53 protein-coding genes and 2 pseudogenes (2 of these 55 cut by a window edge) are annotated in these 55,428 nt (G+C 71.6%); 32 read left to right on the top strand and 23 right to left on the bottom strand.

The genetic code is table 11. From position 1 onward, the window contains the following. The 3 genes from LRS14_RS20410 to ybaL form a co-directional block, all read left to right on the top strand. On the top strand, window positions 1-23 hold the end of the coding sequence (locus LRS14_RS20410) for a hypothetical protein (protein WP_052736638.1). It extends 316 nt beyond the left edge of the window; the window shows 23 of its 339 coding nt (coding positions 317-339); its start codon lies off the left edge, out of view; it ends in the stop codon at window positions 21-23. 213 nt (window positions 24-236) lie between these two features. After that, on the top strand, window positions 237-1,376 hold the full coding sequence (locus LRS14_RS20405; protein ID WP_046115865.1) for a branched-chain amino acid ABC transporter substrate-binding protein: 1,140 nt from the start codon (window positions 237-239) through the stop codon (window positions 1,374-1,376). A gap of 132 nt (window positions 1,377-1,508) precedes the next feature. Next, window positions 1,509-3,197 (top strand): YbaL family putative K(+) efflux transporter, encoded by a 1,689-nt coding sequence (gene ybaL, locus LRS14_RS20400; protein WP_257800853.1) that lies wholly within the window; start codon window positions 1,509-1,511, stop codon window positions 3,195-3,197. Between the two features lie 48 nt (window positions 3,198-3,245). On the opposite strand, the gene LRS14_RS20395 is transcribed toward ybaL, so the two are convergent. Beyond that, a complete protein-coding gene (locus LRS14_RS20395; RefSeq protein ID WP_046115863.1) occupies window positions 3,246-3,695 on the bottom strand; it encodes a PA2169 family four-helix-bundle protein in 450 nt (149 codons plus the stop codon). Between the two features lie 129 nt (window positions 3,696-3,824). Beyond that, window positions 3,825-4,142, bottom strand: coding sequence for a hypothetical protein (locus LRS14_RS20390; RefSeq protein WP_046115862.1), 318 nt, complete (start codon window positions 4,140-4,142; stop codon window positions 3,825-3,827). An 82-nt stretch (window positions 4,143-4,224) separates the two neighbouring features. Between LRS14_RS20390 and LRS14_RS20385 the strand changes: the two genes are divergently transcribed. From LRS14_RS20385 to LRS14_RS20375, 3 genes are all read left to right on the top strand, one after another. Then, the gene (locus tag LRS14_RS20385; protein ID WP_257800852.1) at window positions 4,225-5,487 is read left to right on the top strand and encodes a DEAD/DEAH box helicase; all 1,263 of its coding nucleotides are present in this window, start codon (window positions 4,225-4,227) and stop codon (window positions 5,485-5,487) included. A gap of 75 nt (window positions 5,488-5,562) precedes the next feature. Beyond that, window positions 5,563-8,217, top strand: a complete 2,655-nt coding sequence (mdeB, locus tag LRS14_RS20380; protein WP_257802185.1) for an alpha-ketoglutarate dehydrogenase — start codon at window positions 5,563-5,565, stop codon at window positions 8,215-8,217. A gap of 182 nt (window positions 8,218-8,399) precedes the next feature. After that, a complete protein-coding gene (locus LRS14_RS20375) occupies window positions 8,400-8,882 on the top strand; it encodes an FxDxF family PEP-CTERM protein (RefSeq protein WP_257800851.1) in 483 nt (160 codons plus the stop codon). A 46-nt stretch (window positions 8,883-8,928) separates the two neighbouring features. On the opposite strand, the gene LRS14_RS30380 is transcribed toward LRS14_RS20375, so the two are convergent. The 3 genes from LRS14_RS30380 to flhD all read right to left on the bottom strand — a co-directional run bounded on the left by LRS14_RS30380 (window position 8,929) and on the right by flhD (window position 12,172). Next, the gene (locus tag LRS14_RS30380) at window positions 8,929-11,103 is read right to left on the bottom strand and encodes an ATP-binding protein (protein WP_257800850.1); all 2,175 of its coding nucleotides are present in this window, start codon (window positions 11,101-11,103) and stop codon (window positions 8,929-8,931) included. A 170-nt stretch (window positions 11,104-11,273) separates the two neighbouring features. After that, window positions 11,274-11,825: a flagellar transcriptional regulator FlhC gene (gene flhC / locus LRS14_RS20365; RefSeq protein WP_257800849.1), complete on the bottom strand. Its 552-nt coding sequence runs from the start codon at window positions 11,823-11,825 to the stop codon at window positions 11,274-11,276. A 23-nt stretch (window positions 11,826-11,848) separates the two neighbouring features. Then, a complete protein-coding gene (gene flhD, locus LRS14_RS20360; RefSeq protein ID WP_250194931.1) occupies window positions 11,849-12,172 on the bottom strand; it encodes a flagellar transcriptional regulator FlhD in 324 nt (107 codons plus the stop codon). A 147-nt stretch (window positions 12,173-12,319) separates the two neighbouring features. Between flhD and LRS14_RS20355 the strand changes: the two genes are divergently transcribed. The 5 genes from LRS14_RS20355 to LRS14_RS20335 all read left to right on the top strand — a co-directional run bounded on the left by LRS14_RS20355 (window position 12,320) and on the right by LRS14_RS20335 (window position 17,753). Continuing rightward, window positions 12,320-13,213, top strand: coding sequence for a DUF2272 domain-containing protein (locus LRS14_RS20355; protein WP_257800848.1), 894 nt, complete (start codon window positions 12,320-12,322; stop codon window positions 13,211-13,213). A 91-nt stretch (window positions 13,214-13,304) separates the two neighbouring features. Next, a complete protein-coding gene (locus tag LRS14_RS20350; RefSeq protein WP_257800847.1) occupies window positions 13,305-14,489 on the top strand; it encodes an acetyl-CoA C-acyltransferase family protein in 1,185 nt (394 codons plus the stop codon). Between the two features lie 162 nt (window positions 14,490-14,651). Beyond that, entirely contained in the window at window positions 14,652-15,398 is a 747-nt protein-coding gene (locus LRS14_RS20345) for a PEP-CTERM/exosortase system-associated acyltransferase (protein WP_257800846.1), read from the top strand. Continuing rightward, on the top strand, window positions 15,395-16,795 hold the full coding sequence (locus LRS14_RS20340; protein WP_257800845.1) for a hypothetical protein: 1,401 nt from the start codon (window positions 15,395-15,397) through the stop codon (window positions 16,793-16,795). Before LRS14_RS20345 ends, LRS14_RS20340 begins: the two co-directional genes overlap by 4 nt. 52 nt (window positions 16,796-16,847) lie before the next feature. Beyond that, window positions 16,848-17,753, top strand: coding sequence for a PEP-CTERM sorting domain-containing protein (locus LRS14_RS20335; protein WP_257800844.1), 906 nt, complete (start codon window positions 16,848-16,850; stop codon window positions 17,751-17,753). On the opposite strand, the gene LRS14_RS20330 is transcribed toward LRS14_RS20335, so the two are convergent. After that, a complete protein-coding gene (locus LRS14_RS20330; RefSeq protein WP_046114383.1) occupies window positions 17,737-18,639 on the bottom strand; it encodes a LysR family transcriptional regulator in 903 nt (300 codons plus the stop codon). The two genes, LRS14_RS20335 and LRS14_RS20330, sit on opposite strands and share 17 nt — an antisense overlap. Before the next feature lie 99 nt (window positions 18,640-18,738). Here LRS14_RS20330 and LRS14_RS20325 point away from each other — a divergent pair, with 99 nt between their 5' ends. From LRS14_RS20325 to LRS14_RS20310, 4 genes and pseudogenes are all read left to right on the top strand, one after another. Further along, complete coding sequence (locus tag LRS14_RS20325) at window positions 18,739-19,467, top strand: TauD/TfdA family dioxygenase (protein WP_257800843.1); 729 nt, start codon at window positions 18,739-18,741, stop codon at window positions 19,465-19,467. Continuing rightward, entirely contained in the window at window positions 19,455-19,853 is a 399-nt protein-coding gene (locus LRS14_RS20320; RefSeq protein ID WP_257800842.1) for a TauD/TfdA family dioxygenase, read from the top strand. Before LRS14_RS20325 ends, LRS14_RS20320 begins: the two co-directional genes overlap by 13 nt. A 25-nt stretch (window positions 19,854-19,878) precedes the next feature. Next, window positions 19,879-20,832, top strand: coding sequence for a tripartite tricarboxylate transporter substrate-binding protein (locus LRS14_RS20315; RefSeq protein ID WP_046114385.1), 954 nt, complete (start codon window positions 19,879-19,881; stop codon window positions 20,830-20,832). Further along, a pseudogene (locus LRS14_RS20310) lies at window positions 20,829-21,699 on the top strand (oxaloacetate decarboxylase). The gene LRS14_RS20315 and the pseudogene LRS14_RS20310 overlap by 4 nt, the downstream one beginning before the upstream one ends. A gap of 22 nt (window positions 21,700-21,721) precedes the next feature. Here LRS14_RS20310 and LRS14_RS20305 read toward each other — a convergent pair. The 6 genes and pseudogenes from LRS14_RS20305 to LRS14_RS20280 all read right to left on the bottom strand — a co-directional run bounded on the left by LRS14_RS20305 (window position 21,722) and on the right by LRS14_RS20280 (window position 25,135). Further along, complete coding sequence (locus LRS14_RS20305; protein WP_257800841.1) at window positions 21,722-22,573, bottom strand: MipA/OmpV family protein; 852 nt, start codon at window positions 22,571-22,573, stop codon at window positions 21,722-21,724. A gap of 339 nt (window positions 22,574-22,912) precedes the next feature. Then, window positions 22,913-23,143 (bottom strand): hypothetical protein, encoded by a 231-nt coding sequence (locus LRS14_RS20300; protein ID WP_046114388.1) that lies wholly within the window; start codon window positions 23,141-23,143, stop codon window positions 22,913-22,915. A gap of 64 nt (window positions 23,144-23,207) precedes the next feature. Further along, window positions 23,208-24,011 carry a 2-oxo-tetronate isomerase gene (gene otnI / locus LRS14_RS20295; RefSeq protein WP_257800840.1) on the bottom strand — a complete coding sequence of 268 codons (804 nt, stop codon included), beginning with the start codon at window positions 24,009-24,011 and terminating at the stop codon, window positions 23,208-23,210. 24 nt (window positions 24,012-24,035) lie between these two features. Next, window positions 24,036-24,182: pseudogene (locus LRS14_RS20290) on the bottom strand (aldolase); the annotation flags it as partial. Between the two features lie 6 nt (window positions 24,183-24,188). After that, window positions 24,189-24,320, bottom strand: a complete 132-nt coding sequence (locus LRS14_RS20285; protein WP_257800839.1) for a hypothetical protein — start codon at window positions 24,318-24,320, stop codon at window positions 24,189-24,191. 230 nt (window positions 24,321-24,550) lie between these two features. Then, window positions 24,551-25,135, bottom strand: coding sequence for an NAD(P)H-dependent oxidoreductase (locus LRS14_RS20280; protein WP_257800838.1), 585 nt, complete (start codon window positions 25,133-25,135; stop codon window positions 24,551-24,553). Between the two features lie 178 nt (window positions 25,136-25,313). Here LRS14_RS20280 and LRS14_RS20275 point away from each other — a divergent pair, with 178 nt between their 5' ends. The 11 genes from LRS14_RS20275 to LRS14_RS20225 all read left to right on the top strand — a co-directional run bounded on the left by LRS14_RS20275 (window position 25,314) and on the right by LRS14_RS20225 (window position 37,639). Then, window positions 25,314-25,838 (top strand): glycine zipper domain-containing protein, encoded by a 525-nt coding sequence (locus LRS14_RS20275; protein ID WP_046114391.1) that lies wholly within the window; start codon window positions 25,314-25,316, stop codon window positions 25,836-25,838. A 187-nt stretch (window positions 25,839-26,025) separates the two neighbouring features. After that, window positions 26,026-27,096 (top strand): DUF72 domain-containing protein, encoded by a 1,071-nt coding sequence (locus LRS14_RS20270; protein ID WP_083440722.1) that lies wholly within the window; start codon window positions 26,026-26,028, stop codon window positions 27,094-27,096. Further along, window positions 27,093-27,563: a DUF2127 domain-containing protein gene (locus LRS14_RS20265; protein ID WP_046114392.1), complete on the top strand. Its 471-nt coding sequence runs from the start codon at window positions 27,093-27,095 to the stop codon at window positions 27,561-27,563. The genes LRS14_RS20270 and LRS14_RS20265 overlap by 4 nt, the downstream gene beginning before the upstream one ends. A 245-nt stretch (window positions 27,564-27,808) precedes the next feature. Further along, window positions 27,809-28,693 (top strand): glutamate/aspartate ABC transporter substrate-binding protein, encoded by an 885-nt coding sequence (locus tag LRS14_RS20260; protein WP_404977621.1) that lies wholly within the window; start codon window positions 27,809-27,811, stop codon window positions 28,691-28,693. 461 nt (window positions 28,694-29,154) lie between these two features. Next, entirely contained in the window at window positions 29,155-30,171 is a 1,017-nt protein-coding gene (locus LRS14_RS20255) for an aminotransferase class III-fold pyridoxal phosphate-dependent enzyme (protein WP_257800836.1), read from the top strand. Between the two features lie 51 nt (window positions 30,172-30,222). After that, a complete protein-coding gene (locus tag LRS14_RS20250; RefSeq protein WP_257800835.1) occupies window positions 30,223-30,978 on the top strand; it encodes a hypothetical protein in 756 nt (251 codons plus the stop codon). 20 nt (window positions 30,979-30,998) lie between these two features. After that, window positions 30,999-31,991 carry a C45 family autoproteolytic acyltransferase/hydolase gene (locus tag LRS14_RS20245; RefSeq protein ID WP_257800834.1) on the top strand — a complete coding sequence of 331 codons (993 nt, stop codon included), beginning with the start codon at window positions 30,999-31,001 and terminating at the stop codon, window positions 31,989-31,991. Window positions 31,992-32,110: 119 nt separating this feature from the next. Next, the gene (locus LRS14_RS20240) at window positions 32,111-33,403 is read left to right on the top strand and encodes a dicarboxylate/amino acid:cation symporter (RefSeq protein WP_257800833.1); all 1,293 of its coding nucleotides are present in this window, start codon (window positions 32,111-32,113) and stop codon (window positions 33,401-33,403) included. After that, the gene (locus LRS14_RS20235) at window positions 33,396-34,343 is read left to right on the top strand and encodes an amino acid ABC transporter substrate-binding protein (RefSeq protein WP_257800832.1); all 948 of its coding nucleotides are present in this window, start codon (window positions 33,396-33,398) and stop codon (window positions 34,341-34,343) included. The genes LRS14_RS20240 and LRS14_RS20235 overlap by 8 nt, the downstream gene beginning before the upstream one ends. A 105-nt stretch (window positions 34,344-34,448) precedes the next feature. Next, complete coding sequence (locus LRS14_RS20230; protein ID WP_257800831.1) at window positions 34,449-36,311, top strand: ATP-binding protein; 1,863 nt, start codon at window positions 34,449-34,451, stop codon at window positions 36,309-36,311. Next, window positions 36,308-37,639 carry a sigma-54 dependent transcriptional regulator gene (locus LRS14_RS20225; protein ID WP_257800830.1) on the top strand — a complete coding sequence of 444 codons (1,332 nt, stop codon included), beginning with the start codon at window positions 36,308-36,310 and terminating at the stop codon, window positions 37,637-37,639. The genes LRS14_RS20230 and LRS14_RS20225 overlap by 4 nt, the downstream gene beginning before the upstream one ends. A 143-nt stretch (window positions 37,640-37,782) precedes the next feature. Here the strand turns inward: LRS14_RS20225 and LRS14_RS20220 are convergent, their stop codons facing one another. Continuing rightward, window positions 37,783-38,088 (bottom strand): glycine zipper domain-containing protein, encoded by a 306-nt coding sequence (locus LRS14_RS20220; protein ID WP_046114397.1) that lies wholly within the window; start codon window positions 38,086-38,088, stop codon window positions 37,783-37,785. 460 nt (window positions 38,089-38,548) lie between these two features. Here LRS14_RS20220 and LRS14_RS20215 point away from each other — a divergent pair, with 460 nt between their 5' ends. Next, entirely contained in the window at window positions 38,549-39,499 is a 951-nt protein-coding gene (locus LRS14_RS20215) for a hypothetical protein (protein ID WP_257800829.1), read from the top strand. Between the two features lie 37 nt (window positions 39,500-39,536). On the opposite strand, the gene LRS14_RS20210 is transcribed toward LRS14_RS20215, so the two are convergent. Both LRS14_RS20210 and LRS14_RS20205 read right to left on the bottom strand, forming a co-directional pair. Further along, on the bottom strand, window positions 39,537-39,938 hold the full coding sequence (locus tag LRS14_RS20210) for a 4-oxalocrotonate tautomerase family protein (RefSeq protein WP_046114399.1): 402 nt from the start codon (window positions 39,936-39,938) through the stop codon (window positions 39,537-39,539). Window positions 39,939-40,042: 104 nt separating this feature from the next. After that, a complete protein-coding gene (locus tag LRS14_RS20205; RefSeq protein ID WP_046114400.1) occupies window positions 40,043-40,459 on the bottom strand; it encodes a MarR family winged helix-turn-helix transcriptional regulator in 417 nt (138 codons plus the stop codon). A gap of 326 nt (window positions 40,460-40,785) precedes the next feature. On the opposite strand from LRS14_RS20205, the gene rsgA reads away from it, so the two are divergent. Further along, complete coding sequence (rsgA, locus tag LRS14_RS20200) at window positions 40,786-41,856, top strand: ribosome small subunit-dependent GTPase A (protein ID WP_257800828.1); 1,071 nt, start codon at window positions 40,786-40,788, stop codon at window positions 41,854-41,856. A 141-nt stretch (window positions 41,857-41,997) separates the two neighbouring features. On the opposite strand, the gene LRS14_RS20195 is transcribed toward rsgA, so the two are convergent. After that, window positions 41,998-43,389 carry a heavy metal sensor histidine kinase gene (locus tag LRS14_RS20195; RefSeq protein ID WP_257800827.1) on the bottom strand — a complete coding sequence of 464 codons (1,392 nt, stop codon included), beginning with the start codon at window positions 43,387-43,389 and terminating at the stop codon, window positions 41,998-42,000. Further along, window positions 43,386-44,072 (bottom strand): heavy metal response regulator transcription factor, encoded by a 687-nt coding sequence (locus LRS14_RS20190; RefSeq protein WP_046114403.1) that lies wholly within the window; start codon window positions 44,070-44,072, stop codon window positions 43,386-43,388. The genes LRS14_RS20195 and LRS14_RS20190 overlap by 4 nt, the downstream gene beginning before the upstream one ends. A gap of 166 nt (window positions 44,073-44,238) precedes the next feature. Here LRS14_RS20190 and LRS14_RS20185 point away from each other — a divergent pair, with 166 nt between their 5' ends. Beyond that, on the top strand, window positions 44,239-45,033 hold the full coding sequence (locus tag LRS14_RS20185) for a transglutaminase family protein (protein WP_046114404.1): 795 nt from the start codon (window positions 44,239-44,241) through the stop codon (window positions 45,031-45,033). 13 nt (window positions 45,034-45,046) lie between these two features. On the opposite strand, the gene LRS14_RS20180 is transcribed toward LRS14_RS20185, so the two are convergent. The 4 genes from LRS14_RS20180 to LRS14_RS20165 all read right to left on the bottom strand — a co-directional run bounded on the left by LRS14_RS20180 (window position 45,047) and on the right by LRS14_RS20165 (window position 49,339). After that, complete coding sequence (locus LRS14_RS20180; RefSeq protein WP_257800826.1) at window positions 45,047-47,320, bottom strand: ATP-binding protein; 2,274 nt, start codon at window positions 47,318-47,320, stop codon at window positions 45,047-45,049. A 6-nt stretch (window positions 47,321-47,326) separates the two neighbouring features. Then, window positions 47,327-47,845: a molybdopterin-dependent oxidoreductase gene (locus tag LRS14_RS20175; protein WP_257800825.1), complete on the bottom strand. Its 519-nt coding sequence runs from the start codon at window positions 47,843-47,845 to the stop codon at window positions 47,327-47,329. Between the two features lie 83 nt (window positions 47,846-47,928). Beyond that, window positions 47,929-48,318, bottom strand: coding sequence for a YchJ family protein (locus LRS14_RS20170; protein ID WP_257800824.1), 390 nt, complete (start codon window positions 48,316-48,318; stop codon window positions 47,929-47,931). A gap of 10 nt (window positions 48,319-48,328) precedes the next feature. Next, complete coding sequence (locus LRS14_RS20165; RefSeq protein WP_257800823.1) at window positions 48,329-49,339, bottom strand: helix-turn-helix domain-containing GNAT family N-acetyltransferase; 1,011 nt, start codon at window positions 49,337-49,339, stop codon at window positions 48,329-48,331. A 73-nt stretch (window positions 49,340-49,412) separates the two neighbouring features. On the opposite strand from LRS14_RS20165, the gene yaaA reads away from it, so the two are divergent. After that, window positions 49,413-50,198, top strand: a complete 786-nt coding sequence (gene yaaA, locus LRS14_RS20160; RefSeq protein WP_257800822.1) for a peroxide stress protein YaaA — start codon at window positions 49,413-49,415, stop codon at window positions 50,196-50,198. Beyond that, window positions 50,195-51,046, top strand: a complete 852-nt coding sequence (locus LRS14_RS20155) for a 2OG-Fe(II) oxygenase (RefSeq protein WP_046114407.1) — start codon at window positions 50,195-50,197, stop codon at window positions 51,044-51,046. Before yaaA ends, LRS14_RS20155 begins: the two co-directional genes overlap by 4 nt. A gap of 18 nt (window positions 51,047-51,064) precedes the next feature. Here the strand turns inward: LRS14_RS20155 and LRS14_RS20150 are convergent, their stop codons facing one another. Then, window positions 51,065-51,544, bottom strand: a complete 480-nt coding sequence (locus LRS14_RS20150) for a hypothetical protein (RefSeq protein ID WP_046114408.1) — start codon at window positions 51,542-51,544, stop codon at window positions 51,065-51,067. A 159-nt stretch (window positions 51,545-51,703) separates the two neighbouring features. Beyond that, window positions 51,704-53,197 carry a DEAD/DEAH box helicase gene (locus tag LRS14_RS20145; RefSeq protein ID WP_257800821.1) on the bottom strand — a complete coding sequence of 498 codons (1,494 nt, stop codon included), beginning with the start codon at window positions 53,195-53,197 and terminating at the stop codon, window positions 51,704-51,706. A gap of 1,102 nt (window positions 53,198-54,299) precedes the next feature. Between LRS14_RS20145 and ettA the strand changes: the two genes are divergently transcribed. Next, window positions 54,300-55,428, top strand: partial view of an energy-dependent translational throttle protein EttA gene (gene ettA, locus LRS14_RS20140; RefSeq protein ID WP_046114410.1) — the 5' portion only. The gene runs 536 nt beyond the window's last position; only the first 1,129 of its 1,665 coding nucleotides appear in the window; it begins with the start codon at window positions 54,300-54,302; its stop codon lies beyond the right edge, outside the window.

The following is a 55,428-nucleotide window of genomic DNA, read 5'->3' as shown; positions in this document are numbered from 1 at the left end:
TGGCGCGCCAGCGCGGGCGCTGAGCCCTGCGGCAAACCCTCGTCAGGGTTTGCGAGCGTCTGTCATCGGCCGGCGCCTTCTGCACGTTCAGGGCCCACGCCGATCGGGTTTCCACCACAGGTGGCACAGGGCCTGCTACAGGAAAGCGCTGGGCAGAACAGGCACTGTTTTGGAGTATCTTCTCGGCCGTTGAGAAATCCACCCATACCTCTCAACCCATCAATCGGAGAGTTTGAATGCAAGTCAAGTTGAACGTGATCGTTGCCGCTGCCGCCGTGCTGTTCGCGGGCGCCACGAGTGCCCAGGAACTGGTGGTGAAGATCGGCCACGTCGGCCCCACCAGCGGCCAGATCGCTCACCTCGGCAAGGACAATGAAAACGGCGCCCGCATGGCCATCGACGAGCTCAACGCCAAGGGCGTGATGATCGGCGGCAAGAAGGCCAAGTTCGAACTGCTGGCCGAAGACGACGGCGGCGACCCCAAGCAAGGCACCGCTGCCGCGCAGAAGCTGGTCGACAGCAAGGTCAACGGCGTGATCGGCCACCTGAACTCGGGCACCACCATCCCCGCGTCCAAGATCTACAGCGACGCCGGCATCCCGCAGATCTCGCCCTCGGCCACCAACCCGAAGTACACCCGCCAGGGCCTGAAGACCACCTTCCGCGTGGTGGCTGACGACGTGCACCTGGGCGGCACGCTCGGCAAGTACGCCGTGACCGAACTGAAGGGCAAGTCGATCGCCGTCATCGACGACCGCACCGCCTACGGCCAGGGCGTGGCCGACGAGTTCGAGAAGGGCGTCAAGGCCGCCGGCGGCAAGACCGTGGGCCGCGAATTCACCAACGACAAGGCGACGGACTTCACCGCCATCCTGACCAGCCTGAAGGGCAAGCAGCCCGACGTGGTGTTCTTCGGCGGCATGGACGCCGTGGCCGGCCCGATGCTGCGCCAGATGAAGCAGCTGGGCATCAATGCCAAGTTCATGGGTGGCGACGGCATCTGCTCGGGCGAGCTGCCCAAGCTGTCGGCCGGCACCATGGGCGACGGCCAGGTGGTGTGCGCCGAAGCCGGCGGCGTGGAAGGCGATTCCAAGGCCTCGCTGGACAAGTTCAAGGTCGACTTCAAGAAGAAGTTCAACGCCGACGTGCAGATCTATGCACCTTACGTGTACGACGCCGTGATGGTGATGGCCGATTCCATGGTCAAGGCCAACTCCGCCGAGCCGGCCAAGTACCTGCCGGTGCTGGCCAAGGCCAGCTACAAGGGCGTGACCGGCAACATCGCCTTCGACGAGAAGGGCGACATCAAGAACGGCGCGCTGACCCTGTTCACCTACAAGGGTGGCAAGCGCGAGCAGATCGCCGTCGTGCGCTGATCGACGTCGCTCTGCAGCCCAAGACGCCCGCCTTCCGGCGGGCGTTTTTCTTGGCCGCGCGGAATGGGGCTACGGGCGGGAACCGCCCCGGCGCATGACGCTCCCACAGGTCATACCAGCAGGAGGGAAGCGGTGCCGCACAGTGTTTCGTTGATCACCACCATCGCGGCAGGCCTGGGCCTGGCGCTGGTCCTGGGCTTCGTGGCCGTGCGGCTGAAGCTGCCCGCGCTGGTGGGCTACCTGCTGGCGGGCGTGCTCATCGGGCCCAGCACGCCGGGCTTCGTGGCCGACCTGGACATCGCCGGCCAGCTGGCCGAGATCGGCGTGATGCTGCTGATGTTCGGCGTGGGGCTGCACTTCTCCCTGGACGACCTGCTGGCGGTGCGGCGCATCGCGCTGCCCGGCGCGGTGGTCCAGATGGCCGTGGCCACGCTGCTGGGCGGCGCGGCCGCCTGGGCCTGGGGCTGGAACCTGGGTGCGGCGCTGGTGTTCGGCCTCAGCCTGTCCGTGGCCAGCACCGTGGTGCTGCTGAAGGCCTTGGAAGCCGCCGGGGTGATGGACTCGATGAACGGCCGCATCGCCGTGGGCTGGCTGGTGGTGGAGGACCTGGCCATGGTGCTGGTGCTGGTGCTGCTGCCGCCGCTGGCTGGCTGGCTGGGCGGCCAGTCCGCGCCAGGGCCGGAGCTGTGGGCGACGCTGGGCTGGACGCTGCTGCAGGTGGCCGCCTTCATCGCGCTGATGCTGCTGGTGGGCCGGCGGGTGTTCCCGTGGCTGCTGTGGCAGGTCACGCGCACCGGCTCGCGCGAGCTGTTCACGCTGTGCGTGGTGGCAGTGGCGCTGGGCATCGCCTATGGGTCCGCGGCGCTGTTCGGCGTGTCGTTCGCGCTGGGCGCATTCTTCGCGGGCATGGTGATGCGCGAATCGGAGTTCGCGCACCGCGCGGCCGAGGAATCGCTGCCGCTGCGCGATGCCTTCGCGGTGCTGTTCTTCGTGTCGGTGGGCATGCTGTTCGACCCGCATGTGCTGGTGGACCAGCCGCTGCGGGTGCTGCTGGTGGTGGCCATCGTGGTGGTGGGCAAGTCCATCGCGGCCATGCTCATCGTCATGCTGTTCCGCTATCCGCTGAACACGGCGCTGACGGTGTCGGCCGGCCTGGCGCAGATCGGCGAGTTCAGCTTCATCCTGGCCGCGCTGGGCATGAGCCTGGGCCTGCTGCCGGCGCAGGGGCAGAGCCTCATCCTGGCCGGCGCGCTGATCTCGATGGCGCTCAATCCGCTGGTGTTCGCGGCCATCGAGCCGGCGCGGCGCTGGATCCTGGCGCACTCGGCGACCGCGCGGCGCCTGGAAGCCGCCGACGATCCGCTGGCCGAGCTGCCCACCACCACGGCCGAGCGCTTCCTGTCGGGCCAGGTGGTGCTGGTGGGTTATGGCCGGGTAGGCCGGCGCATCGCCGCGGCACTGGCCGAGGCCGGCGTGCCCTATGTGGTGGCCGAACAGAACCGCGAGCTGGTGGAAAGCCTGCGCGCGCAGGGCGTGCCGGCGGTGTCGGGCGACGCGGCCGATCCAACGGTGCTGATCCAGGCGCATGTGGCACGGGCCAGCATGCTGGTGATCGCCACCCCCGACACCCTGGACGTGCGGCAGATGGCCGAGACCGCCAGCCTGCTGAACCCGGGCATCGAGATCGTGGTGCGCACCCACAACGAGGCAGAGGGCGAACTGCTGCGCAGTGAACAGCGCATCGGCCGCGTCTTCATCGGCGAGCGCGAGCTCGCCACGGCCATGGCCGGCTTCGTGCTCGGCCGCTTCGGCAAGGCATGAAAAAGGGCCGGTGCACCGGCACCGGCCCTTCAGCGGGTCACACGGTGATCAGGCGGGCGTCGAATCGCGCAGCGCCTTGATCTGGTCGTGGTTGGCCTGCACGCCGGCCATCTGGCGTTCCACCACCTGGCGCACTTCGGCCGGCAGCTCCTGCTTCAGGGCCTTGCGGTAGGCAGCCAGGGCGGTGTCCTCGCCGCGCTCGCACTCTTCCAGCACGGCGTGGTCGCCGCTGCCCGGGGTCAGCGCATCCTTGATCGACACCCAGCCGCGGTGCAGGGCGCCGGCGGCGCTGCCGCTTTCCTCGGGCTTGCCACCGAAGCGCACCACCAGGGTCTGCAACTCGGCGGCGCCGCGGGCGCAGTCGGCCGCACGGCGTTGCAGGGTTTCCTTCAGGGCCGGGGCGTTCACCCGCTCGGCCGACTTGGCGAAGCCGTACTCGCCGTCCTTGGAGGTCTCGATGAGGTCGTTCAGTACACCGATCACGTCGCGGTCGTTCATGCCTATCTCCTTGTTCAAGTCCAATGACCCCTCCATGATGGTCACCGCACCGGGCGACCGCAGCCGGAAGAGGGCGGGCAGCGGTGTACGAAGGCGCCTACGCAGCGTCAGGCGGCAGGCCGTCGCCGGTCAGTGGTGCAGGGGCAGCGCGGCGGCGCCGGCTGCCACCAGCTGCAGGTCGGCGCACAGCGGCGCGGCCGGCCAGTCGGCGCAGCACGCCCGCGCGGCCACACGGTCGGCCTCGTCCCAGGCGTCGGCCGCAGCCATCTCGGCATCGGTGGGTTCGTCATGGCGGAAGCTGCAGCCGCTCCAGCGGTCGCGCTTGTGCACCGCGGCCAGGGCCTGGTCGGCACTCAGGCCGTGGGCGGCAAGGTAGGCCAGCGCGGCCCGGATGCCACGTTGCTGCTCCTCCTCGGTCGCGCCTTCGATGTTCACGCGCAGTTCCATTCCGCCGCTCCTTCCAGCGCCGCCCGCCAGGCGGCGGCCACGGCCATCGGCAAGCCGGGTGCCCGTGCGCCGACAATGCACCATGTCCTTCGCCTCCCTGGGCCTGTGCCCCGCCTTGCAAGAAGCCGCCGCATTGCGCGGCTACGACCACCCCACCGAGATCCAGCTGCGCGCGATTCCGGCCGTGCTGCGCGGCGAGGATGTGCTGGCCCAGGCCCGCACCGGCTCGGGCAAGACGGCGGCCTTCGTGCTGCCCCTGTTGCAGCAGCTGCTGGCCACCCACCGCGACGGGCCGCGCCGGCTTCGAGGCCTGGTGGTGGTGCCTACCCGCGAGCTGGCGATGCAGGTGGCCGAGACGCTGCACGACCTGTCGCACGGCCTGGCGGTGCGGGTGAAGACGGTGGCCGCCTATGGCGGCGTGTCGATCAATCCGCAAATGATGGCGCTGCGCGGCGAGGCCGACTTCGTGGTGGCCACGCCCGGCCGCCTGCTGGACCTGGTGCAGCACAACGCGCTGCGCCTGTCGGGCCTGCAGGTGCTGGTGCTGGACGAAGCCGACCGGCTGTTCGACCTGGGCTTCGCCGACGAGCTGCAGCGGCTGCTGGCGCTGCTGCCGTCGGGGCGGCAGAACCTGTTCTTCTCGGCCACCTTCGCGCCGCCAGTGCAGGCGCTGGCCGAGGCGCTGCTGCGCCAGCCGGTGCGGCTGCAGGTGGCCGATGCACCCGAGACGGTGCAGCCGGCCATCGTGCAGCGCGCCATCGTGGTGGATGCACCACGGCGCACCCAGCTGCTGCGCACGCTCATCGAGCAGGGCACGGCCGACGGCAGCAGCCGCCAGGTGCTGGTGTTCGCGGCCAGCCGCTACGCCACCGAGCTGGTGGCCGACAAGCTGCGCCGCGCCGGCATCGACGCCGGCGCGCTGCATGGCGAGCTGAGCCAGGGCGCGCGCACGCAGGCACTGGCGGCCTTCAAGTCGGGCGCGCTGCGGGTACTGGTGGCCACCGACGTGGTGGCCCGCGGCATCCACGTGCCACGCCTGCCGCTGGTGGTCAACTTCGACCTGCCGCGTTCGGTGACGGACTACACCCACCGCATCGGCCGCACCGGCCGAGCCGGCCTGGCCGGCACGGCCATCAGCTTCGTGCCGCCGGAGGCGGAGGCCCATTTCCGGCTGATCGAGAAGCGCCAGCAAATGCGGCTGCCGCGCGAGGTGGTGCCGGGCTTCGAGCCCGGCCCGGTCGCTGAGCCGCCCGCGGCGCCGGCGGCCGACCCCCACGGCGGCGTCAAGGGCAGGCGCAAGAGCAAGAAGGACAAGCTGCGCGAGGCCGCCGCCCGCGGCGGCTGAGCCTGGCCGGCGGCCGCCGGGCCGCTACAGTGGCTGCATCCTCAGCCATAGCAGGGTCATGCAGTGAACGGTCCGATGGTGTTCCACCCGGCGCAGGACGCCGATCCCCAGGAAAGCGCCGAATGGCGCGACGCGCTGGCCGCGGTGCTGGCGCAGGCCGGGCCCGAGCGGGTGCGGCAGATCATGGACATGCTGTCGGCCACCGCGCGCCAGCCGGCCATCGGCTGGCAGCCGCAGCGCGGCACACCCTACGTCAACAGCATTCCGCCCGAGGCCCAGCCGCCGTTCCCCGGCGACCTGGCCATCGAGGAGCGCCTGGCCTCGCTGATGCGCTGGAATGCCCTGGCCATGGTGATGCGCGCGAACCAGGCCTATGGCGAGCTGGGCGGCCACATCGCCAGCTATGCCAGCGCGGCCGACCTGTTCGAGGTGGGCTTCAACCACTTCTTCCGTGCCGACGACCTGGTGTTCTACCAGGCGCATTCGGCTCCCGGCGTGTATGCCCGCGCCTTCCTCGAAGGCCGGCTGGGCGCCGACGACCTGGCCCATTACCGGCAGGAGATCACCGCCCGCCAGCGCGGGGTGCAGGGCCTGTGCAGCTATCCGCATCCGTGGTTGATGCCGGACTTCTGGCAGTTCCCGACCGGCTCGATGGGCATCGGCCCCATCTCGTCGATCTACCACGCGCGCTTCATGCGCTACCTGCAGCACCGCGGCCTGCAGGCCACTGCCGGCCGCACCGTGTGGGGCGTGTTCGGCGACGGCGAGATGGACGAGCCCGAGAGCATGAGCGCGCTGACCCTGGCCGCGCGTGAGCAGCTGGACAACCTGGTGTGGGTGGTCAACTGCAACCTGCAGCGGCTGGACGGCCCGGTGCGCGGCAACGGCCGCATCGTCGACGAGCTGGAGGCGCTGTTCGCCGGTGCCGGCTGGCGCGTCATCAAGCTGGTGTGGGGCTCGGACTGGGACGGCCTCTTCGCGCGCGACGCCGGCGGCGCCATCGCCGAAGCGTTCTCGCACACGGTAGACGGCCAGTTCCAGACCTTCGCCGCGAAGGACGGCCGCTACAACCGCGAGCACTTCTTCAACCAGAACGAAGCCTTGCGCGCGCTGGCCCAGGGCCTGACCGACGAGCAGATCGACCGCCTGAAGCGTGGCGGCCACGACCTGGTGAAGATCCATGCCGCCTACCACGCGGCGCTGCACACCAGCGGCCGGCCCACGGTGATCCTGGCGCAGACCAAGAAGGGCTACGGCATGGGCGAGGCCGGCCAGGGCCGCATGACCACCCATCAGCAGAAGAAGCTGGACCGCGCCGACCTGGTGGCCTTCCGCAACCGCTTCGCCCTGCCGCTGACCGACGACGAGGCCGCCGGCCTGCAGTTCATCAAGCCCGCCGACGACAGCCCGGAAATGCGCTACCTGCATGCACGCCGCCAGGCCCTGGGCGGGCCGGTGCCGGCGCGCCGCAGCCCGCACCTGCCGCTGGCGCTGCCCGAGCCGGCGCGTTATGCCGACTTTGCGCTCAACGCCGCCGGCAAGGAGATGAGCACGACCATGGCCTTCGTGCGCATGCTGGCCAACCTGCTGAAGGACCCGGTGCTGGGCCCGCGCATCGTGCCCATCGTGGCCGACGAGGCCCGCACCTTCGGCATGGCCAACCTGTTCAAGACCATCGGCATCTATGCCAGCACCGGCCAGCACTACGAGCCGGAGGACATCGGCTCGGTGCTCAGCTACCGCGAGGCGCAGGATGGCCAGATCCTGGAGGAGGGCATCAGCGAGGCCGGCGCCATCAGCTCCTGGGTGTCGGCGGCCACCAGCCATTCGGTGCACGGGCTGCCGATGCTGCCGTTCTACATCTACTACTCGATGTTCGGCTTCCAGCGCATCGGCGACCTGATCTGGGCGGCCGCCGACCAGCGCGCCCGCGGCTTCCTGCTGGGCGCCACCGCCGGGCGCACCACGCTGGGCGGCGAAGGCCTGCAGCACCAGGACGGCCACAGCCTGCCGATGGCCGCGGCCGTGCCCAACTGCAAGGTGTACGACCCGGCCAGCGCCGCCGAATTCGCGGTGATCCTGGACGACGGCATGCGCCGCATGCTGCAGCAGGGCGAGGACTGCTTCTACTACGTCACGCTGATGAACGAGAACCAGCCGCAGCCCTCGCTGGCGCCGGAGCGGCATGCCGACGTCATCCGCGGCCTGTACCGCCGCCAGGCGGCGCCGGCCGATGCACCGGCGGTGCGGCTGCTGGGCTCCGGCACCTTGATGGCCGAGGTGGAAGCCGCCGCCCGGTTGCTGCAGGACGACTGGCAGGTGGCGGCCGAGCTGTGGCGCGTCACCAGCTACAGCGAGCTGGAACGCGAGGCCAAGGCGGCGCAGCGCCAGCACCGCCTGCACCCCGGCCAGCCCGCGCCCGCCAGCCATCTGTCGACCTGCCTGCCCGGCCACGTGCCCATCGTGGCCACCAGCGACTACATCCGCGCCTGGCCGCAGCTCATCGCGCCGTACCTGCAAGCGCCAATGACGGTGCTGGGCACCGATGGCTTCGGCCGCAGCGACACCCGGGCCGCACTGCGCCGGTTCTTCGAGGTGGACCGCCACCACATCGTGCTGGCTGCGCTCACGGCGCTGGCGGACCACGGCGCGCTGGACCGCGGCCTGTGCATGCAGGCCATCGAGCGCTATGCGCTGAAGGACGACGGCATGCCGCCGTGGCAGGCTTGAGGCACCGCTGCGTTACAACTGTCTGACCTTTGGTTTCAGCTCCGACACTTGTGTGGGAAAGCGCTTACAACGCCGCATGTAATCCATCGGAACAGGGGGATGAGCCGCACAAGGCGGTCACGGAGACTTCGCTGCGTCGCCCCCTGCCGTCCTGGGGGCGCTTTCAACAGGGAAGTCCAACAATGAAACTGAACCACCTCGTCGCCGCTGCCGTTCTGGCCGTCTCGGGCGCCCAAGCCTTCGCCGTCACCCAGGGCGAAAGCTTCAACACCGCTTCGTCGACCTACAAGTTCGGCGCCTCGGAAATCGACGCCAACGGCACCTTCACCTTCACGCTGGACGCCACCGAAGGCGCCATGCCCGGCGTGTACAACATCGTCGGCTCGCTGAGCGCCACCAACTTCTCGTTCACCGGCGTGACGCTGAACAGCCAGTCCTGGACGGTCAACTCGGTCAACAACGGCAAGGCCAGCTTCGGCTACATCGAGCTGACGTCCAGCATTCCCCTGAGCCTGTCGGTGTCGGGCATCAAGACCGGCACGGGCGCCGGCGTGTTCAGCGGCGAGCTGGTGATGGCCCCGGTGCCGGAACCCGAGACCTACGCGCTGATGCTGGCCGGCCTGGGCGCCGTGGGCTTCGTGGCCTGGCGCCGCCGCTCGAACTGAGCTGCAGCCGCACTGAACGGACAGAGGGCCCCGCGGGGCCCTTTTTTCATGGCCGCACCGCGCGAGCGATGGCATCCAGCATCGCATCGACCGCATACGGCTTGCGCAGCACCTGCGCGTCGGTCTCGATCGGCTGGGCCGAGTAGCCCGTGGCCAGCACCACCGGCAGGCCGGGCCGGTGCGTGCGGCACCAGTCCGCCAGGTCGATGCCGGTGAGCGTGCCCGGCATCACCACGTCGGTGAACAGCAGGTCGAAGGCTTCGCCGGTGAGCAGCCGGGCGCGCGCCTCGTCGGCGCTGCCGCACAGCTTCACCTGGTGGCCGGCATGCTCCAGCGCCGGCACCACCACTGACGACACCAGCATGTCGTCCTCGGCCATCAGGATGCGCAGCATCGGCAGCGGCGCGGGCGGCGGGGCATCCGGCTGCTGCGGCGCCGGCGACAGCTCGGACGTGGGCAGGATCAGCGTGACGGTGCTGCCGCTCCCCGGGGTGCTCTGCAGCCGGATGTCGCCGCCGGAGCGGCGCGCGAAGGCATGCACCTGCGCCAGGCCGAGCCCGCTGCCGGCGCCCACCGGCTTGGTGGTGAAGTAGGGCTCGGCGGCCTGTTCCAGCGTGCGGGCGTCCATGCCGCTGCCGTTGTCCACCACCTGCAGGCAGGCATAGCGGCCGGGCGGCAGCTTCAGCGTCTCGTCCGCATGCGCCGGGCGGCCGATCACCTGCACCGTGCCGCCGTCGGGCATCGCATCGCGCGCGTTGAACACCAGGTTGAGCAGTGCCAGCTCCAGCTGCGACGGATCGACGAACAGCGTGGGCATGTCCGGCGCCACCGCGGCCACCAGTTGCACCCGGTCGCCCAGCGCCTTGCTGGCCAGCTCGCGGCTCTTGAGCAGCTGGTCGGCCAGGCTCACCGGCTGCGGCTGCAGCGGCACCGAGCGGCCGAAGGTCTGCATCTGCCGCACCAGGTCGGCGGCCTTGCCGCTGGCGCGCAGCGCGGCCTGCACCACCCGCCGCTGCGGGCCTTCCGGCGCACTGCGGTTGACCAGCTGCAGCCCGGTCATGATGGTTTGCAGCAGGTTGTTGAAGTCGTGCGCCAGGCCGCCGGTCAGGCGGCCGATGGCCTCGTGCTTCTGGCCTTCCAGCAGCTTGGCCTGGGCCTGTTCGGCCTGGGCCACCGCCTCGGCCACGCGCTGCGCCATCTCCTGCGCCGACTGCTGCAGCCGCTGGCCGGCCACATGCAGTGCGCGGCCCACCTGGTTCACCTCCGACACGCCGGTGTGCAGCTCGGGCGGCACCTCCTCGGCACCCAGCCGGGCTGCGCTGTCGCGCAGTGCCAGCAGCGGCGCGCCGATGCGGTTGGCCGCCACCACCGCCAGCCCCAGGCCCAGCAGTAGCAGCACGCCCGAGGCGGCCACCGCCTGCAGGGTGACGCGCCGGGCCGCCTCGTTCAGCGTGCGCAGCGGCAGCCCGATGACCACAGACCAGCCGTAGCGGTTGGGCGCGGTGAGGTAGGTGAGCGAAGGCACGCCGTCCAGCGTGACCGTCTCGGCCAGGCTTTCGCGGCCGGCCTTGGCCCGTGCGAGCACGTCGCCGGTGGCGCTGCTGCCCAGCCAGCGCAGCGGGTCGCGGTTGCGGGCGATCACGCGCTGCTGCTGGTCCATCACCGTGGCCACGCCGCCTTCGGGCCAGCGCTGCTGGTCCACCACGGCCTGCACCACCGCGGGCTCGAAGGCCACGCCCACGTTCAGCCGCGGCGGTTGCGGCCCGCGCGGCGCCACGAACACCGCCACCACCGGCTGCTGCAGCCGCGGCCCGCTGGGGGTGAAGACCACCTGCGGCTCGCCCTCGCTCCATGGCGCGTCGGGCAGCCGCGGCACGGCGGAGGTGCCGAAGGGATGGCGCGTGTTGGCCAGCTGCCGCTCGCGCTCCACCACGAAGGCCCAGGCGCCGCTGGCGCTGGTGGCCACGCTGGCTTCCTGGTGGAAGCGGGCGAGGTCGTCCTGCAGCAGCGCGCTGGAAGCGCCGAGCGCGCCGGCCAGCACCACCCGCTTGTCCAGCTCGCGTTCCACCAGGCCGTTGAGGCTGCGGCCGAGCTGCTGGATGCGTTCGATCGCCGCATCCGCCTCGCGCAGGTAGGTGGCACGGGCCAGAAGGCCGAAGCCGGCCACGGCGGGCAGCCACACGGCCAGCACCAGCAGCAGGAGACGGGTACGAATGCTCACGCCAGGCTCACGGACGACACGACAAGCTTGCAAAGGTAACAGCGACGGCGCCCGCCCCGCCTGAGGACGCGCAAAGCCGCCAAAAAAAGAGCGGGCCCGGGGGCCCGCTGGAAGCACATGGGACATGTGCCAGGAGGAGACGGTGAAACCAGGAGATGAGGCGCGCGGTGTCAGTGCAGCGCCGCCGGCACGGTGAGCGAGCCGCCGGCCTTGCCCTTGCCGGCACGCGCCGGCGGGTGGCACAGGCCGCAGGTGTAGTGGCGCGCGATCTCGTGCGGATGGGTGACGAACTGGCCGCCGCAACGGTTGCAGCGGGTGGTGGTGAGCATGCCGTTGTCGATGAACTTCACCAGGCGCCAGGCGCGGGTGATGGACAGCAGCGGGTCGAGGTGCTCGGCCGCGGTCTGCTCGAGGTACAGCTTGTAGGCCTTGATGACGATGTCGATGTCGTCCAGGGCCGCCACCTTGTTCAGGTATTCATGGATGTTCATGAACAGGCTGGCATGGATGTTGGGCTGCCAGGTCATGAACCAGTCGGTGGAAAACGGCAGCTGGCCCTTGCTGGGGCTCTTGCCCGCCACTTCCTTGTACAGGCGCAGCAGCCGCTCATAGCTGAGGTCGGTCTCCGATTCCAGTACCTGCAGCCGGGCGCCCAGGTGGATCAACTGGACGGCGCGATCGACCTGCTTCGCTTCGTCCAGGATGCTCTTGTTGCGTGCCATGGTGCGGGTACTGCGGTGGAGGTTCAGGCGGCTTCCTGGTGGCGGCCGGCCATCAGGATGGAGGCGTGCAGGCGGTTGACCGCGTCGTTGGCCGAGGCCTTGCCATGGCTGGTGAGCAGGTTCCACACGAGCTCATCGTCCATGCGGAAGCGGCACAGCAGCGTGTTGCCCGAGGCGATCTTCATGATCTGCGCGGCCGACAGCGTGCCGATCAGCGTGGCCGTGTCCTCGCTGATGCCCAGGCGGTACAGGGCCTGCTCGCGGTCGGCGCGGATCAGGCTCTGGGCCAGCATCAGGTAGCTGAGGTTGGCTTCACGAATTTCGGCGAGGATCTGGTCGGCGGTCATGTCGGGCTCCTGGGGTTGCAGCGTTGCGGTGCGTGCTGCGATGGAAGGAACTTTAGAACCCGGAACAGGGGGGCGACAGTGGCCCATCTCTGTGCATTCGGTCCCGGTTGTTCCAACCCCCTTGTCAGGCAACTTCCTACACGTCGCATGTTTTCACGGTGTTTCTTCCTGCTTGGGCGGTGGGCCCCGGTGCTGCTGGCCGCGGGCGCGGTGGTGTTGCTGGCTGGCTGCGCTGCCCGCGGCGGCCGCGTGCCACCCACCACCGTGGGGCCGCAGCAGGTGGCGGCCATCGTCGCGGCGGCCGATGCGCAGTGGCGGCGCTGGGGCGGTGCCTGGGTGCTGCAGCAGCCCGGCGGCGAAAGCTGCGGCGTGCTGGCCGACGGCAGTTGCCAGCCGGTGGACGACGGCTGCGGGCGCGAGCAGTCGGCGGCGCTGTGCCCGGTGGTCAACGACTATTGGCGCGCGCTGGGCCGCGGCGGCAGCGGGACCGAGCGCCATGCCTGCCCCCAGCCCGACCGCTGCCAGGCGATCTGGCCCGCGGAGGCCGGGCGGCCGCAGCGCACCGCGCCATGGTCGGCCGCCTTCGTCAGCGCGGTGATGCGCGAGGCCGGCTTCGGCCCGCGGGAGTTCCGCTTCAGCGCCGCGCATGCGCAGTACGTGGTGGCCGCAAGAGACGGGCAGACCTCCGCCTTCGAGGTGCTGCCCACGCCCACCACCCTGGCGCCCGGCGACCTGGTGTGCGGCGTGCGCACCGAGGAAGCGCGGCAGCGCCAGATCGGCCTGCATGAGATCCGCGGCGGCGGGGAGGGCGAGGGCGTCACGCCGATGCACTGCGACATCGTGGTGTCGGTGGACGGCCAGGCACTGCGGGCGCAGGCGGTGGGCGGCAACGTGCAGCAGTCGGTCTCGCGGCGCGAGCTGCTGCTGGGCCTGGACGGCCGCCTGTACTGGTCGCCCGAGGGCGAACCGGGCTGGGCGCTGGTGATGAAGCCGCGGCGTACGCCGGCGGCCGCATCGCCGTGCAGCGGCGCCGACTGTTGAGCCATCGCAGAAACCACGCATGGCCTGCATGACAAGATGGGTGTGAAATGCGTCACATCCATCCGTTCCATCCTGCACCGGAGTCATTGCAATGAGCACTCGTGATGTCGTCGTCCTCAGCGCCGCCCGTTCGGCCATCGGCACCTTTAACGGATCCCTGGCCGACATGGAGCCGGCCGAGCTGGCCGGCACCGTGATGAAGGCGGCGGTCGAGCGCTCCGGCGTCGACCCGCGTCTCATCAACTACGTGACGGTGGGCAACACCATCCCCACCGAGAGCCGCTTCGCCTACGTGGCCCGCGTGGCCGCCATCCAGGCCGGCCTGCCGATGGACTCGGTGGCGATGTCGGTCAACCGGCTGTGCTCCTCGGGCCTGCAGGGCATCGTCACCACGGCGCAGAACATCCTGCTGGGCGATTGCGACTACGGCATCGGCGGCGGCGTGGAGGTGATGAGCCGCGGCGGCTACCTGAGCCCCGCGATGCGCAGCGGCGCCCGCATGGGCGACACCAAGCTGATCGACATGATGGTGGCCACGCTGACCGATCCGTTCGGCGTCGGCCACATGGGCATCACCGCCGAGAACCTGGTGGCCAAGTGGGGCATCACCCGCGAAGAGCAGGACGCGCTGGCAGTGGAGTCGCATCGCCGCGCCGCCGCCGCCATCGCCGAGGGCCGCTTCAAGTCGCAGATCGTGCCCATCGTCAAGCAGACGAAGAAGGGCGAGGTCACCTTCGACACCGACGAGCATGTGAAGCCTGCCACCACGCTGGAGACGCTGGCCAGGATGAAGCCGGCCTTCAAGAAGGACGGCTCGGTGACGGCGGGCAATGCCTCCGGCATCAACGACGGCGCGGCCTTCTTCGTGCTGGCCGATGCCTCGGTGGCGCAGGCCGCCGGCTACAAGCCGATGGCCCGGCTGGTGAGCTATGCGGTGGCCGGCGTGCCCAACGAGATCATGGGCGAAGGCCCGATCCCGGCCACGCGCATCGCGCTGAAGAAGGCCGGCCTGAGCATCGACCAGCTCGACGTGATCGAAAGCAACGAGGCCTTCGCGGCGCAAGCCATCGCGGTGTCGCGCGGGCTGGAGCTGGACATGGCCAAGACCAACCCCAACGGCGGCGCCATCGCGCTCGGCCACCCGATCGGCGCCTCGGGCGCCTTCATCGCCACCAAGGCGCTGTACGAGCTGCAGCGCACCGGCGGCCGCTATGCGCTGGTGACGATGTGCATCGGCGGCGGCCAGGGCATCGCCGCGGTGTTCGAGCGGCTGTGAGCTGCACCGGCCGCCCGGGCGGCCGTCTCCGGGGCTGCACCCGGAATGCCTGAAGCAAGCTGAAACCTGCTGATGCCGGCGCCCGAGGGCGCCGGTTTCAACGCTGCTTCAACGGCGGGTTCCTAGATTGGTGGCGTGTCCATCCGCCGCCCATCGACCGCCATGAGCACCGACTTCGCGCCCTGTTTCCGCAGCCGCTGCTGGCGTGCGGGCCGCCACGGCAGCCTGGCGGCGGGCGAGCAGGCCGTGCCCGACCTGCAGCCACTGCACCGGCTGCGCTTCGACGTGTACTGCAGCGAGTGCGGCTACCTCGACGCCGCCGACCACCCGCAGGGCTGCGAGCACGATGCGCACGACGCGGATGCCGCGCACTTCGGCGCCTGCAACCTCCAGGGCGAGCTGGTCGGTCTGGCGCGGCTCGTGTTCTCCGGCTCGCAGGACGAGCCCTATCCGTTCGAGCAGCATGGCGCCGCGCTGCATCGCGGCGTGCGGCTGCTGCGGGGCGGCCAGGCCGCCGAGGTCAGCCGCCTGATGGTGCGCCGCGACTACCGCCGACGCCGCGGCGACACGCTGGCCGGCGTGACCGACGAGCGCAGCGCTGGCCCGATGCCGCATGAGCGTCGCCAGGGCTCCGCGCAGATCGTGCTGAGCCTGTACCGCCAGATGTTCCAGTACAGCCGCCGGGCCGGCATCCACACCTGGTATGCGGCGATGGAGGGCTTCCTGCCGCTGTCGCTGGAGCGGTTCGGCTTCAGCTTCGAGTGCATCGGCAGCGAGCGCGACTACTACGGCCCGGTCGCGACCTACCGGCAGGACCTGCATGAACTGGAGCAGACCTTGCCGCTGCGCAATCCGGCGCTGATGCACTGGCTGCTGCTGCCCGATGCGGCGCGGGAGGCCGCGCCATGATCGGCCCCTGGCTGCGCAGGCAGCAACGGCGAGCGCTGCTGCGCCGCGCCGGTGCGGTGGGCGTGGAGCAGGCGCTGCGGCTGTCGCTGCAGCGCGCGCAGGGCATTGCAGAGCGCGCGCGCCAGCGCAGCCCGGCCTACCGGCGGCTGCTGCTGGAACACGGCATCAGCCTGGTGGCGCCGCTGCCGCCGCTGGCCGCACTGCCGGTGCTGGACAAGGACTGCAGCTTCGCCCGCCATCCGCTGGAGGAGCTGGCCGGCGGCCTGCGCACGCAGGACATCGGGCAGGCGCTCACCAGCTCTGGCCGGGGCGGCGCGGTGTTCGGCTTCAAGCTGAGCACCCGCGGCGAGATGCGCAGCGCCCGCGCCGCCGTCGACCTGGGCCTGCAGCAGATGTTCCGCGCCGACGAGCGCAGCACCCTGGTGGTGAACTGCCTGCCGATGGGCGTCACCTTCGACGCCGAATCGGCCACCGTGGCCAATGTCAGCGTGCGCGAGGACATGGCCTGCGCCCTGATGCAGCAGCTGGGCCCGAGCTACCAGCAGGTGGTGGTGTGCACCGACCCGCTCTTCGTGCGCCGGCTGCTGGCGCATGCCGAGCAGATCGATCTCGACTGGCCGCGCCTGCGCGCCAGCATGGTGCTGGGCGAGGAGATGCTGGTGGAACCGCAGCGCCGCTTCATCGCCGATGCGTTGCGCATCACGCCGGGTGACGGCCGCCTGGTCGTCTCGTCCATGGGCATCGGCGAACTCGGCCTGCACCTGTTCTTCGAGGATGCGGCCTGCATCGCGGTGCGGCAGGCGCTGCAGGCGGGCGCCCGCTGGCCGGGGCTGCAGGACCTGGAGGACGCCGATGGCCTGCCCAGCCTGTTCTGCTTCGATGCCCAGCGCTGCCATGTGGAGACGGTGGCCACCGATGCCCGGGGCGATGGCGAGCTGGTGGTCACGCTGCTGGACCCGCGCACGCCGCTGCTGCTGCCGCGTTATGCCACCGGCGACCTGGCGCGCCTGGTGCCGCCGGCCTGTGCCGCCGCCGCCTGCCAGTCGCTGGGGCTGCCGCCACCGGTGCTGCCCTGGCTGCTGGTGCATGGCCGGCGGCGCGACCGCGCGGCCGGGCGGCCTTCGGTCGAGCGCATCAAGGAATGTCTGTATGCCGATGCCGCTGTGGCGCGCCGCCTCACAGGCGCCTTCCGCCTGCAGGCCGAGGGCCAGCTGCTGGTGCAGGCCGCCGACGCCTGCAGCGACGCCGAGCTGGCGACGCTGGAAGACAGCTTGTCTAGACAACTGGCCGGCCTGCGGCAGGGCAGCGCGGCCTTGCAGCTGGTGCTGCGGCGGCCGCACGACTGCGGCTTCGGGCCGCCTCTGGACCACGAGAGGAAGTTTGCGTACGTGGAGTGACCCGCGCCATGGGGGCGGGGTCGGATTGACGACGTGACAGGAGGACTTATACATGAAGAGCAGGCATTGGGCATTGGCCGCGGCGCTGGGCGCCGGCATGCTGGCCGGCAGCCCGCCGGCGCTGGCCGGGCCGCTGACGGCGGTGCACGGCGACATCAAGATGGAGCTGGGCAACCTGGACATGGGCTCCACCGCCTATGGCGACACGCCCGGCCAGGTGTGCACCAGCGTGGCCGGCTGCGACGCCGCGCTGCCCCCGGGCGGCAGCGCAGCCGGCGCCGTGGGCAGCGAGGACACCTGGGGCGTGTTCAGCGTCTCGCGCATCCTGCGCGGTTCCACCACGCTGTGGACCCAGGGCGAAGGCGGCGACTACCTCACCGCGATGTTCTACGGCCTATCGGACCACGACGTGATGGTGGCCGCCGACCCCTTCGATGCCAGCCGTCGCCTGACCCGCACCTTCGCGGTGGGCGGACGCATGGACATCTACCGCGGCACGGCCGACACCTACGCCGCCGCGGCCGGCCTGGGCGTGGCCGGGCGCACCGGCGTCGACCAGTACACCGGCATCACCGGCGGCGTGCTGTGGCTGGCGCTGGCCTTCGACCTGGGCGTGGACGCCACCGCGCTGGGGCAGAGCTCCACCTACCTCAACACCTTCACCAACACCAACTTCGCCGGTCAGGGGCAGGGCGTGCTGAGCGTGGTGGGCGGCGAGGCGCAGGCGCTGTTCGACACCAACACCATCGCCAACGGGGTGGGCGGCCTGTCGGACTTCCGGGTGTCCAACACCTTCCAGTCCGATCCCGCGGTGCCGGCCTGGACGGTGGTGAGCACCTCCGACCTCATCGGCCACACGGTGCCCGAGCCGGGCTCGCTCGCGCTGGTGGGTGCCAGCCTGGCCGCGCTGGGCGTGGCCGCGCGGCGGCGCAGGCCGGCCGTCAACCCAGCGCCGTGACCGCCCGCCGGCGCAGCGGGGACGACAGCGTCTCCGCCATCGCGCCCTGCAGGGCCAGCAGCCGGCGGTCGTCGGCGTCGGCCTTGCGCATCACCAGCGAGATCTGCAGCGCCGGCGCGCCGCGGCCCAGCCGCAGCAGCCGCACCGGGTAGGCCATGGTGATGCCGGGGTCGGACAGCTGCACGATGGACACGCCCAGCCCTGCGCTCACCATCGCCACGATGGCCGGCACGTTGTCCAACTCGATCGAGGGATGCTTGTCGCGCAGGTGCGCGGTGGCGTAGCGCACCGCCATCGCGCCGGTCACCGTGCCGCGGTCGTAGCGGATCCAGTCGTACTGGCGGAAGAGGGCGGCGATGGACGGCTCCGCCGCATTGGGCGGCGCGATGGCCACCAGCTCGCGGCGTTCCAGCGCATGCCAGCGCAGGCCGGCCAGGCCGCCTTTTTCCGGTTGCGCCACCACCGCCGCGTCCAGGCTGCCGGCCTTGACCGCTTCGGTCAGGCCGGCGCTGCGTCCGCGCAGCGGGCGCAGGTCCAGCCTGGGATAACGCTCACGCAGGATCTTCATCGTGCCGGGCAGCAGCACCGGCTGCATCGATTCGATGATGCCCAGACGCACCGTGCCTTCCACCGCCACCGACACCTGGCGGCGCAGCACCGCCAGCCGCTGCAGGCCCTCCTGCATGCTGGCGGCCACCTCGCGCGCGGCCGGCGTGGGCCGCACCTGTAGGCCCGAGCGGTCGAACAGCGTCTGGCCCAGGTAACGCTCGAGCTGCTTCATCTGCATGCTCACCGCGCTGGGCGTGAGGTTCATCTCCATCGCGGCGGCGGCAAAGGAGCCGCCGCGCAGCACCGCATCCAGCGTGGCGAAGGCGGCGATCTTCATCAGCATTCCTTATGTGGTTGACGAATTTTCGTCGCTTTTTCTTGATCTAGCGCAAGCCTAGACTCGTCCGTCATGCAAGCACTGCCACAGGAACACACGATGACCGAGCTGCCCACCGCCGCTGCCTGGCGCGCCGACCAGGCTGCCGCCGACACCGGCTGGACCCAGCGCCTGAGCGCCGAGGAAGCCGAAGGCTTCGATGCCGCACTGCGCCATGCGCGCACCGCCGACAAGCCCTGGCTCGCGATGGCGCCGCAGGACTTTCCGCTGCCGGCGGCCTCCCGCGCGGCACTGCAGCGCGCGGCCGCCACCACGCAGGGCCGCTGGGGCATGTGCCTGCTCAAGGGCCTGCCGGTGGACCGCTGGAACGAGCACGAGGCCCGGCTGGCCTGCTGGGGCATCGGCCTGCACATGGGCGTGGCCCGCACGCAGAACCGCGCCAGCGACTTCATCGCCGACGTGCGCAACGAAGGCGGCAGCTACAAGGGCACCAACGGCCGCGGCTACAACACCAATGCCGGGCTCGACTTCCATTGCGATTCGGCCGACGTGGTGGCGCTGCTGTGCCGGCGCGCGGCCAAGCGCGGCGGCGAGAGCAAGGTGGTGAGCTCGATGGCCGTGGTGGAGGAGCTGGGCCGCCGCCGCCCCGACCTGCTGGCGGTGCTGCAGGGCCCGTGGTTCCACAGCTACCAGGGTGCGCAGCATCCGGACGCACCGCCTTACTACATGTGCCCGCTGGTCGGCAGTGCGCAGGGCCACTTCGCGATGCGCACCAACCGCAAGAACGTGATGGCCGCGCAGCGCGACTTCCCGAGGTGCCGCGCCTGACGCCGCAGCAGGTCGAGGTGCTGGACCTGCTGGACGTGCTGATGCAGGACCCGGCGCTGTGCTTCTCGATGTGGCTGGAGCCGGGCGACCTGCAACTGCTGAACAACTACCTCACGCTGCATTCGCGCACCGACTTCGAGGACCATGACGAGCCCGACCTGAAGCGCCACCTGTTCCGCCTGTGGCTGGCGCTGCCGCAATCGCAGCCGCTTCCGCCCGACTGGGCCGAGTACTTCGGCGACGTGCGCGCGGGCGCGGTGCGCGGCGGCCTGTACGGCAGCGGCATGACGCGCGAGTTCCTCGACTTCGAGCAACGCCAGGCCGCGGCGATGGAGATGCCCTGCAGGGTGCGCCCGCTGGTACGGCCGGTCTCGGTTGCCGCCTGACCACGAGAACGAACGGAGACACACGATGCAACGACGCCACTTCCTCGCTGCGGCCGGCGCCGCCTGCTGGGCCTCGGGCCGCGCCTTCGCCGCCGACCCGACCACCCGGCTGTACGTGGGCGCCACGCCCGGAGGTGGCACCGACCTGGTGGCCCGCGCCCTCGCCACCGAGCTGGGGCCGCGGCTGCAGCGCCAGTTCATCGTGGACAACCGGCCCGGCGCCGCCGGCAACATCGCCGCCGGCGCGGTGGCCAAGGCGGAGCCCGACCTGGGCAGCCTGCTGGTCTGCTACACCAGCCATGCGATCAATGCCTCGCTGTTCCCCAAGCTGCCGTTCGATCCGCTGAAGGACTTCACCGCCCTGAGCCTGATCGCCCGCTCGCCACTGCTGCTGGTCACGCGGCCCGACTTCCCGGCCGCCAGCCTGCGCGAGCTGCTGTCCTCCTCCAAGAGCCGGCAGAACCAGCTCAGCATCGGCGTGGCCGGCGTCGGCAGCGCCAACCACCTGGCTGGCGAGATGCTGAAGACCCAGGCCGGCATCAGCGCGGTGTCGGTGCCCTACAAGGGCGCCGGGCCGGCCCTGACCGACGCGATGAGCGGCCAGGTGGACCTGGTGTTCAGCAACGTGGCCTCGGCGCAGGAACTGGTCAAGGGCGGCAAGCTCAAGGTGCTGGCCGTGAGCACCGCGCAGCGCGTGGCCGCCTATCCGAATGCGGCGCCGGTGGCCGAGCTGTTTCCCGGCTTCGACTACGGTTCCTGGTACGGCCTGCTGGGCCCGGCCGGCATCAAGCCTGCCGATGCGCAGCGCGTGGCCGCCGCAGCCCGCGCCGCCGCCACCGGCGAGGTGATGCGCAAGCACCTGATGGGCGAGGGCCTGGAGCCGGTGGGCAGCAGCGCCGCCGAGTTCGGCGCCTTCCTGCAGGAGGAGGTGGAGCGCTGGCGCAAGGTGGTGCAGCTCACCGGGGCCAAGGTGGAATGAGCGCGCCGACGATGCTGCAGCAGCGGCTGGCGCAGCCGCGGGCGCTGCTGGCCCCGGGCGTCTACGACCCGCTGACCGCGCTGCTGGCCGAGCAGGCCGGCTTCGAGGCGGTGTACCTCTCGGGCGGCGCGGTGGCCTACAGCCTGCTGGGCCGCAGCGACGTGGGCCTCACCACCGCCACCGAGACCGCCGACGTGCTGGCCCGCATCACCGACCGCATCCAGCGGCCGGTGATCGTGGACGGCGACACCGGCTACGGCAATGCCATCAACACCCAGCGCACCGTGCGGCTGCTGGAGCGCGCCGGCGCCGCCATGATCCAGCTGGAGGACCAGACCTTCCCCAAGCGCTGCGGGCACCTGGCGGGCAAGGCCGTGGTGCCGGTGCAGGAGATGTGCGGCAAGCTGCGCGCGGCGCTCGATGCGCGCCGCTCAGCCGGCACGCTGATCCTGGCGCGCACCGACGCGGCGGGTGTGGAAGGCCTGGAAGCCGCGCTGGACCGCGCCGAGGCCTATGCCGACTGCGGCGTGGACGCGCTGTTCGTCGAGGCCCTGCGCACACCCGAGGACATGGATGCCGCCTGCGCGCGCCTGGCGCACCGCCTGCCGCTGCTGGCCAACATGGTCGAAGGCGGCCAGACGCCGATCCTCGGCGCCGAAGAACTCGGCCGCCGCGGCTTTCGCATCGTCATCTTCCCCGGCGGCACCGCCCGCTTCGTGGTGCGCCAGCTGCAGGACTACTACGCCAGCCTGCGCGAGCACCGGCAGCACCGCGCCGATGCGCGGCCGGATGCTGGACTTCGACGGGCTGAACCAGGTGATCGGCACGCCGGCGCTGCTGGCGGCGGCCAAGGCTTACGAGGGCTGAGCGGCGGCCCGATTCGCCGTGCTCAGTCGAACGCCCGCGCGTCCGACCGCATCCAGGTGTAGGCCACGCCCAGGCCTACCGTGCCGCCGGTGGTGCGGCGCACCAGCGGGCTGTCGCGGTTGGCGGCGCCGCTGACGCTGTCGAGCCGCGCGAAGCCGAACAGCCGCCAGTCGCGCCAGGCGGGGCTGGACACGGTGGTCTGCAGCCGCCAGGCCACCAGACCCGCCGAGGCCTCGTAGGCCGGGCGGTCGCTGGTGGCATAGGCCGGCGCCACGCCGTACAGCGTGCGCGCCAGGCGGCGGTCGCCGATCAGCAGGCCGGCCGAGGCGCCCCAGTTCCAGCCGTTGGCCAGCCGGCGCTCGAAGTCGATCTCCGGCTCCAGCGACCAGCCGCGGTGCGCCAGGTCGTCGCTCAGGTCGAACACGCCGCGCAGCGGCAGGTCCAGCCGCCAGCGCCCGCCCATCGCCTCGCCCAGCTTCCACTTGATGCGCGGGCCGAACTCGACCAGCGTGCCCAGGTCGGGCATGCCGCGGCGGGCGTCGATGTCGTCGGAACTGGAGCCGAAGGCGCCGGCGAAGCCGATGTCGAACTCCAGCCGGTCGGTCTTGATGGCCCGCAGCCCGGCCGTCTGCCGGTCCGCGCGCAGGTACTTGCCGCGGTAGATCACGTAGGGCAGGGCCAGCGCGCGGTTGACCTGTTCGTCCGAGCCCGGGTAGGCCTGCTGCGAGACACCGAAGGCCACGCCGCCGATCTCCCACAGCGGCAGGCTGGCGCCGTTGTCCTGGGCCTGGGCGGCGGTGCTGGCAAGAAGGGCGGCCAGCAAGGCGGCCAGCCGGCCGGCCGGCCGGCGGGGAGGAGCGAGGTCAGGGCGCAAGACGGTGTCCTTGAGGGATGGTACAGCCACCAGTATCACCGTGCCGGCACCGGCACCGGCTCAGCGGCGCGGGCGCCGGCGTGCCGGTGAACATTTCGTCGCCGGTAAAGCTCACCGCGGTGACGAAGGCGGCGGTGTCGATCGGGTCCAGGCCGGCCTCCAGCTCGGTGCCGGTCACAGCCGTGGCCCGACACCCGGAAGTCGGCGTCATCCCCGGTGTACTCGGTGGAGGAGGCGGACAGGTGGACGGTGCTGACCTGGCCACGGTTATCCGGCCCCAAACCTGCCGGGCCCGTGGACGCCCGCCGGCCGCGCGGCGTCGGGAGAGCGCTACAGCCGTCAGCCCGCACCCGTGGGATTGCCGCTGCCCTTGTCCCGATCCACGTCCGGATCCATCGTCTCGGTGGAACTGGGGCCGGTGCCGTCGGGCTCGATGCTGACCACCTTGTCGTCCAGCGCGTCTTCCTTGAAGTTGCGCGGCTCGTCCTGGTGGGCTTTGCGCTGGGCATCCAGCAGGTTCTCGCGCTGCTGGTCGGGCGGCACCGGGGTGGTGTGGGCGCTGTCGGTCATCGCTGTCTCCTGGTTGTGGAGTGCAGCGCGGCAATCAGCGCGCCTGCCGGCAGGCGCGCCGCCCCTACTTGCGCAGGTAGGGCGCCAGCCAGCCCAGGCCCTGCGAGGTGCCGCCTTGCACCGCGCCGCGCTGCGGCCGGTATTCGCAGCCGATCCAGCCGTCGTAGCCGAGGTCGTCCAGCAGCTTGAACAGGTAAGGGTGGTGGATCTCGCCGATGTCGGGCTCATGCCGCTCCGGCACGCCGGCGATCTGCAGGTGACCCACCTGGCCGGTGGGCAGATAGCGACGGATCTTCGTCGCCAGGTCGCCTTCGGTGATCTGCGCGTGATAGAGGTCCATCTGCACCTTCACGTTGGGCGCGCCGATCTCGTCGACCAGCGCATGGGCGTCGTCCTGCCGGTTGAGGAAGAAGCCGGGCATGTCGCGCTCGTTGATCGGCTCGATCAGGATGTTCACGCCCACCTTGCCCGCCTCGGCCGCGGCATGCCGCAGGTTGGCCACATAGGTGGGCCGCAGCTGCGCGCGGGTTCGGCCCTGCGGCAGCAGGCCGGCCATCACATGCACCCGCGGGCACTGCAGCGCCTGCGCATAGGCCAGTGCCTTGGCCAGGCCTGCGGCGAACTCCGCCTCGCGGCCGGGCAGGCAGGCGATGCCGCGCTCGCCCGCCTCCCAATCGCCGGGCGGGGCGTTGAACAGCACCTGCTGCAGGCCGGCGGCCTGGAGCTTCGCGGCCACTTCGTCGGCGGCGAACGCGTAGGGGAACAGGTACTCGACGGCGGTGAAGCCGTCCTGCGCGGCGGCGTCGAAGCGGTCGAGGAAGGCATGCTCGTTGTAGAGCATCGAGAGGTTGGCGGCGAAGCGGGGCATGCGGTGTCCTTCAAGGGGGCGCGTTCACCAGCTCGCGTTGAACTGGCGGCGCAATTCGTCGATCTGCGCGTCGGCCAGCGGCGCGGGCCGGGCCATCGACCACAGGCGGGCAGTTTCCTCCAGCTCCTGCAGCACCGCCATCGCGGCGGCGGGGCTGTCATGCCATAGGTTGGAAGCTCAGACGCCCGGGCGGCGCGCGGCCAGCGGGCGGGTGGGCAGGTGCTCCATCAGCACCTCGGCCAGGCGGCCGCCGTCGTGCTGCCAGAAGCCGGGGTCGGCCAGCTCGATGCGGGCGGCGGCATTGCGCATGTGCTGCGCGGCGGTCTCGCGGGCGCCGGCGGTGTCGCCGCGCTCGATGGCCTGCCAGGCCGCGCGACTTCAGGCGCGACACCGCCTTCCGCACGGCCAGCCCGGCACCGCGCTTCATTTCAGCGAAGGACACCAAGGCGAGGCCCATGGGTTGGCAACGAGGAAGAAGGTACCGAAAGCGCCGACGACTCCAAGGCCAGCGGCGCCCCCGGGGGGCGTGGCGACCCAGCTCAGCTGGCTGCGGCGCCCAGCCGGCGCAGCCGCGCCAGCAGCCGGCTGCGCTGGGCCGGCGTGAGCGCCTCCACGCGGCCGACCAGCGTCTCGTCGATCGGCGCGATGCCGACGAAGCCGAGGATGTTGCGCTCCAGCGCCTTCAGGCTGTGCGCGCGGAAGTACCAGCGGTACACCAGGGCCGGCATGCCCATGGTGACCACCAGCCGCGCCGAGCGCCCGCTCAGCAGCTTCTGCGGCTGGGCATGGCCGTGGATCGGCCCGATGGCGAAGCCGGGCCGCGCCACCTGCTCCAGGAAGCCCTTGAGCAGCGCCGGCATGCCGCCCAGCCACAGCGGGAAGAAGATCACCAGGTGCTGCGCCCAGGCGATGTCCGCCTGCGCCGGCAGCAGCGCCGGCGGCACCGGGCCGCTGTCCCACTCGGCCTTGCGGCGCAGCAGCGGGAAGTCCAGCGTGGCCAGCGTCAGCCGGCGCACTTCGTGGCCTGCATCGGCCGCACCGTCGGCATAGGCGTCCGCCAGTGCATGGCCGAAGTGCGGCGCCGGATCGGGATGGCCTTGCAGCAGGAGGATGCGTCTGCCCATGCCGCCATGCTGCGGCCGCCGGCCCGGGCTGCGTTTGCGTTCGCTCAAACAGGCGCGTAGGCCGCGTCCGATGGCGCGGCGGGGCGGTGGCCGGGCCGCGGGCGGGCCGGCGGCGCATGGGCAGGCTGAGTGGCCCGGCCTAAGGTGCAGGTTCGACCAACGCCAACAGGAGTCCGCCATGAACCGCACGACCGATCCCAGCGACCGCGACGCCAACCGCGACCCGATCACCGGCGCCCCCGGCAGCCACCCGGTGGGCACCGGCGTGGGCGCGATGGTGGGCGGTGCGGCCGCCGGCGCGGCCACCGGCACCATCGCCGGGCCGGTGGGCACCCTGGTGGGCGCCGCCGTCGGTGCCGTGGTGGGCGGCCTGGCCGGCAAGGCGGTGGCCGAGCAGATCGACCCCACCGCCGAGGAAGCCTACTGGCGCGACAACTACAGCAGCCGCCCCTATGTGCCGCCCGGCTCCAGCTTCGACGACTACGGCCCCGCCTATGGGTTGGGGGTTGCGGCCTTCAACAGCTACCCGGGCCGCAGCTTCGACGAGGTGGAGCCCGAGCTGTCGCGCGACTGGGGCCAGCGCCGCGGCAGCTCCCGCCTGGAATGGGCACATGCCCAGGGCGCCAGCCGCGACGCCTGGCAGCGGGCGAGCGACCGCATGGAGCGTGCCCTGCCAGGCGACGCCGACGGCGACGGCCGCTGACGCGTTGCAGGCCGCGCAGCGCGCGTCCACCGCCTGCCTCATCCGGCAGCAACGGGCGGCCAGCCCCGGTGCGGCGCCGCTTTGGCCACGCCACCCACCGCTTGTCCACCGAGTTGTCCACAACATCTGTGGACAAGCACATGCGCGCGGTGGCGCGTACGCTTGAAGCCGGAAGGAGATACGCCGCATGCAGCCCACGCCGCCCGCTGACCGTCCCACCGCTTCCATCACGCTGACCGACCTGCCGGAGCCGGTGGTGGTGCCCGGCACGCCGGCCCAGGCGCCGCAGGCCGCGCCCGAGGTGGCGCCCGAGCCGCTGCCCGAGCCCCGGCTGCAGCCGCTGCTGCCGGCCGGCGCCCACCGCATCCTGGTAGGCACCGCCAGCTGGACCGATCCCACGCTGATCAAGTGCGGCCGCTTCTACCCCAAGGGCTGCAATTCGGCCGAGGCGCGCCTGCGGCACTACGCCAGCCGCTTCCCGCTGGTGGAGGTCAACAGCAGCTACTACGGCCTGCCTTCGGCGACCAACGCGCAGCTGTGGGCCGAGCGCACGCCGGCCGACTTCGTGTTCAACGTCAAGGCTTTCCGGCTCTTCACCGGCCACCAGACGCCGGTGGATGCGCTGCCGATGGTGGTGCGTGCCGCGCTGGGCGCCTTCACCCGCAAGAACGTCTACTACGCCGACCTGGCGCCCGAGCTGCGCGAGCTGATGTGGCAGAGCTTCCTGGAGGCGCTGCAGCCGCTGCGGGCGGCCGGCAAGCTGGGGGCGCTGCACTTCCAGTTCCCGCCGTGGTTCGTGCAGTCGGCGCAGGCGCGGGAGCACCTGGACGAGGTGCGCGCCCGCCTGACCGATCACCTGGTGGCGGTGGAATTCCGCCACCAGAGCTGGTTCCTGCCGACCCAGGCCGCTGCCACGCTGGAGTTCGAGAAGGAGCGGGCGCTGGTCAACGTGGTGCTGGACGAGCCGCAGGGCTTCGCCAACAGCGTGGGCGCGCACTGGGAGGTGACCAATCCGCACCTGGCGGTGGTGCGGCTGCATGGCCGCAATGCCGAGACCTGGAACATCAAGGATGCCGCCTCGGCCAGCGAGCGCTTCAACTACGACTATCCCGATGCGGAGCTGGAAGAGCTGGCGGTGCACATCCGCAAGCTGGCCGAGCGGGTGCTCGCCACCCACGTGGTGTTCAACAACAACATGGAAGACCAGGGCCAGCGCAATGCCGCACGGCTGATGCAGATCCTGGGGCTCACCCGTTGAAGGCCCGCGGCGCGCTGCGCACGGTGGCCGGCTTCGAGGCGCTGAAGGGTGCCGTCGCGCTGGCCGCCGGCCTGGGCCTGCTGGGGCTGCTGCACCACGACCTGCACCGGCTGGCGCTGTCGCTCATCGGCCATGTGGGCCTGAGCCCCGGCGCGCACTATCCCGCGCTGCTGCTGGGCGAGCTGGACCGCCTGCAGCACACGCCCACCCAGTGGCTGCTGCTGGCGGTGGCCGGCTACGTGGCCCTGCGCTGGGCGGAGGCCTGGGCGCTGTGGCACGGCGCGGCCTGGGGCGAATGGCTGGGCGCGGTGTCGGGCGCGCTGTACCTGCCGCTGGAGCTGCGCCACCTGCTGCACCGGCCCGGCATGGCGGGCGCGGCAGTGGTGGTGCTGAACCTGCTGCTGGTGCTGTGGCTGGCCGGACGCTGCTGGCAGCGCGCCCGACGGCAGCGGTCATTGACCGGCTGACGCCCGGGAACGCGTACGCCCGCCGGGCCCGGCGTTCGGAAGTTCGAAGAAACGCCCGTCGCCCGTCATCGCCGGCCGGCGAAAAACCCCGCCCGATCAAGCACTTGGCGCTGAAGGCGTGAAAGCTCCGCATCTGGCACGCGCGCTGCAAAGCAGGGTGCAGATGCCGCCCATCCAGGGTCATGGCACGGGAGGAGGGGGACTCGATGAGCTGGAGCACCGCACTGCGGGCCGGTACCGCCGCCATGGGCGTGGCCTGGGCCATGGCCGCGCCGGGCCCGGCCGCCGCCGATGCCCCCGGCTCGCCGACGCTGGAGCGCATCGCCGCCACTGCCACCATCAGCCTGGGCCACCGGGAGTCGTCGGTGCCGTTCTCGTACTACGACGAGAAGCACCAGGTGGTGGGCTATTCGCACGAACTGGCGCTGCGGGTGGCCGAGGCGGTGCGCCAGTCGCTGCGGCTGCCGGCGCTGACCATCCGGCTGGTGCCCGTCACCTCGCACAACCGCATGCCGCTGGTGATCAACGGCACGGTGGACCTGGAATGCGGCTCCACCACCCACACCATCGAGCGCGAGGCGCAGGTGGCCTTCTCGCACAGCATCTTTATCGTCAGCACCCGGCTGCTGGTGGCGGCCGATTCGGGCATCCGCGACTTTCCCGACCTGGCCGGCAAGACGGTGGTGGTCACCGCCGGCACCCAGGCCGAGCGGCTGCTGCGCCGCTGGATCGAGCAGCAGTCGGCCGGCGTGCATGTGCTGGCCGGCAAGGACCATGGCGACTCCTTCCGCCTGCTGGCCAGCGGCCGGGCCGCCGCCTTCATGATGGACGACGCGCTGCTGTACGGCGAACGGGCGAAGGCCCGCCGGCCGGCGGATTGGCAGGTGGTGGGCACGCCGATGTCGTACGAGGCCTATGCGTGCATGCTGCGCGCCGGCGACCCGGCCTTCAAGCGCGTGGTGGACGATGCGCTGGCGCGGGTGATGCGCTCCGGCGAGGCGCGGCGCCTGCATGAGCGCTGGTTCCGCCAGCCCATCCCGCCGCGCGGCGTGAACCTCGACTGGCCGCTGTCGGACGCGCTGGCTGCGCTCTACCGCGAGCCCAACGACCGGCCGGCGGAGCGTCCATGAGCGCTGCCGCCCGGCCGCCCGAAGGCGGCGCTCCTCCCGCTCGGCGGGATCCCGCGCAGCGGGAGGGTGCACCATCCGTCGCCGCCGCACGGCCGCCCGAAGGCGGCGCTCCTCCCGCTCAGCGGGATCCCGCGCAGCGGGAGGGTGCTCCATCCGTCGCCGCCGCCCGGCCGCCCGAAGGCGGCGCTCCTCCCGCTCGGCGGGATCCCGCGCAGCGGGAGGGTGCTCCATCCGTCGCTGCCGCCCGGCCGCCCGAAGGCGGCGCTCCTCCCGCCCGGCGGGATCCCGCGCAGCGGGAGGGTGCTCCATCCGTCGCCGCCGCCCGGCCGCCCGAAGGCGGCGCTCCTCCCTCTCGGAGGGATCCCGCGCAGCGGGAGGGTGCTCCATTCCCCACCGCCCGGCCGCGCCGCGGCCTGCCCGCCTGCGGCCCGGACTGCCCGCCCGGCTGCAGCCCCGCCTGCGTGCTGGCCGGCCCGGGCCGCGCGCCGCATGCCGGCGGCGCGCAGGCGCTGTCGGCCCGCCTGGCCGCTGCCGCGCCCGGTGCGCGTCCCAGCCGCAGCGGCTTCTACGCCAGCGGGGCGCAGGCGATGGAGGCGGCGCTGCGCATCGCCCGCAGCCACAGCGGCCGGCCGGCCATCATCAAGCTCACCGGCAGCTGCATGCCGGGCTCCGCGCCGGCCTGGACCGAGTTCGGCCGCCCCGCCGGCCCGGTGTGGCGGCTGCGCGCGCCCATGCCGCTGCACGGCGACCGCGACGAGCAGGTGCTGGAGCGGCTGGACGCGGTGCTGCAGGGCCCACTGCGCGCCGAGCGCGTGGCCGCGCTGGTGATCGAGCCGGTGCAGGGCGAGGGCGCCGGCATGCTGCTGTCCGAGGACTTCGTGGCCGCGCTGCGCGAGCGCTGCGACCGACACCACATCCTGCTGGTGGCCGACGAGGTGCACTGCGGCCTGGCCCGCAGCGGGCGCCTGTTCGCCATGGCCCACCATGCGGCGGCGGCCGACCTGGTGGTGCATGCCGAAGGCCCGGACGGCCTGCTGCCGCTGGCCATCGTCACCGGGCCGGCCGCGGTGATGCAGTCGGCGCCCGACCAGGCCGCCTTCGGCGACGAGGGCCGCGAAGCCGCCATCGCCGCCTTGCATGCGGTGCTCGACCAGATCGACGAACACCGGCTGTGCCAGCGGGCCGAGCAGCTGGGCCGCCAGCTGCTGGCGGTGCTGGGCCGCGCCATGGCCTGGCAGCCGCGCATCGCCGACATCCGCGGCGTCGGCTCGATGCTGGCCATCGAGTGCATGCAGGGCAGCGATCCCGACCCCGTCTATGCCCGCCAGGTGCAGGACCGTGCGATGCAGCGCGGCCTGCTGCTGCCGGTCTCGGGCGACTGGGCCAACGTGGTGCGCCTGCCCTATCCCCTGGGCATCGACGACCGGGCCTTCGCGTCGCTGCTGGTCACCGTGGAACTGGCCTTGCGCGGCGGCTAGCGGCGCCATTCCTTCCCTCCAGATTCCTTCCTCCTTCCAAGCCACTCACGCATGAATCCGTTCGCCGTTGCCGGCATCCAGATGCCGGCGTCCGCCCAGGACGACAACATCCCGCACGGGCACCTGATGCGCATCGCCGAGCGCAATGGCCTGGGCCGCGACCTGGTGGTGCAGACGGCCTTCGGCGACTCGGGCCACACCACCTTCTTCATCAGCTCGCAGGCCGACTTCGACCGGCATGCCGACGAGATCGTGAAGGACCCCGAGGTCAAGATCATGAAGCGCATCAACTGCCGCGGTGCCACGCTGGAGGCCTGCGCCACGCAGTCGGGCACGCTGGTGGGGCCGCTGCTGACCGAGGTGGTGGGCGCCAGGGAGCTGACGCCCTACAAGGGCTGCTGGTGCGGCAACGAGGTGTTCCCCGGCGCCTTCACCGAAGGCGTGCGCGAGAAGGCCCGGCAGATGGCCGAGCGCTTCGGCAACCAGCTGCTGGAGGAGGGCTACCGCGGCTATTTCATGAGCGAGGACGGCAGCGTGGCCTACCAGCGCTTCGACTACGAGCGCCGCGCCATCTACAACGAGCGCGAGGCCTTCTTCCTGCGCATCACCGGCCCGGGGGACTACCGCTACGAAGGCGCCGACCTCGGCATCCTGATCACCCGCGGCCGCTCGATGGACGACAACTTCCGGCTCAACATCCGCGCCCGCGACTGGATCCGTGGCATCCAGAACCACTACGCCGGCAAACCGATCGTCACCACCCAGCACGAGCTGGCGCCGGCCCCCGGCTCCTTCAAGATCCTGTGAGCGGCCGCGCTGCCCCACCGATGCAGGTCGGCTTACGCACGCTGTTCGAGGACACACCCGGCCCGCTGTGGCAGGCCGCCTTCGAGCGGCTGTGGCCGGGCTACAGCGCCTGGTTCCTGCGCGGCGGCATGGTGGACCGGCCCAGCTACCTGGCTTCGCGCCGGGCGCTGCGCAACCACATGCCCGAGCTGGTGCCCACCTGGGAGAAGCTGGTGGCCCTGGCCGGCGGCGAGGACGTGCCATCGCGCTTCCTGTCGCTGTGGTGCCCGCCGCCCTACATCGCCGGCTGCTCGCAGGCGGTGTGGGTCGATCCGCTGGGCCAGGAGCCGCCAGCCCTGCTGCGCAACTACGACTACGCCCCCGCGCTGCTGGAAGGCGAATGGATGGCCACCCGCTGGGTCGGCCAGCGGGTGCTGGCGATGAGCGACTGCTGCTGGGGCGTGCTCGACGGCCTGAACGAATCCGGCCTGGCGGCCACGCTGGCCTTCGGCGGGCGCACCGTCACCGGCGAGGGCTTCGGCATTCCGCTGGTGCTGCGCTACGTGCTGGAGGTGGCGCGCAACACCGCCGAGGCGGTGCAGCAGCTGCGCCGGCTGCCGGTGAGCATGTGCTACAGCGTCACGCTGCTGGATGCCTCGGGCGACTGGGCCACGGTGTTCGTGTCGCCCGACCGGCCGACGGAGGTCACCCGCATCGGCGCGGTGAGCAACTTCCAGCACCGCGTGGAATGGCCCGAGCATGCCCGCGCCACCCATGCGCTGGAACGCCAGCAGCACCTGCAGGGCCTGCTGGACAACGGCGCCAGCCTGGCCCATGCGCAGGCCGCGTTGCTGCATCCGCCGCTCTACCAGACCTCGTGGGAACGCGGCTACGGCACCTTGTACAGCGCCACCTACCGGCCCGCGATGCGGCAGGCCACCTTGTCATGGCCCGGCGACAGCTGGGTGCAGTCCCTCGATGCGCTCGCCACCGGCACGCGCGAGTTGCAGTACGGCGCCGCGCCCCGCGCGTAGGCGCCGCCCACACACCACCAACAACATTCCAACGGAGAGAGCAGCATGAGCAGCGCGACATTGAGCGGCAGCAGCAGCGGAGGGGCGGCCACGGCGCCCGGGCAGCGGTAAAGAAGAAGGTGCCGGCGGCGGTCTACATCCTGGTGGCCATGCTGCTGGGCATCGCCATCGGCTACGGCGTGTTCGTCGAGTTCCCGGACAAGAAGGTGGCCGCGCAGATCGCGGGCTACATCTCCATCGTGTCCGACGTGTTCCTGCGGCTGATCAAGATGCTGATCGCGCCGCTGGTCTTCTCCACGCTGGTGGTGGGCATCGCCCACATGGGCACCGCCTCGTCGGTGGGCCGCGTCTTCGGCAAGGCGCTGGCCTGGTTCTTCACCGCCTCGCTGATCTCGCTGGTGCTGGGCCTGGTGATGGCCAACCTGCTCAAGCCGGGTGTCAACCTGGGCCTGCCGCTGCCCGACATCGGCGCCTCGGCCAACCTGGCCACGGCCAAGTTCACGCTGAAGGACTTCGTCAGCCACCTGGTGCCCAAGTCCTTCGCCGAGGCCATGGCCCACAACGAGATCCTGCAGATCGTGGTGTTCTCGATGTTCTTCGGCGTGGCGCTGGCCTCGCTGGGCGACAAGGCCAAGACCCTGGTGCTGGCCATCGAGGAGCTGTCGCATGCCATGCTGGTGATCACCGGCTACGTGATGAAGCTCGCGCCGCTGGCGGTGATGGCCGCCATGGCCGCCACCGTGGCGGTCAACGGCCTGGAGATCCTGCTGAAGTTCGCTGTCTTCATGGGCGACTTCTACCTGGGCCTGTTCGTGCTGTGGGCGGTGCTGATCGGTGCCGGCTTCCTGTTCCTGGGCCCGCGGGTGTTCAAGCTGCTGGTGCAGATCAAGGAAGCCTTCCTGCTGTCCTTCGCCACCGCCAGCTCCGAGGCCGCCTACCCCAAGATCCTGGATGCGCTGGACCGCTTCGGCGTGCGCCGCAAGATCAGCAGCTTCGTCATGCCGATGGGCTATTCGTTCAACCTGGACGGCTCGATGATGTACTGCACCTTCGCCGTGCTGTTCATCGCCCAGGCCTACGGCATCGAGCTGCCGGTGGCCACGCAGGTCACCATGCTGCTGATCCTGATGCTCACCTCCAAGGGCATGGCCGGCGTGCCGCGCGCCTCGCTGGTGGTCATCGCCGCCACGCTCAACCAGTTCAACATCCCCGAGGCCGGCCTGCTGCTGATCCTGGGCATCGACACCTTCCTGGACATGGGCCGCAGCGCCACCAATGCGGTGGGCAACTCCATCGCCACCGCGGTGGTAGCCAAGTGGGAAGGGGAACTGCTGCCGGAGGACCAGGCCGCGGCCCATGCCGCCGCGCTGGATGCCGCCGCCCGCGCCAAGGCCCAGGTGGCCCATGGCTGAGGCCGCCCGCCACCGGCCGCTGCGGCGCCTGGCCCGTGCGGCGGGCCGCCTGGCCGCCGCCGCCGCCGTGCTGCTGATGGCGGCCACGCCGCTGCGGGCGCAGACCGACGCGGCGCCCGCCGAGCTCACCGGCACGCTGAAGAAGCTGCGCGACAGCGGCGCCATCACGCTGGCCCACCGGGCGGACGCGGTGCCGTTCTCCTACCTGTCGGCGCGCGGCGAGCCCATCGGCTACACCATCGACCTGTGCGTGCTGCTGGCGGAGGCGCTGGGCGAGCAGGTGGGCCGCACGCTGGCGCTGCGCTGGCTGCCGGTGACGGCCGACAGCCGCATCCCGGCCATCGTGGCCGGCCAGGCCGACCTGGAATGCGGCGCCACCACCAGCAACCTGGAGCGCCAGCGGCTGGTGGCGTTCTCGCCCACGCTGTTCATCGCCGGCACCAAGCTGCTGGTGCCACGCGGCTCGCCGGTGAAGTCGTTCCGCGACCTGGCGCAACGCAGCGTGGCCGTCACCTCCGGCACCACCAACGAGAAGGCGGTGCGTGAGCTGTCGCGGCGCTTCGGCATCGCGATGGCGGTGCAGGTGACGCCGGACCATGAGGCCGGGCTGGCGCTGCTGCGATCGGGCCAGGTGCAGGCCCTGGCGACCGACGACGTGCTGCTGCACGGCCTGGTGGCGCACCACCGGCTGCAGGCCGACTACCGCGTGGTGGGCGACTACCTCAGCTACGACCCCTATGCAGTGATGTTCCGCAAGGACGACCCGGCCCTGGCCGCAGCGATCGACCAGGCGGTGCGCCGGCTGGCGGAGGACGGCGAGATCGAGCGCCGCTACAAACGCTGGTTCCTGCAGAAGTTGCCGTCGGGCGTGAGCCTGGGGCTGCCGATGAGCGCGCAGCTCGAGTCCGCGCTGGGTGCGCTGTCGTTCAAGCGCGAATAACGACGGAAGGCAAGCCCGCGTCGAGTACACGCCCCGAATGCCGGGGCGTGTCATTTTTTACCTGCAAAGTCGGCAAAATCGGCGCACATGTCCTGGCGCCTGTCCGTGTTGCTCCTGCTTGCCGCCGCCGCGCTGCTGGCAGCGGCCGCCATGGCGGGTTACCGCTGGGGCCATGTGCAAGGCCTGCAGGCGCTGCGCGAGGACACCAACCACCGGCTGGACCTGTTCGCCACCACGGCCCAGGGGCGCATCAGCCGGCTGGAGCACAGCGCCGCCACCATCCAGCTGCATCCGGCGGTGCTGGCGCTGTACCGGGGACCGGCGCGCCAGCGACCGCCCGAACGCGTGGCCGCCGCCAACGATCTGCTGCACCGGCTGAATGCCCACCAGGGCAGCACCGCCGTCTTCGTCGCCGACGAGCGCGGCATGGTGCTGGCCAGCAGCAACCTGGGCCAGCCCGACGACAGCCAGCTCGGCCAGGACCTGTCCTACCGGCCCTACTACATGGAGGCGCTGTCGGGCCGGGTCGGGCGGCACTTCGCAGTGGGCACGGCGGCCGATGCGCCGGGCTACTTCTTCTCGCATCCCATCCGCGATGGCGACCGGGTGGTGGGCGTGGCCGTCACCAAGGTGTCGCTGGCCGACATCGGCCAGGCTTTTCCGCTGCTGGGCACGCCCGCGCTCATCCTCGACCGCAACGACGTGGTGATCCTGTCCTCCCGGCCGCAATGGCTGTACACCACGATGCAGCCGCTGACGGTGGAGGCGCGGGTGGACTTGGAGCTCACCGGCATGTACGGCAACCGCCGGCTGGGCCGCTTCCCGCTGCCGCTGCCGCTGGCCTGGCAGCCCGACACGCAGACGCTGGACCAGGTGCTGCAGCCGGAGGCCGACAACCTGTCCCGCGATGGCGCCGGCCTGCTGGTGCAGGGCCGCACCCTGGACGGCATGGACTGGCGGCTGCTGCTGTTCTCCGACCTGGCCGGTGTGCGCGCCCGGGCACGCGGCACCGGCGCCATGGCCGCGCTGTGCGCGGCGGTCGTCATGCTGGTGCTGCTGGCCGTGCTGCAGCGCCGCCGCGCCGCGCGCCAGCGGCTGCGCGACCAGCAGGCGCTTCAGCGGCTGAATGCCGAGCTGGAGGACACCGTGGCCCGCCGCACCCGGGCGCTCACCGACGCCAACCGCGAGCTGCGCCGCGAAATGGCCGAGCGGGTGCAGGCCGAGGCCACGCTGCGCGCCGCGCAGGACGAGCTGGTGCAGGCGGCCAAGCTGGCGGTGGTGGGCCAGCTGTCCACCGGCATCACCCATGAACTGGCGCAGCCGCTGGGCGCCATCCGCACGCTGGCGGGCAATGCGCGCGAATTCATGCGGCGCGGCGACCTGGACGGCGCGCACGGCAACCTGGCCATCGTCGACACGCTGGTCGAGCGCATGGGCGGCATCATCCATCCGTTCAAGGCCTTCGCCCGCAAGTCGCCGGTGGAGCCGGCGGCGGTGCCGGTGGCGGCGGCGCTGCGCAGCGCGCTGTTCCTGCTCGACCAGCGGGTGCGCGCCGAGCGGGTGGAGGTCCGGCTGCAGCTGGCGGACGCCGGGACCGGCAGCCCGGTGGCCTGGTGCAACCGCAACCGGCTGGAGCAGGTGCTCATCAACCTGATCGGCAATGCCATCGACGCGATGCATGGCGCCCCGCGCCGGCAGCTGCTGGTCGAGGCACGGACGCTGGACGGCGAGCGGGTGTGCATCCGCGTGGCCGACAGCGGCGGCGGCCTGCCGCCATCGGTGCTGGCCGGCCTGTTCACCCCCTTCTTCACCACCAAGCCGCCGGGCAGCGGGCTCGGCCTGGGCCTGGTGATTTCGCGCGGCATCGCGCAGGACTATGGCGGCGACCTCGCCGCGGCCAACCGGCCCGAAGGCGGCGCCGTGTTCACGCTGTGGCTGCCGGCCGCACCCAACCCCCTTCTTCCATGAACACCGATCTCACTGTCCTCATCATCGAAGACGACAGCCACATGCGCCTGGGCTGCGTGCAGGCGATGCAGTTCGCGGGCCTGCGGGTGCAGGAGTTCGACAACGCCGAGGCCGCGCTGCGGCTGCTGCAGCGCGGTTTTCCGGGCGTGGTGGTCACCGACATGCGGCTGCCCGGGCTGGACGGCATGCAGGTCATCAAGCGATGCCAGCAGCTGGACGCCAGCCTGCCGGTGCTGGCCATCACCGGCCATGGCGACATCGCGATGGCGGTGGAGGCCATGCGCAGCGGCGCCTATGACTTCATCACCAAGCCGTTCTCGCCGGAGCAGCTGGTGGAGGTGGTGCAGCGGGCATTGGACAAGCGGCGGCTCACGCTGCAGGTCACCGACCTGCAGCAGCGGCTGGCGCGGCTGGAGGGCGTGGAGGGCAAGCTGATCGGCATCTCGCCGCAGATGGAGCGGGTGCGCCGGCTGGTGCGCGAGGTGGCCGACAGCCCGGTGGACGTGATGATCCGCGGCGAGACCGGCAGCGGCAAGGAACTGGTGGCGCAGGCGCTGCACCAGCTGTCGCGCCGCCAGGCCGCGCCCTTCGTGGCGCTGAACTGCGGCGGCCTGCCCGAGAACCTGCTGGACAGCGAGCTGTTCGGCCATGAGCCCGGCGCTTTCACCGGCGCCCAGCGGCGCCGGGTGGGCAAGATCGAGCATGCCCACGGCGGCACGCTGTTCCTGGACGAGCTGGAAAGCATGCCGACCAATGTGCAGATCAAGCTGCTGCGGGTGCTGCAGGAGCGGGTGATCGAGCGCCTGGGCAGCAATGTGCAGACGCCGGTGGACTGCCGCGTGGTGGCCGCCACCAAGGACGACCTGCTGGAGCGTGCCCGCCAGCACACCTTCCGCGCCGACCTGTACTACCGGCTCAACGTCGTGGTGATCGACCTGCCGCCGCTGCGGGAGCGGCGCGAGGACATTCCGCTGCTGCTGGAGCACTTCATGCTGCTGGCCGCGGCCCGCTATGGCCGGCCGCAGCCGGAGCTGCCACCGGCGCAGCTCAGCCGCCTGATGGCCCATGCCTGGCCGGGTAACGTGCGCGAGCTGCGCAACGTGGCCGACTGCCTGGTGCTGGGCGTGCTGCGCGAAGGCCTGATCGAGGCCGATGCCGCCGTGCCCGGCGGCCCGCGCAGCCTGGCCGAGACGGTCGACGACTTCGAGCGCAGCCTGATCGCCAGCGAGCTGCACCGCCACCGCGGCAGCCTGGCCCGCGCCGCCGAGGCGCTGAACACCGCCAAGACCACGCTGCACGGCAAGGTGCGCAAGTACGGCCTGGGCTGATCGAGCGGGCCGGCCACGAAAAGAAGGCCGGCCGCGGAGGTCACGGACGGCCTGCAAGCCAGGCGCCGGCCTGTGGCCGGCACGGTGGAATCTGCGCCGGGGCGGGCGCGTGGTGTGGATGTTCGGGGCAGGCTTGCGCCCGCTCAGCGGCGGCGCGTCAGCAGCAGCCCGGCCAGCACGCCCAGCGCCAGCGCGCCGGCCACCACCGGCCACGGGTTGTCGTGCACCAGGTTGTCGGCCGCGCGGGCGGTGCTGCGGCCGCGCTCCACGGCGGTGTCGCGGGCCTGGGCCAGCGTCTCGCGGGCGGCGCGCAGCTTGGCCAGGCCACGGGCACGCAGTTCCTCGGCGCGGCTGCTCTCGGCCGTGGCGGCCTGTTCCAGGGCTTCCTGGGCGCCGCTGAGCGCACCCTGGGCATCGGCATGCAGGGCTTCGACGGAATGCAGGGACATGACGGTCTTTCGCAAAAGGGAAGGGGAACGGAAAAAAGGGCTTGCACCGACGACTGCACGGCCCTTGGCAGCAGCACGCCCCATGCCAACCGCCGGCCAGGGCGGATCCCCAGGGCAGCGCCGGCCCGCCATTCGACAAGCCGTACGAACTGCCCCGGATGCCGTTCGCCGGGCGGAACGCTGTTGCCGGGGGCCGGCCATCGGCCACCGCTTTGCGGGGGTGGTGGAGGCGCAGGGCCCGGGCTTGCCCGCAGCAGGCGACATCAACACGCCTTGAAAGGGATGGAGCCATGAAACTGACCACGACGCTGGTGCTGCTGGGTGCCGCCGCCGCGATGACTGCCTGCGGTGGTGGCGGCGGTGGCGGCTCGGACGCCGGCAGCAGCCCCTCCGGCGCCACGCCGGCCACGCCGGTGGTGACGCCCGTCGCCCCGCCGCCCGGCGGCACCCCACCGATCCGGTGGCCGCCCCCGGCGGCGGCACCGGCGCGGAGCAGCCCGCCCCGGGCAGCGGCACGGGCACCAATGCCGGCGCCGACACCGCCCCGGTCACCGAGGTGCCCACGCCCACCTACACCGCAGGCTCGATCGTGGCCGCCGCCTTCGACACGGTGAACAGCGAGCGCAGCCGCTGCGGCTTCGGCAAGGTGGCACAGAACGCCCAGCTGGACGCTGCCGCCGGCGGGCATGCCGCGTACCTGGGCGCCCGCTGGAACGAGGCCCTCTTCGACACCGGCGCGGTGCAAGACGCGAGCCGCAGCGGCTTCACCGGCGTGAACCCGGCCGACCGGGCAGCCCGCGCCGGTTACACCGGCAACGTGTCCGAGTACCTGGGCTACCACTACTACAGCCGGCCCAAGGATTACGGCAACGCGCTCGTGCGCACCATGTTCGCCTCGGTCTACCACCAGATCGGCCTGCTGGACGGCAACCGCGACGCGGGCGCCGGCGTGGAGCTGGCGCAGAACACGCCGCTGCCCATGACCATCCTCACCTGGATGACCGGCACCCAGCCGGGCGTGCCGCTGCAGGAACCGGCCACGCTGGTGACCTATCCCTGCGAAGGCAGCACCGGCCTGCAGCCCTACATGTACGGCGAGAGCCCCGATCCCTTCGCCGGCCTGGGCCTGGCGCAGGACACCCACGTGGGCCATCCCATCTATGTGCGCGCGCCGGGTGGCCAGGTGCTGCAGCTGACCCGCGCCCGGGTGCTGAGCGCAGCCGGAGCCGAGCTGCCGGTGGCGCTGTACCACGCCAGCGACGACCCGAACCGCCGGCTGGGCGTGCACCAGGCCTTCGTGGTGCCGCGGGTGAAGCTGGCCGAAGGCGCCAGCTACACCGTGGAAGTCGAAGGCACGGCCGGCGGCGTGGCCTTCAGCCGGCGCTTCAGCTTCTCGACGCTGGTGTTCTGACGGTCCGCGGCCTGCGGGGCCGCTGCCCGGCAGCGTGCTACGCCGGCTGCGGATGCTGGTGGCGGTATTCCTGCGTGAGCCCGCCATAGCCATAGGCGGTGGCGCGCACGTCGTGCACGTGGATGTAGCTCTCCTCGTGCAGGTTGCCCAGCAGCCGGGCGAAGCCGGCGAACACCTCGTCGATGTACTGCGCCTTTTCCGCCTTGGTGTTGGTCTCGTCCACCACCTTCACATCGAAGTAGAAGCTGGCCTTGCGCTGCTCGGCCAGCGTGCGGCCGCCCACCACCCAGTGCTCGGGCGGCACGTAGTCCACCGTGATGGCGGTGAGCTCGCGACGCTTGTGCAGGATGCGGGTGGTGGCCTCCAGCAGCAGCTCGGCGATGCGGCTGGTCATCTCGGCCGAGGGTTCGGCGCTGACCTTGACGTTGAGGATGGGCATGGGATGCTCCTTCAGTTGGTTAGCAATGCAACCATTTGGTCGCGGGAAGAGTCGGTTGGCGTGATGGCTTCAGGCGGCCGGCGGGGCGATGCGACGGGGCAGGTTCACTCCAGCGCGGCGCGCACTGCGCGCACCTGGCCCACCGTGTCGGCAAAGGCTTCCGGGCCCAGCAGCTTCTTCAGGCGTTCGGTCACCGCGGCACTGGCGCGGTTGAGCCTGCCGTGCAGCGCCCAGGCGGCCTCGGTGGGATGGATCGCCCATTCGCGGCCGTCGCGGCCGGAGGCGGCGCGCTCGATCAGGCCCTTGGCCAGCAGGCCGTCCATCGAGCGGGTGGCCGTGGGCTTGGAGATGGCCATGCGCCGCGCCAGCTCGGAAGCCGGCAGGCCGGGCTCGGCCAGCACCGCCCGCAGCAGGAAGGCCTGCGGCGGCGTCAGGCCGAAGGGCTGGAAGGCCGCCGTCCAGGTGCGCTCCAGCTGGCGGGCCAGCGCGGTGGTGTTGAAGTACAGGCATTGCTCGAACATGGCGCCAGCGTACGCCTGATTGGTTAGCAATGCAACCAATTGGCGGGCGGCGATCCGGTGGCGGCCTTCGGGGCCTTGTGGTGCCCATGCCATGCGGCGCTTGACGCCGACGGCCCGGGCTGGCCACACTGCGGCCCTCGGCCACCACTTCCTGCGAAAGGGGACACCATGAAGAAGCACATGACGCCCGCCCCCCAACACGCCGGAAGTCCCGCGCCCGCACGCTGACATCGCCCTGCGCCGCAGGGTCTTCCGCCTCCCTCCATCCGTTGCCGCCGGGCTTGTCGCCCGCGGCTGGTTGCAGCTTGACTGGACAGACCCTGACCATGCAGGACTTCGATGACGACGCCTTCCTGTCGATCGGCCTCACGCGCCCGATACGGCAGCTCCTGAACACCCTGCGCTTCGACGACACCACCCGCCTGGTGCGGGTGACCGAGGTGAACCGCCATACCGTGCGCCTGCACGACGGCACCGACGACTACAGCGCCCGCTTGCTGCCGGCGCTGGTGCATGAACTGCAAGCCGCCGGCGATGCGCTGGCGGTGGGCGACTGGGGCCTGGCCCGCCAGGAACCCGATGGCGCCTGCTGGCTGACCGACTTCCTCGCGCGCAGCAATGCACTGAGCCGGCGCGATGCCGACGGCCGCCGCCATGTGCTGGTGAGCAACGTGGACACCGCGCTCATCGTCATGGGCCTGGACGACGACTTCAGCCCGCGCCGGCTGGAGCGCTTCCTGGCGCTGGCCGATGCCAGCGGCGTGCAGCCGGTGGTGGTGCTGAGCAAGGCCGACCTGTGCGCCGACGTGCCGGCGGCGCTGGCCCGGCTCGAGGGCCGGTTGCCGGACCGGGTGCCGCGGCTGGCGCTGGATGGGCGCTCGCCGGCGGCGGCGGCGCAGGCGCTGGCCCCCTGGCTGCTGCCAGGCCGCACGCTGGTGCTCATCGGCTCCAGCGGTGCGGGCAAGTCCACGCTGGCCAATGCCTTGATCGGCCAGGCGGTGCAGGACACCGGCCCCACCCGGCAGCACGACGGCCGCGGCCGCCACACCACCACCTCACGCAGCCTGCATCGCTTGTGCGGCGGCGCCTGCCTGATCGACACGCCGGGCGTGCGCGCGCTGCGGCCCGATGCGGACGCGGCCACCCTGGCGGCCAGCTTCGGCGACATCGCGCGGCTGTCGCTGCAGTGCCGCTTCCGGGATTGCCGCCATGCCGGCGAGCCCGGCTGCGCGGTGCGCGCGGCCGTGGACGGCGACCGGGTCGACAACTTCCTCAAGCTGCAGCGGGAGCTGCGGCGCGACGCCCTGGGCCTGCTGGACCGGCGCCAGCAGCTCGCCCAGTGGAAGGCCCGTGCCCGCGCCAGCCGCGAGCGGCTGCGCAGCAAGCGCGGCGCCTGAGGTGCCGGCCCGGTAGCGCGCCTGCGCGCGGATCATCATCGAGGTGTAGGTGAATGCGCCCATGACATCCACTGTAGGCAGCGGCCACCGGCGCCAGCGTGACGGCCGGATGACGTTTGCGTCATCTGCGGCCGAGCCGCCCTACAGCCCCAGCGTGAGGCCGAAGGTGTTGCGCCCGCGCTCGGAACGCGCGAACACCGTGCCACGGTGCATCACCGCGATGGCCTTGACGATGGCCAGTCCCAGGCCGTGGTTGCCGGCCGAATTGCGGCGTGCGCTGTCGGCACGGTAGAAGCGGTCGAACAGATGGGCCAGGTGGCGCTGCTCGATGGCCGCGCCGGGATTGCTCACCGCCACGGACAACTGCTCGCCCTGGCGGCCGATGTCCACCACGATCTCGTCGCCGGCCGCGGAATGCTCGATGGCGTTCTGCAGCAGGTTGTTCAGCGCCCGCCGCAGCAGCGCGGTTTCCAGGCAGCCGCGGGCATCGCCGCGCACCACCACGCGCACCTGCTGGTCCTCCACCATGCACTCCAGGTAGTCCAGCACCTTGTGCACCTCGTCGGCCAGCGACACCTCGGCATGGCGCGAGGCGGCCGCGCCCTGGTCGGCGCGGGCGAGGAACAGCATGTCGTTGACGATGGCCTTCAGCCGCTCCAGCTCCTCCAGGTTGGAGTGCAGCACCTCGGCCAGCTCGGCCGCGTCGCGCGGGCGGGTGAGCATCACCTGCGTCTGGCCGATCAGGTTGGCCAGCGGCGTGCGCAGCTCATGCGCCACGTCGGCATTGAAGGCCTCGAGCTGGCGGCAGGCGCCTTCCAGGCGCTCCAGCGCGCCGTTGAAGGAGGCGGTCAGGTCGTCCAGTTCGGCCGGCATCGGCGCCAGCGCCAGCCGCTGCGAAGGGCGGTTCGGATTGAGCGCCTGCGCCTGGCGCGACAGCCGGCCCAGCGGCTGCAGGCCCAGGCGGGCAATGCCATAGCCCAGCCCCGCCACGCCCAGCACGCCGGCCACGCCGAAGCCCACCAGGGCCAGCCGGAAGTTGGCCAGCGTGTTCCAGAAGGGCAGGGGATCGCGCGCCAGCACCAGCGTCACCGGCGGGCGGTCGCCATCGGCCTGCAGCGTGCGCGACCAGGTGACGAAGTCGCAGGGATGATCTTCCTGGTGCAGCAGGCCATAGCCGCCGGCGCGCGCCAGGGCCAGCACCTGCGCGCTGGGCTGGCCATAGCGGAAGGCGGGATCGTCGCTGACGATCCACAGCCGCATGCCGCTGCGTTCCATGTCCATCGAGTTGAGCTTGGGCACCAGCCACAGCCGCCACTGCGATTCGCTCTGCACCCGGGCCACCACCGATTCGCCCCAGGTGCCGCGCAGCGCCAGCTCGGCCCGCACCTGGGCCATCAGGTTGTCGCGCAGCAGCGTGTGCAGCGCCAGCGCGCCCAGCAGGAACACCACCGTCGCGCAGCCGGCGAACATGGCGGTCAGCCGCCAGGCCAGGTAACGGCCGGGCTGCCAGCGGCGCAGGACATGCCACTTCATGGTGCATCCGCGCCGCGGTCTTCCAGCACATAGCCCATGCCGCGCAGCGTGTGTACCAGCTTGCGGCCATGCGCCGGCCCGTCGATCTTGGCGCGCAGCCGCTTGACGGCCACTTCCACCACGTTGGTGTTGCTGTCGAAGTTCATGTCCCACACCAGCTCGGTGATCTCGGTGCGCGACAGCACCTGGCCCGGCCGCCGCGCCAGCGCGGCCAGCAGCGCGAATTCCTTGGCGGTGAGGTCGATGCGCTCGCCGGCGCGGTGCACCTTGCGGCCCAGCAAGTCCAGCACCAGGTCGCCCACGGTGATGGTGGTGGGCTCCAGCTGCCGGCTGCGCCGCGCCAGCGCCTGCAGCCGCGCGCTCAGCTCCAGGAAGGAGAAGGGCTTGACCAGGTAGTCGTCGGCGCCGGCCTGCAGCCCGCGCACCCGGTCCTCGATGCCGTCGCGGGCGGTGAGCATGATGATGGGCACCTGCTGGCTGCGCCGCACCTCGCGCAGCACCTCGAAGCCGTCGATGCCCGGCAGCATCACGTCCAGCACGATCAGGTCGTGCCGGCCCTCGCGCGCGGCATGCAGGCCGTCGATGCCGTTGCCGGCCACGTCCACCACATGGCCCTGCTCGGTGAGGCCGCGGCGCAGGTAGTCGGCCGTCTTGGCTTCGTCTTCGACGATGAGAACACGCATGGCAGGGGCAACTTCACGGCGGCGGTGACCCAGCAGTCTATCCAGCCCAGCCCGGCGCCACGCTGACGGCCAGATGACGGCGCTGTCATCTGCGTGGCGGCGCAGGCGGACGGCAAGGCACGGCTGTTGCCTCAGTCCAGGCCACCGCCCCTCCGCAGAGCCCGCCATGTCACGCCATTTCCTCATCGACTGCGAGCTGAACTACGAAGTCCAGCAGCCCAGCACCTTCATCTTCAAGATCGAGGCCGCCTTCACGCCCGAGCAGTCGATCGGCGACGAATCGCTGACCACGATCCCGCCGGTGCCCATGGGCCGCTACACGGATCCGCTGGGCAACCGCACGCTGCGGCTGAACGTGGGCGCCGGCCCCTTCAGCATCCGCTACCAGACCACCGCCACGGTGCGGCGCATTCCCGGCACCGAGAACATGCGCGAGACGCCCACCGCCTACCTGCCGCTGGACGTGATGCCTTTCCTCACCGGCAGCCGCTACGTGGAATCGGAGCTGATCTTCCATGACGCGGTGCGCTGGATCGGCACCGCCGACCTGGGCTTCCGGCGGGTGGAGCGCATCTGCCAGTGGGTGCGCGACAACGTGAAGTACGAGGTGGGCACCAGCAAGCCCTACGGCACCACCCGCGACGTGCTGGCCAATCGCACCGGCGTGTGCCGCGACTACGCCCACGTGGCCATCGGGCTGTGCCGGGCGCTGAACATCCCGGCGCGTTTCGTGGTGGGCCATGTGGAGTGGGCCGATCCGCCGCCCGACTTCCACGCGTTGTTCGAAGCCTGGCTGGAAGGCCGCTGGGTGATGTTCGACCCCACCGCGATGGCCGATCCGCTGGACGTGATCCGCATCGGCACAGGGCAGGACGCGGCCGACCTGCCGTTCGCCACCATCTTCGGCGCCGCGCAGATGACCCGCATGGCGCCGCTGGTGTTCCGCCAGGGCGGCGACTGAAGGCCGGGGCGGCTCAGGCGTGCACCTGGGCCGGTGCGCCGGCGGGCTGGTTGGCGGGCGGGTCGGCGGGCGGGTTCACGGCGACGGCGGCCTCTGCCAGCCCTTCGCGAGCGATCTGCAGCAGCTGACGCACCTGGGCCACCGCCTGCGCCGACACCTGCTGCGGCACCGGCGTGGTGCGCCGGAGCAGCTGTTCCAGCGCCAGGCAGGGCGCCGTCAGCTGGCCGAAGCCGAAGGAGCCGGCCGTGCCCTTGAGCGTGTGCACCAGCCCGGCCAGGGCCGGCCAGTCCGCCTGCGCGGCGGCCTGCTCGATGGCCGCCAGCTGCTGCGGCAGGCCCTGGCGGAAGAGCGCGGCCAGCTGCGCCATCTCCTGCGCGAAGCCTTCGTCCTCGGCCGCCGGCGCGGCCCGCGCCAGCCGTTGCGCCAGCACCGCATGGAAGCGCTGCAGCTGCAGCGGCTTGGCCAGCACGTCGTCGAAGCCCAGCGCCAGGTAGTGCTGCACGTCGCTGGCCATCACGTTGGCCGTCAGCGCCACCACCGGGCCGCGGTAGCCGCCGCTGCGCAGCCGGGTGAGGGCGGCCGCACCGTCCAGCACCGGCATCTGGATGTCCATCAGCACCAGGTCGAAGCGGCCGGCCAGCGCCGCGCGCACCGCCTGCTCGCCGTCGCCCACCACCTCGGCCTGCAGCCCGGCGCGGCGCAGGTAGGCGCCGATGAGCCGCTGGTTGTCGCTGCCGTCCTCGGCCAGCAGCACGCGGCCCTGCAGCCGGGCCACGGCGGCCGGCGGCGCAGCCTCCGCCTCGCCCTCGGCCGCGGTACCGGCAGCCAGCCAGCCGGGCGGCCACGGCGCGGCCGCGCGCAGCGCCTCGCGCGAGACGGGCAGGCTCAGCTCGAAGCGGCTGCCCACGCCCCACTGGCTGCTGGCGGCGATGCTGCCGCCCAGCGAGGCCGCCAGCTGGCTGGACAGCGACAGCCCCAGCCCGGTGCCACCGAAGCGCCGGGTGATGGAGGCATCGGCCTGGGTGAAGGGCTGGAACAGCCGCCCGCACTGCGCCGGCGTCATGCCGATGCCGGTGTCGGTCACCACGAACTGCAGCGTGCCGCCGGGCTCGTGCAGCCGCAGCGCCAGCGTGACTGAGCCTTCATGGGTGAACTTGACGGCATTGCCGCACAGGTTGAGCAGGATCTGCTTGAGCCGCAGCGCGTCGCCGTGCACCAGCAGCGGCAGCGGCGCCTCGGCATGCAGCTCGAAGGCCAGGCCCTTGTGGCGGGCCCGCGGCATCACCAGCGTGGCCACCTCGCGCAGCAGCGTGGGCAGGTGGACGGGCCCCAGCGCCAGCTCCAGCTTGCCGGTCTCGATCTTCGACAGGTCCAGGATGTCGTTGATCACCTGCAGCAGGTGCTCGCCGTTGCGGCGGATGGTGTGCACCGCCTCGGCGCGTTCGGCCTCGTCCTGCGCCGGGTCCAGCAGCAGGTCGGCAAAGCCGATGATGGAGGTGAGCGGCGTGCGGATCTCGTGGCTCATGTTGGCCAGGAAGCTGCTCTTGGCACTGCTGGCCGCCTCGGCCTCCCGGCGGGCCTCGCGCCAGCGGGCGGCCAGTCCCTGCAGCGCCTGCCCGCGGTCGGCCAGCGCACGCAGCTGGTGCACCACCACCGCGGCGAAGGCCAGCGTCAGCAGGCCCTGGAAGATGGTCAGGCCGATGGCCATGTGGTTCTGCTCGCGCACCGCCTGGTTGCGGTTGCCCACCAGGTCGGCCACCTGCACCGTGGCCCAGAGCGAGAGTTCGTGCAGCTCGGTGGCCAGCGGCTCCAGCCCTGCCAGCAGCGCCGGCACGTCGGCGGCGGTGAAGGGGCGCTCGGGCTGCGGGCCCAGCAGCCGGTCGGCCTGCTGCACGAACTCGTCCAGCCGGGCCAGGGTGCGGGTCTGCAGCGGCGCCACGGGCATCACCACCGCGGTGCGCTGCGGTGCCACCAGTGGCAGCCGGCTGACGAAGATGTCGTAGCGCTGCTGCAGCGCCTCGCCGTCCAGCCGGTCGGGATGGCGCGCGGCTTCACGCAGCTGGTCGCGCAGCAGCAGGTATTCGCTGTGCAGCTGGTAGAAGCTCCAGACGATGTTGTCGCTGTTGTACTGCACCGATCCCGACAGCAGCGCCAGCTGCCGGTGCTGCACCCAGCCCACCACCGCGAAGGCCATCAGCAGCACCGCGGCGATCGCGACCAGCCAGCGGTGGGTGCGCGGGCGGCGGGGCGCGGCCAGCAGCAGCGCATCGGCCTCTTGCGGGGGCATGGGAGGTCAGTCCACCTCGATGCGGCGCAGCTGCCAGGCGCTGCGGCTGTAGTACTTCTCCGATTGCAGCTCCGCGCTGGTGCTGAAGGGATAGACGATGAACAGCGGGCCGCGCTCGCGCACCGGCATCGGCTGGCCGTCGAGCAGCCGCGCGACGATCACGTCGAAGCGCGCGGCATCGTCGGCCGGCAGGTCCACCTTGTAGTCGTTCAGGGCCACCGCCCGCAGCGTGCGACCGCGCACGCCGGCGGCAGCCAGCACGTCGCGCAGCAGCGGGCCGGTGAAGCTCACCGGCTGCGGGTACCACGGCGTGCTGGTGCGGAAGCTGCGCTGCGGCAGCCGCTCCAGCGCGGCCATGTCGAAATCCACCGCGGAGCGGCCGGCGGCCTGCACGGTGAGCACGGTGCGGCCCGGCCTGGCGCCGGGCGTGGCCTCGGTCTGGGCCCGGGACGCCGGGGGCGCCAGCGCCGCGACCGGCAACAGGTGGAGGGCATGGCGAAGCAGGCGGCGGCGCGAGTGGTCCATGGCAGGCCCCTCGATGGCGGCGCAGGCCGTCTTGCGGCATGGGGCATGCCGTTTATCGACCGGGGCGCCACCGGCCTTGAGGGTCAGCCGGCGTGCAGCGTGCCGTCCAGGTAGTACCAGCGGCCGGCCTCGCGCAGGAAGCGGCTGGTCTCGTGCAGGCGGTGGGCGCGGCCGGCCAGCTTGCTGCGTGCGACGAACTCCACCGTGGCCTCGTCCTCGCCGAGCGGCACATGGCGGCGCACCTGCAGGCCGAGCCAGCGCAGTCCGGGCTCGAACAGCACCTCGGCCGGCCGGGTGCGCGGATGCCAGGTCTGCAGCAGGTAGTCGGCGTCCTGCAGCACGAAGGCGCTGTAGCGCGAGCGCATGAGCGCCTGCGCATCCGGTGCGCGCAGGTGCTCGGGGCCGCTGTGCCAGCGGGCGCAGCAGTCGGCCAGCGGACGGCCGCTGCCGCAGGGGCAAGGCAGGGTGTACATGGGCGGCAGCTTAGCGGGCGGGCCCCAGCTTGAGCTGCCAGGTCTCGCCCACCATGGGCACGCCGAAGTCGGCATGCGGCTCGCTCTTGACCAGCTGCCAGCCATGGCGGGCATACAGCCGGCGGGCGCCGGCCAGCATGTCGTTGGTCCACAGCATGATGCTGCGGTAGCCGCACTCGCGCGCGAAGGCGATGCACTGCAGCACCAGCCGGTCGCCCACGCCCGCGCCGCGCGCATCGGGCTCCACCAGCAGCATGCGCAGCTGGGCCACGCCCTTCAGCGGCTTGCCGCTGGCTTCGTCGCGCGCCTGCACCAGGAACACGCTGCCCAGCGGCCGGCCCTCGCGCTCGGCGATCCAGCAGGCCTCGCGGCGGGCGTCGAACTGCTCGACGAAGCGGGAGCACAGGCCGGCCACCAGCGCCTCGAAGCGCAGGCCCCAGCCGTATTCGGCGTCGTACAGCGCGCCGTGGCGGGCGATCACCCAGCCCATGTCGCCCGGGCGGTGCGGCCGCAGCTGCACGCTGCCGCCGGGCGCGGCCAACAGGTCCATCAGCGTGGCCGCGCTCTGCACCAGCGCCTGGCGGCTGGCCGCCGGCACGCTGGCCAGCAGCCCGGCGGTGCGCGCCTGCGACTGCTGGTCCAGCGGCGCGAAGGCCTTGCGCCCGGCCGCGGACAGCCGCAGCAACGTCTGCCGCGCGTCGTGCGGCGCGGTCTGGCTGCGCAGCAGGCCCCGCGCCTTCAGGCCGGCCAGCAGCCGGCTCAGGTAGCCCGGATCCAGCTCCAGCTCGCGCGCCAGCGCCGCGGCGCTGATGCCGTCGTGGTGCGCCAGCTCCCACAGCAGCCGCGATTCCGGCAGCGTGAAGCGCGAGTCCAGCAGATGCTCGTGCAGCAGGCCGATGCGCCGGGTGTAGAAGCGGCTGAAGCGCCGCAGCAGCTGCACCTGGGCCGGCAGCTGCGCCTGCGCCTGGGCCTGCGCGGTGGTGGCGGGGACAGGGGTGCGTGGGGTGGCGGCGGCGCTCATGGGCCCATGCTGCACCGGAAGCTTGCTTTTGGCAATCATCGGCGCGGGCGCGCTCGCCGTGATAATCGGTGCCATGCTCTTCGTGATCTCTCCCGCCAAGTCGCTCGACTACGAAACCCCGCTGCCGCCCGAGGTGCTGGCCCAGGCCACCGAGCCGGTGTTCACCGAGCAGGCCGCCGGCCTCGTCAAGCTGCTGAAGCCGCTGCCCGCCCAGGCTGTGGGCGAGCTGATGGCCCTGTCGGCCGAGCTGTCGCAGCTGAATGCCGCGCGCTACAAGGCCTGGACCCGCAAGGCCACGCCCGACAACAGCCGCCCGGCGGTGCTGGCCTTCGACGGCGACGTGTACGACGGCCTGCGCGCGCGCGAGATGGGCGCCGATGACCTGGCCTGGCTGCAGCGGCACCTGGCCATCCTGTCGGGTCTTTACGGCGTGCTGCGGCCGATGGACCGGCTGCAGCCCTACCGGCTGGAGATGGGCACCCGCCTGGCCAACCCGCGCGGGCCCGACCTGTATGCCTGGTGGGGCGACACCGTGGCCCAGCGGCTCAACCAGATGGCGGCGGAGAACGAGAGCCCGGTCATCGTCAACCTGGCCTCGCAGGAGTATTTCCGTGCCGCCCGGCGCGCGGTGCTGGCGCCGCGGGTGGTGGACTGCGTGTTCGAGGACTGGAAGACCGACCGCTACAAGATCATCAGCTTCTTCGCCAAGCGTGCCCGCGGCCTGATGGTGCGCTATGCGGTGCAGCAGCGGGTGGTCACGCCCAAGGGCCTGGAGGGCTTCGACCTGGACGGTTATCGTTTCGAGCCCGCCGCCTCGGAACCCGACCGGCTGGTGTTCCGCCGCAGGATGACGTCATGAGCAAACAGAGCATCACCCCCGAGCTGCGCGCCTGGATCGTCGCGCAGGCGCAGGCCGGCCATGGCCCCGAGACGCTGCTGGCCTCGATGAAGACCAGCGGCTGGGAGGAGGACGCCGCGATGCGGGCGATGGAAGAAGCGCTCAGCGGCTTCCTGGCCGAGCAGCACCAGGCCGGCGGCCCGCCCGTGCCGGTGGCGGTGCCCGACATCGCGCAGCCCGGCGGCGCCAACGTGCTGGACGCGGGCGACCGCGAGGTGCGGGTGGTGATGTCGCTGCGCAATCCGCGGGTGGTGGTGCTGGCCGGCCTGCTGTCGGACGACGAATGCGACGAACTGGTGGCCCTGGCCGCGCCGCGCATGGCCCGCAGCGAGACGGTGGACGTGGCCACCGGCGGCAACGAGGTGAATGCGGCGCGCACCAGCCGCGGCATGTTCTTCGAGCGGGGCGAGAACGAGGTCGCCCGCAAGCTGGAAGCCCGCATCGCCCGGCTGCTGGAATGGCCGGTGGACCATGGCGAAGGCCTGCAGGTGCTGCACTACGGCCCCGGCGCCGAATACCGGCCGCACCACGACTACTTCGACCCGGCACAGCCGGGCTCGGTGCCCATCCTGAAGCGCGGCGGCCAGCGGGTGGCCACCATCGTCACCTACCTGAACACCCCGCCGGCAGGCGGTGGCACCACCTTCCCCGAAGTGGCGCTGGAAGTGGCCCCGGTCAAGGGCCATGCAGTGTTCTTCAGCTACGACCGCCCGCATCCGGTCACCCGCACGCTGCACGGCGGCGCGCCGGTGATCACGGGCGAGAAGTGGGTTGCCACCAAGTGGCTGCGGGAGAACGTGTTCAGGTAGCCGCGAACGGCCGTCCGCTCAGCGTTTGCCGCCGCTCGCCGGGTTGGCCGGACCGGTGCCACCAGGCGCCCAGGGCTGCAGCAGCCGGCTGCGCACGATGCGCTCCCACTTGCGCTGCTCCCAGCTCTGCGGGCCTTCCACCGGCCAGCGCGCCAGGTCGGCCTGCACCTGGGCCAGCGGCACCCGCAGGTAGCCCGGCAGCTTGCGCGGAAACAGCGACCAGCCACCGCGCAAGGCACGCGGCAGCGGCGCCCGCGCGGCGGGCACCCAGTACACGCAGGGCTTGTCCTGCCAGAAGGCCTGGCGCTCGAAATGCACCCGGCCGGCGATGCCGGAAGCCGGCGGCAGCAGCAGGGCGTCGGTGGCGGTGAGCAGCACCGCATAGGCGAGGTCGCCGGGCGTCTCGCCGCCGCGGTGGTAGGCCAGGATCACACGCTCGATCTCGGTGGCCGGCACGCGGTCCAGTTCTTCGTCGCCGCGCAGGATCAGCAGGTCCATGCCCTGCCAGGCGGTGAGGGGGGGTATCTCGCATCGTCAGGCGCCTTGGTTCAAGCGCCCGACCTTAACCACCGTTGGCCGGCAGAGCTGTGACGAGGCGCGTCAGGATGCAAGCGGCAGCGGCCGGCGTCCCTGGAGGATGCCGGCCGCTGCCGGGGTTCAGCGCTTGGGTTGCGTCAGCCGCGGGCCGTTGGACGAGCCTCCGCCGCCACCGCCACCGCCACGCCGGGCGGGCTGGCCGCCGGCACGGTTGCCACCGCCGCCGCCACCACCCCCATTGCCGCCGCCGCCGCCGTGGGCCGCGCGGGGTGCATGGTTGCCGCCACCGCCGCCGGACGACCCGGCACGCCGCGGCTCACCGCCGCGCGGATCGGCCGGACGGCCACCGCCGGCCCGGCCACCACCACCACCGCCGCCGCCGCCCGGGCGACCGCCCCGGCTGCCGCCGCGCGGCGCACCGACGCCGATGGTCATGCGGCCCAGCACGATGGGCTCGGCCCGCTCGCCGGCCGGCACGTCGAAGCCCGGCACCGTCTCGCGCGGGATGCTGCGCTTGATCAGCTTCTCGATGTCGGCGAGGAAGAGTTCCTCGTCCAGGCACACCAGGGACACCGCCTCGCCCTGCGCACCGGCGCGGCCGGTGCGGCCGATGCGGTGCACGTAGTCCTCGGGCACGTTGGGCAGCTCGTAGTTCACCACGTGCGGCAGTTGGTCGATGTCGATGCCGCGTGCCGCGATGTCGGTGGCCACCAGGCAGGTCAGGTCGCCCGACTTGAAGTCGGCCAGCGCCTTGGTGCGTGCACCCTGGCTCTTGTTGCCGTGGATGGCCATGGCGCTGATGCCCTGGTCGTTCAGGTACTCGGTCAGCCGGTTGGCACCGTGCTTCATGCGCGTGAACACCAGCACCTGGTGCCAGTCCTCGCTCTTGATCAGGTGCGCCAGCAGCTCCTTCTTGCGGTCGCGGCCCACCGGATGCACCTTCTGCGCGATGGTGTCGGCGGTGGCGTTGCGGCGGGCCACCTCCACCAGCGCCGGCTTGTTCAGCAGGCGGTCGGCCAGGGCCTTGATGTCGTCGCTGAAGGTGGCCGAGAACAGCAGGCTCTGCTTGCTCTGCGGCAGCACGGCCAGCACCTTCTTGATGTCGTGGATGAAGCCCATGTCCAGCATGCGGTCGGCTTCGTCGAGCACGAAGATCTCGACCTTGCTCAGGTCCAGCGTGCCCTGCTGGTGGTGGTCGAGCAGCCGGCCGGGCGTGGCCACCAGGATGTCGACGCCGCGGCGCAGCTTGTCGACCTGCGGCTGCATGCCCACGCCGCCGAACATCACCATGCTGGTGAGCTTGCTGTACTTGCCGTAGGTGCGGACGCTTTCTTCCACCTGGGCGGCCAGCTCACGCGTGGGCGTGAGGATGAGGCCGCGCACCGGCACGCGGCCGCGGGCGTCGCGCGCGGCGGGCTTGTCCATCAGGCGGTGCAGCAGCGGCAGCGTGAAGCCGGCGGTCTTGCCGGTGCCGGTCTGGGCGCCGCCCAGCAGGTCGCTGCCCGACAGCACGATGGGAATCGCCTGGGCCTGGATCGGCGTGGGAGTTGTATAGCCATGTTCGAGCACGGCACGGAGGATCGGCTCGGCGAGGCCGAGTTGGTCGAAGGTCATCTAGGAGCCCGCACGTTGCGGGAGTACCTGCCTGCTGCCGCTCGCGGAAGGAGGGCACCAGTCGGAAGGCGGGGAGGTAGGTATGGAACGTCGGAATCGACTGCGGCCTCGTGACTGGAAGCGAGGCCGCTGCGCCATTGTACGGGGTGGCTCGTCAGGGCCGTTGCGCGGGTCTGGGCGGGGTGTCAGTGCTTGTTTGTTCGACCGCCGTGCGGGGTTGGGCAGAGTCCGCAGGTGCTGTTCTTGTTCGGCCTGTATGCGGGGGGCGGAGGCCGCAGGTGCTGTTCTTGTTCGGCCGCCACGCGGGGGGCGGTGCCCGGCGGGGCTCATGCTGGGGTGGTCCGGCCCTGCGGGCCGGACTCCGCTGCGGTGCTCGCGCCGAGGTCGCGCGGCCCAACTCGCTTTCGTTCGCTTCGCTCACTGCCGCTCAAACAGTCGGCCGCGAGTCAGTTCACGAAGCGCGCTGAAGCGCGCCGACCTCGGCACTGCGCTCCTCGCCACCCCACAAATCGCCCCACCGGGCACCGCCCCCGCGCGGCTCTGCTCTGCTGTGCGGAGAGGCTGCTGCAACCGCCCCGCAGCCCAGCACGCTCTGCCGTGCCAAGGCCGACGGCGCCAGCGCAGCACGGTCGTCGCGGACGGCGGCGCCGTTGCAAGGCACCTTCATGCACAACACCACGGCGGCGACATTTGCGCAGGGCCGCGCGGGCCGGCCCGGGGGCGCATGTGGAGCGCCGAGCAGCGCAGCGCCGGTGGCCGCGCGCGCAGCGCGCCTCGTGAACTGACTTGCGGCCGACTGTTTGAGCCGCAGTGAGCGCAGCGAACGAAGGCGAGTTGGGCCGCGGGCCACCGGCGTGAGCAGCGCCGGGCAGTCGGTGCGCAGCACCGACCGCGGAAGCTAAGCCCCCGGGTCGGCCCGCACGGCCCTGCGCAAACTGCCCACACCCAGCAAGTCACCCGCTGCGCAAGAACGACAAGCCGCGCCTCGTCAGCGTCACCAAGACCGATACCCGCCCAACCTGCCGAGAAATACCGCCCGGCAGGGATAATGCGTGCTTCGGCGCCCCTCGTCGGGTGCGCCACAGACTGCACTGCAGAACACATGGCCCAGTACGTTTTCACCATGAACCGCGTCGGCAAGATCGTGCCGCCGAAGCGGCAGATCCTGAAGGACGTCTCGCTCTCCTTCTTCCCCGGCGCCAAGATCGGCGTGCTCGGCCTCAACGGCTCGGGCAAGTCCACGCTGCTGAAGATCATGGCCGGCATCGACAAGGACATCGAGGGCGAAGCCGTCGCGATGCCCGACCTGAAGATCGGCTACCTGCCGCAGGAGCCGCAGCTCGACCCCGACCAGACCGTGCGCGAAGCGGTGGAGCAGGGCATCGGCGGCGTGCTGGCGGCCAAGGCACGCCTGGACCAGGTGTATGCCGAATACGCCGAGCCCGATGCCGACTTCGACAAGCTGGCCGCCGAGCAGGCCGAGTTGGAAGCCATCATCGCCGCGGCCGGCAGCGAGAACACCGAGCTGGTGATGGAGATCGCCGCCGACGCGCTGCGCCTGCCGCCCTGGGACGCCGTCATCGGCAAGCTGTCGGGCGGCGAGAAGCGCCGCGTGGCGCTGTGCCGGCTGCTGCTGAGCAAGCCCGACATGCTGCTGCTCGACGAGCCCACCAACCACCTGGACGCCGAATCGGTCGACTGGCTGGAGCAGTTCCTGTCGCGCTTCCCGGGCACCGTGGTGGCCATCACCCACGATCGCTACTTCCTCGACAACGCGGCCGAGTGGATCCTGGAGCTGGACCGCGGCCGCGGCATCCCCTACCAGGGCAACTACTCCACCTGGCTGGAGCAGAAGGAAAAGCGCCTGGAGCTGGAACAGCGCACCGAGGACGCCCGCACCAAGGCGATGAAGATCGAGCTGGAATGGGTGCGCAAGAACGCCAAGGGCCGCCAGGCCAAGAGCAAGGCGCGCCTGGCCCGCTTCGAGGAGCTGAGCGACGTCGAATACCAGAAGCGCAACGAGACGAACGAGATCTTCATTCCCGTGGCCGAGCGCCTCGGCCATGAGGTCATCGAGTTCAACAACGTCACCAAGAGCTTTGGCGACCGGGTGCTGATCGACGACCTGAGCTTCAAGGTGCCCGCGGGCGCCATCGTCGGCATCATCGGCCCCAACGGCGCGGGCAAGTCCACGCTGTTTCGCCTGATCGCCGGCAAGGAGCAGCCCGACA

The sequence above is a fragment of the Aquincola sp. J276 genome (genome assembly GCF_024700035.1).
In the GTDB taxonomy this organism is placed as follows: domain Bacteria; phylum Pseudomonadota; class Gammaproteobacteria; order Burkholderiales; family Burkholderiaceae_C; genus Aquincola; species Aquincola tertiaricarbonis.
The sequence above is the reverse complement of the archived record's forward strand: the minus strand, read 5'-3'. Positions and strand labels throughout refer to the sequence as shown.

Coding starts and splice junctions, on each gene's coding strand:
- LRS14_RS20405 (WP_046115865.1), top strand. CDS start 237: ATGCAAGTCAAGTTGAACGTGATCGTTGCCGCTGCCGCCGTGCTGTTC.
- LRS14_RS20395 (WP_046115863.1), bottom strand. CDS start 3,695: ATGAACGACCGCGACGTGATCGGTGTACTGAACGACCTCATCGAGACC.
- LRS14_RS20390 (WP_046115862.1), bottom strand. CDS start 4,142: ATGGAACTGCGCGTGAACATCGAAGGCGCGACCGAGGAGGAGCAGCAA.
- LRS14_RS20385 (WP_257800852.1), top strand. CDS start 4,225: ATGTCCTTCGCCTCCCTGGGCCTGTGCCCCGCCTTGCAAGAAGCCGCC.
- mdeB (WP_257802185.1), top strand. CDS start 5,563: ATGGTGTTCCACCCGGCGCAGGACGCCGATCCCCAGGAAAGCGCCGAA.
- LRS14_RS20375 (WP_257800851.1), top strand. CDS start 8,400: ATGAAACTGAACCACCTCGTCGCCGCTGCCGTTCTGGCCGTCTCGGGC.
- flhC (WP_257800849.1), bottom strand. CDS start 11,825: ATGGCACGCAACAAGAGCATCCTGGACGAAGCGAAGCAGGTCGATCGC.
- flhD (WP_250194931.1), bottom strand. CDS start 12,172: ATGACCGCCGACCAGATCCTCGCCGAAATTCGTGAAGCCAACCTCAGC.
- LRS14_RS20355 (WP_257800848.1), top strand. CDS start 12,320: ATGTTTTCACGGTGTTTCTTCCTGCTTGGGCGGTGGGCCCCGGTGCTG.
- LRS14_RS20350 (WP_257800847.1), top strand. CDS start 13,305: ATGAGCACTCGTGATGTCGTCGTCCTCAGCGCCGCCCGTTCGGCCATC.
- LRS14_RS20345 (WP_257800846.1), top strand. CDS start 14,652: ATGAGCACCGACTTCGCGCCCTGTTTCCGCAGCCGCTGCTGGCGTGCG.
- LRS14_RS20340 (WP_257800845.1), top strand. CDS start 15,395: ATGATCGGCCCCTGGCTGCGCAGGCAGCAACGGCGAGCGCTGCTGCGC.
- LRS14_RS20335 (WP_257800844.1), top strand. CDS start 16,848: ATGAAGAGCAGGCATTGGGCATTGGCCGCGGCGCTGGGCGCCGGCATG.
- LRS14_RS20330 (WP_046114383.1), bottom strand. CDS start 18,639: ATGAAGATCGCCGCCTTCGCCACGCTGGATGCGGTGCTGCGCGGCGGC.
- LRS14_RS20325 (WP_257800843.1), top strand. CDS start 18,739: ATGACCGAGCTGCCCACCGCCGCTGCCTGGCGCGCCGACCAGGCTGCC.
- LRS14_RS20315 (WP_046114385.1), top strand. CDS start 19,879: ATGCAACGACGCCACTTCCTCGCTGCGGCCGGCGCCGCCTGCTGGGCC.
- LRS14_RS20300 (WP_046114388.1), bottom strand. CDS start 23,143: ATGACCGACAGCGCCCACACCACCCCGGTGCCGCCCGACCAGCAGCGC.
- otnI (WP_257800840.1), bottom strand. CDS start 24,011: ATGCCCCGCTTCGCCGCCAACCTCTCGATGCTCTACAACGAGCATGCC.
- LRS14_RS20285 (WP_257800839.1), bottom strand. CDS start 24,320: ATGCGCAATGCCGCCGCCCGCATCGAGCTGGCCGACCCCGGCTTCTGG.
- LRS14_RS20280 (WP_257800838.1), bottom strand. CDS start 25,135: ATGGGCAGACGCATCCTCCTGCTGCAAGGCCATCCCGATCCGGCGCCG.
- LRS14_RS20275 (WP_046114391.1), top strand. CDS start 25,314: ATGAACCGCACGACCGATCCCAGCGACCGCGACGCCAACCGCGACCCG.
- LRS14_RS20270 (WP_083440722.1), top strand. CDS start 26,026: ATGCAGCCCACGCCGCCCGCTGACCGTCCCACCGCTTCCATCACGCTG.
- LRS14_RS20260 (WP_404977621.1), top strand. CDS start 27,809: ATGGGCGTGGCCTGGGCCATGGCCGCGCCGGGCCCGGCCGCCGCCGAT.
- LRS14_RS20250 (WP_257800835.1), top strand. CDS start 30,223: ATGAATCCGTTCGCCGTTGCCGGCATCCAGATGCCGGCGTCCGCCCAG.
- LRS14_RS20245 (WP_257800834.1), top strand. CDS start 30,999: ATGCAGGTCGGCTTACGCACGCTGTTCGAGGACACACCCGGCCCGCTG.
- LRS14_RS20235 (WP_257800832.1), top strand. CDS start 33,396: ATGGCTGAGGCCGCCCGCCACCGGCCGCTGCGGCGCCTGGCCCGTGCG.
- LRS14_RS20225 (WP_257800830.1), top strand. CDS start 36,308: ATGAACACCGATCTCACTGTCCTCATCATCGAAGACGACAGCCACATG.
- LRS14_RS20220 (WP_046114397.1), bottom strand. CDS start 38,088: ATGTCCCTGCATTCCGTCGAAGCCCTGCATGCCGATGCCCAGGGTGCG.
- LRS14_RS20210 (WP_046114399.1), bottom strand. CDS start 39,938: ATGCCCATCCTCAACGTCAAGGTCAGCGCCGAACCCTCGGCCGAGATG.
- LRS14_RS20205 (WP_046114400.1), bottom strand. CDS start 40,459: ATGTTCGAGCAATGCCTGTACTTCAACACCACCGCGCTGGCCCGCCAG.
- rsgA (WP_257800828.1), top strand. CDS start 40,786: ATGCAGGACTTCGATGACGACGCCTTCCTGTCGATCGGCCTCACGCGC.
- LRS14_RS20195 (WP_257800827.1), bottom strand. CDS start 43,389: ATGAAGTGGCATGTCCTGCGCCGCTGGCAGCCCGGCCGTTACCTGGCC.
- LRS14_RS20190 (WP_046114403.1), bottom strand. CDS start 44,072: ATGCGTGTTCTCATCGTCGAAGACGAAGCCAAGACGGCCGACTACCTG.
- LRS14_RS20185 (WP_046114404.1), top strand. CDS start 44,239: ATGTCACGCCATTTCCTCATCGACTGCGAGCTGAACTACGAAGTCCAG.
- LRS14_RS20180 (WP_257800826.1), bottom strand. CDS start 47,320: ATGCCCCCGCAAGAGGCCGATGCGCTGCTGCTGGCCGCGCCCCGCCGC.
- LRS14_RS20175 (WP_257800825.1), bottom strand. CDS start 47,845: ATGGACCACTCGCGCCGCCGCCTGCTTCGCCATGCCCTCCACCTGTTG.
- LRS14_RS20170 (WP_257800824.1), bottom strand. CDS start 48,318: ATGTACACCCTGCCTTGCCCCTGCGGCAGCGGCCGTCCGCTGGCCGAC.
- LRS14_RS20165 (WP_257800823.1), bottom strand. CDS start 49,339: ATGAGCGCCGCCGCCACCCCACGCACCCCTGTCCCCGCCACCACCGCG.
- yaaA (WP_257800822.1), top strand. CDS start 49,413: ATGCTCTTCGTGATCTCTCCCGCCAAGTCGCTCGACTACGAAACCCCG.
- LRS14_RS20155 (WP_046114407.1), top strand. CDS start 50,195: ATGAGCAAACAGAGCATCACCCCCGAGCTGCGCGCCTGGATCGTCGCG.
- LRS14_RS20150 (WP_046114408.1), bottom strand. CDS start 51,544: ATGGACCTGCTGATCCTGCGCGGCGACGAAGAACTGGACCGCGTGCCG.
- LRS14_RS20145 (WP_257800821.1), bottom strand. CDS start 53,197: ATGACCTTCGACCAACTCGGCCTCGCCGAGCCGATCCTCCGTGCCGTG.